Source organism: Acerihabitans sp. TG2 (assembly GCF_035013185.1).
Taxonomy (GTDB): Bacteria; Pseudomonadota; Gammaproteobacteria; order Enterobacterales; family Enterobacteriaceae; genus Acerihabitans.
Genome location: NZ_JAYGJO010000035.1, coordinates 1 through 43,068, shown reverse-complemented (window position 1 = coordinate 43,068; position 43,068 = coordinate 1). Strand labels below are relative to the sequence as shown.

General features: G+C 46.6%; 58 protein-coding genes and 1 pseudogene. 33 read left to right on the top strand and 26 right to left on the bottom strand.

Features of this window, described 5'->3' with window-relative positions; all coding sequences use genetic code 11:
- The coding region (locus tag SJI19_RS21950; RefSeq protein ID WP_323480398.1) for a P2 family phage major capsid protein at positions 1 to 452 on the bottom strand (452 nt) is incomplete at its 3' end.
- A 53-nt stretch (positions 453 to 505) separates the two neighbouring features.
- Positions 506 to 1,363: a GPO family capsid scaffolding protein gene (locus SJI19_RS21945; RefSeq protein ID WP_323480397.1), complete on the bottom strand. Its 858-nt coding sequence runs from the start codon at positions 1,361 to 1,363 to the stop codon at positions 506 to 508.
- A gap of 145 nt (positions 1,364 to 1,508) precedes the next feature.
- Here SJI19_RS21945 and SJI19_RS21940 point away from each other — a divergent pair, with 145 nt between their 5' ends.
- Entirely contained in the window at positions 1,509 to 3,272 is a 1,764-nt protein-coding gene (locus tag SJI19_RS21940) for a terminase ATPase subunit family protein (RefSeq protein ID WP_323480396.1), read from the top strand.
- The gene (locus SJI19_RS21935; protein WP_323480395.1) at positions 3,272 to 4,306 is read left to right on the top strand and encodes a phage portal protein; all 1,035 of its coding nucleotides are present in this window, start codon (positions 3,272 to 3,274) and stop codon (positions 4,304 to 4,306) included. Before SJI19_RS21940 ends, SJI19_RS21935 begins: the two co-directional genes overlap by 1 nt.
- Positions 4,307 to 4,389: 83 nt before the next feature.
- Here SJI19_RS21935 and SJI19_RS21930 read toward each other — a convergent pair whose 3' ends face one another.
- From SJI19_RS21930 to SJI19_RS21915, 4 genes are all read right to left on the bottom strand, one after another.
- Positions 4,390 to 4,926, bottom strand: coding sequence for a hypothetical protein (locus tag SJI19_RS21930; protein ID WP_323480394.1), 537 nt, complete (start codon positions 4,924 to 4,926; stop codon positions 4,390 to 4,392).
- A gap of 1 nt (position 4,927) precedes the next feature.
- Positions 4,928 to 6,124, bottom strand: coding sequence for a hypothetical protein (locus tag SJI19_RS21925; RefSeq protein WP_323480393.1), 1,197 nt, complete (start codon positions 6,122 to 6,124; stop codon positions 4,928 to 4,930).
- Between the two features lie 581 nt (positions 6,125 to 6,705).
- A complete protein-coding gene (locus tag SJI19_RS21920; protein WP_323480392.1) occupies positions 6,706 to 7,116 on the bottom strand; it encodes a hypothetical protein in 411 nt (136 codons plus the stop codon).
- Positions 7,113 to 7,706, bottom strand: coding sequence for a DUF6036 family nucleotidyltransferase (locus SJI19_RS21915; protein WP_323480391.1), 594 nt, complete (start codon positions 7,704 to 7,706; stop codon positions 7,113 to 7,115). The genes SJI19_RS21920 and SJI19_RS21915 overlap by 4 nt, the downstream gene beginning before the upstream one ends.
- A 699-nt stretch (positions 7,707 to 8,405) precedes the next feature.
- Here SJI19_RS21915 and SJI19_RS21910 point away from each other — a divergent pair.
- The gene (locus SJI19_RS21910) at positions 8,406 to 8,597 is read left to right on the top strand and encodes a hypothetical protein (RefSeq protein ID WP_323480390.1); all 192 of its coding nucleotides are present in this window, start codon (positions 8,406 to 8,408) and stop codon (positions 8,595 to 8,597) included.
- On the opposite strand, the gene SJI19_RS21905 is transcribed toward SJI19_RS21910, so the two are convergent.
- The 4 genes from SJI19_RS21905 to SJI19_RS21890 all read right to left on the bottom strand — a co-directional run bounded on the left by SJI19_RS21905 (position 8,590) and on the right by SJI19_RS21890 (position 12,374).
- Positions 8,590 to 8,784, bottom strand: coding sequence for a hypothetical protein (locus SJI19_RS21905; RefSeq protein ID WP_323480389.1), 195 nt, complete (start codon positions 8,782 to 8,784; stop codon positions 8,590 to 8,592). The genes SJI19_RS21910 and SJI19_RS21905 overlap by 8 nt on opposite strands.
- A 165-nt stretch (positions 8,785 to 8,949) precedes the next feature.
- The gene (locus tag SJI19_RS21900; RefSeq protein ID WP_323480388.1) at positions 8,950 to 10,980 is read right to left on the bottom strand and encodes a replication endonuclease; all 2,031 of its coding nucleotides are present in this window, start codon (positions 10,978 to 10,980) and stop codon (positions 8,950 to 8,952) included.
- 636 nt (positions 10,981 to 11,616) lie between these two features.
- A complete protein-coding gene (locus SJI19_RS21895; protein ID WP_323480387.1) occupies positions 11,617 to 11,907 on the bottom strand; it encodes a DUF5347 family protein in 291 nt (96 codons plus the stop codon).
- Between the two features lie 260 nt (positions 11,908 to 12,167).
- The gene (locus tag SJI19_RS21890) at positions 12,168 to 12,374 is read right to left on the bottom strand and encodes a DNA-binding protein (protein ID WP_323480386.1); all 207 of its coding nucleotides are present in this window, start codon (positions 12,372 to 12,374) and stop codon (positions 12,168 to 12,170) included.
- 113 nt (positions 12,375 to 12,487) lie between these two features.
- Here SJI19_RS21890 and SJI19_RS21885 point away from each other — a divergent pair, with 113 nt between their 5' ends.
- From SJI19_RS21885 to SJI19_RS21875, 3 genes are all read left to right on the top strand, one after another.
- Entirely contained in the window at positions 12,488 to 13,075 is a 588-nt protein-coding gene (locus tag SJI19_RS21885) for a phage repressor protein CI (protein WP_323480385.1), read from the top strand.
- A 103-nt stretch (positions 13,076 to 13,178) separates the two neighbouring features.
- Positions 13,179 to 14,213, top strand: coding sequence for a tyrosine-type recombinase/integrase (locus tag SJI19_RS21880; protein WP_323480384.1), 1,035 nt, complete (start codon positions 13,179 to 13,181; stop codon positions 14,211 to 14,213).
- Between the two features lie 8 nt (positions 14,214 to 14,221).
- Positions 14,222 to 15,532 carry a deoxyguanosinetriphosphate triphosphohydrolase gene (locus SJI19_RS21875; protein WP_323480383.1) on the top strand — a complete coding sequence of 437 codons (1,311 nt, stop codon included), beginning with the start codon at positions 14,222 to 14,224 and terminating at the stop codon, positions 15,530 to 15,532.
- A 416-nt stretch (positions 15,533 to 15,948) separates the two neighbouring features.
- Here the strand turns inward: SJI19_RS21875 and SJI19_RS21870 are convergent, their stop codons facing one another.
- The 4 genes from SJI19_RS21870 to SJI19_RS21855 form a co-directional block, all read right to left on the bottom strand.
- Positions 15,949 to 16,959 carry a tyrosine-type recombinase/integrase gene (locus tag SJI19_RS21870; protein ID WP_323480382.1) on the bottom strand — a complete coding sequence of 337 codons (1,011 nt, stop codon included), beginning with the start codon at positions 16,957 to 16,959 and terminating at the stop codon, positions 15,949 to 15,951.
- Positions 16,959 to 17,192: a DUF4224 domain-containing protein gene (locus tag SJI19_RS21865; protein WP_323480381.1), complete on the bottom strand. Its 234-nt coding sequence runs from the start codon at positions 17,190 to 17,192 to the stop codon at positions 16,959 to 16,961. Before SJI19_RS21865 ends, SJI19_RS21870 begins: the two co-directional genes overlap by 1 nt.
- 109 nt (positions 17,193 to 17,301) lie before the next feature.
- The gene (locus SJI19_RS21860) at positions 17,302 to 17,916 is read right to left on the bottom strand and encodes a 3'-5' exonuclease (protein WP_323480380.1); all 615 of its coding nucleotides are present in this window, start codon (positions 17,914 to 17,916) and stop codon (positions 17,302 to 17,304) included.
- Between the two features lie 295 nt (positions 17,917 to 18,211).
- Positions 18,212 to 18,841: a S24 family peptidase gene (locus tag SJI19_RS21855; RefSeq protein WP_323480379.1), complete on the bottom strand. Its 630-nt coding sequence runs from the start codon at positions 18,839 to 18,841 to the stop codon at positions 18,212 to 18,214.
- A gap of 93 nt (positions 18,842 to 18,934) precedes the next feature.
- On the opposite strand from SJI19_RS21855, the gene SJI19_RS21850 reads away from it, so the two are divergent.
- The 11 genes from SJI19_RS21850 to SJI19_RS21800 are packed head-to-tail and all read left to right on the top strand — an operon-like array spanning position 18,935 to position 24,590.
- Positions 18,935 to 19,162: a transcriptional regulator gene (locus tag SJI19_RS21850; RefSeq protein WP_323480378.1), complete on the top strand. Its 228-nt coding sequence runs from the start codon at positions 18,935 to 18,937 to the stop codon at positions 19,160 to 19,162.
- Between the two features lie 46 nt (positions 19,163 to 19,208).
- Positions 19,209 to 19,673 carry a YmfL family putative regulatory protein gene (locus SJI19_RS21845; RefSeq protein ID WP_323480377.1) on the top strand — a complete coding sequence of 155 codons (465 nt, stop codon included), beginning with the start codon at positions 19,209 to 19,211 and terminating at the stop codon, positions 19,671 to 19,673.
- A complete protein-coding gene (locus SJI19_RS21840; protein ID WP_323480376.1) occupies positions 19,670 to 19,945 on the top strand; it encodes a hypothetical protein in 276 nt (91 codons plus the stop codon). Before SJI19_RS21845 ends, SJI19_RS21840 begins: the two co-directional genes overlap by 4 nt.
- Positions 19,942 to 20,997, top strand: a complete 1,056-nt coding sequence (locus tag SJI19_RS21835) for a conserved phage C-terminal domain-containing protein (RefSeq protein WP_323480375.1) — start codon at positions 19,942 to 19,944, stop codon at positions 20,995 to 20,997. Before SJI19_RS21840 ends, SJI19_RS21835 begins: the two co-directional genes overlap by 4 nt.
- Entirely contained in the window at positions 20,994 to 21,239 is a 246-nt protein-coding gene (locus tag SJI19_RS21830; protein WP_323480374.1) for a PerC family transcriptional regulator, read from the top strand. Before SJI19_RS21835 ends, SJI19_RS21830 begins: the two co-directional genes overlap by 4 nt.
- The gene (locus tag SJI19_RS21825; RefSeq protein WP_323480373.1) at positions 21,236 to 21,805 is read left to right on the top strand and encodes an MT-A70 family methyltransferase; all 570 of its coding nucleotides are present in this window, start codon (positions 21,236 to 21,238) and stop codon (positions 21,803 to 21,805) included. The genes SJI19_RS21830 and SJI19_RS21825 overlap by 4 nt, the downstream gene beginning before the upstream one ends.
- Positions 21,798 to 22,145 (top strand): chromosome partitioning protein ParB, encoded by a 348-nt coding sequence (locus SJI19_RS21820; RefSeq protein WP_323480372.1) that lies wholly within the window; start codon positions 21,798 to 21,800, stop codon positions 22,143 to 22,145. Before SJI19_RS21825 ends, SJI19_RS21820 begins: the two co-directional genes overlap by 8 nt.
- Positions 22,142 to 22,531, top strand: coding sequence for a RusA family crossover junction endodeoxyribonuclease (locus SJI19_RS21815; RefSeq protein ID WP_323480371.1), 390 nt, complete (start codon positions 22,142 to 22,144; stop codon positions 22,529 to 22,531). The genes SJI19_RS21820 and SJI19_RS21815 overlap by 4 nt, the downstream gene beginning before the upstream one ends.
- The gene (locus SJI19_RS21810; RefSeq protein WP_323480370.1) at positions 22,524 to 23,213 is read left to right on the top strand and encodes a phage antirepressor KilAC domain-containing protein; all 690 of its coding nucleotides are present in this window, start codon (positions 22,524 to 22,526) and stop codon (positions 23,211 to 23,213) included. The genes SJI19_RS21815 and SJI19_RS21810 overlap by 8 nt, the downstream gene beginning before the upstream one ends.
- Positions 23,210 to 24,214: a DUF968 domain-containing protein gene (locus SJI19_RS21805; protein ID WP_323480369.1), complete on the top strand. Its 1,005-nt coding sequence runs from the start codon at positions 23,210 to 23,212 to the stop codon at positions 24,212 to 24,214. The genes SJI19_RS21810 and SJI19_RS21805 overlap by 4 nt, the downstream gene beginning before the upstream one ends.
- A gap of 16 nt (positions 24,215 to 24,230) precedes the next feature.
- Positions 24,231 to 24,590, top strand: a complete 360-nt coding sequence (locus SJI19_RS21800; protein ID WP_323480368.1) for an antiterminator Q family protein — start codon at positions 24,231 to 24,233, stop codon at positions 24,588 to 24,590.
- Positions 24,591 to 24,606: 16 nt separating this feature from the next.
- Here the strand turns inward: SJI19_RS21800 and SJI19_RS21795 are convergent, their stop codons facing one another.
- Both SJI19_RS21795 and SJI19_RS21790 read right to left on the bottom strand, forming a co-directional pair.
- A complete protein-coding gene (locus tag SJI19_RS21795; protein WP_323480367.1) occupies positions 24,607 to 25,122 on the bottom strand; it encodes a hypothetical protein in 516 nt (171 codons plus the stop codon).
- 31 nt (positions 25,123 to 25,153) lie between these two features.
- Entirely contained in the window at positions 25,154 to 26,230 is a 1,077-nt protein-coding gene (locus SJI19_RS21790) for a hypothetical protein (RefSeq protein ID WP_323480366.1), read from the bottom strand.
- A 444-nt stretch (positions 26,231 to 26,674) separates the two neighbouring features.
- Between SJI19_RS21790 and SJI19_RS21785 the strand changes: the two genes are divergently transcribed.
- Positions 26,675 to 27,751, top strand: coding sequence for a site-specific DNA-methyltransferase (locus SJI19_RS21785; RefSeq protein ID WP_323480365.1), 1,077 nt, complete (start codon positions 26,675 to 26,677; stop codon positions 27,749 to 27,751).
- A 31-nt stretch (positions 27,752 to 27,782) separates the two neighbouring features.
- Here the strand turns inward: SJI19_RS21785 and SJI19_RS21780 are convergent, their stop codons facing one another.
- Both SJI19_RS21780 and SJI19_RS21775 read right to left on the bottom strand, forming a co-directional pair.
- Entirely contained in the window at positions 27,783 to 28,193 is a 411-nt protein-coding gene (locus SJI19_RS21780; RefSeq protein WP_323480364.1) for a type II toxin-antitoxin system HicB family antitoxin, read from the bottom strand.
- Positions 28,194 to 28,263: 70 nt separating this feature from the next.
- Positions 28,264 to 28,455: a type II toxin-antitoxin system HicA family toxin gene (locus SJI19_RS21775; protein WP_323480363.1), complete on the bottom strand. Its 192-nt coding sequence runs from the start codon at positions 28,453 to 28,455 to the stop codon at positions 28,264 to 28,266.
- A 152-nt stretch (positions 28,456 to 28,607) separates the two neighbouring features.
- Here SJI19_RS21775 and SJI19_RS21770 point away from each other — a divergent pair, with 152 nt between their 5' ends.
- The 5 genes from SJI19_RS21770 to SJI19_RS21750 are packed head-to-tail and all read left to right on the top strand — an operon-like array spanning position 28,608 to position 30,172.
- Positions 28,608 to 28,949, top strand: coding sequence for a phage holin, lambda family (locus SJI19_RS21770; RefSeq protein WP_323480362.1), 342 nt, complete (start codon positions 28,608 to 28,610; stop codon positions 28,947 to 28,949).
- 9 nt (positions 28,950 to 28,958) lie between these two features.
- Positions 28,959 to 29,498, top strand: a complete 540-nt coding sequence (locus SJI19_RS21765) for a glycoside hydrolase family 108 protein (protein WP_323480361.1) — start codon at positions 28,959 to 28,961, stop codon at positions 29,496 to 29,498.
- Complete coding sequence (locus tag SJI19_RS21760; protein WP_323480360.1) at positions 29,498 to 29,731, top strand: hypothetical protein; 234 nt, start codon at positions 29,498 to 29,500, stop codon at positions 29,729 to 29,731. Before SJI19_RS21765 ends, SJI19_RS21760 begins: the two co-directional genes overlap by 1 nt.
- Positions 29,728 to 30,042 carry a hypothetical protein gene (locus tag SJI19_RS21755; RefSeq protein WP_323480359.1) on the top strand — a complete coding sequence of 105 codons (315 nt, stop codon included), beginning with the start codon at positions 29,728 to 29,730 and terminating at the stop codon, positions 30,040 to 30,042. The genes SJI19_RS21760 and SJI19_RS21755 overlap by 4 nt, the downstream gene beginning before the upstream one ends.
- Positions 29,981 to 30,172, top strand: coding sequence for a hypothetical protein (locus tag SJI19_RS21750; RefSeq protein WP_323480358.1), 192 nt, complete (start codon positions 29,981 to 29,983; stop codon positions 30,170 to 30,172). The genes SJI19_RS21755 and SJI19_RS21750 overlap by 62 nt, the downstream gene beginning before the upstream one ends.
- Positions 30,173 to 30,232: 60 nt before the next feature.
- On the opposite strand, the gene SJI19_RS21745 is transcribed toward SJI19_RS21750, so the two are convergent.
- Together SJI19_RS21745 and SJI19_RS21740 are read right to left on the bottom strand one after the other, a co-directional pair.
- The gene (locus tag SJI19_RS21745; RefSeq protein WP_323480357.1) at positions 30,233 to 30,562 is read right to left on the bottom strand and encodes a DHCW motif cupin fold protein; all 330 of its coding nucleotides are present in this window, start codon (positions 30,560 to 30,562) and stop codon (positions 30,233 to 30,235) included.
- Between the two features lie 189 nt (positions 30,563 to 30,751).
- Positions 30,752 to 31,204: a hypothetical protein gene (locus SJI19_RS21740; protein ID WP_323480356.1), complete on the bottom strand. Its 453-nt coding sequence runs from the start codon at positions 31,202 to 31,204 to the stop codon at positions 30,752 to 30,754.
- A gap of 278 nt (positions 31,205 to 31,482) precedes the next feature.
- Between SJI19_RS21740 and SJI19_RS21735 the strand changes: the two genes are divergently transcribed.
- The 6 genes and pseudogenes from SJI19_RS21735 to SJI19_RS21710 form a co-directional block, all read left to right on the top strand.
- Positions 31,483 to 32,010, top strand: a complete 528-nt coding sequence (locus tag SJI19_RS21735; protein ID WP_323480355.1) for a hypothetical protein — start codon at positions 31,483 to 31,485, stop codon at positions 32,008 to 32,010.
- A 168-nt stretch (positions 32,011 to 32,178) separates the two neighbouring features.
- Positions 32,179 to 32,529 (top strand): HNH endonuclease signature motif containing protein, encoded by a 351-nt coding sequence (locus SJI19_RS21730; RefSeq protein WP_323480354.1) that lies wholly within the window; start codon positions 32,179 to 32,181, stop codon positions 32,527 to 32,529.
- Positions 32,530 to 32,648: 119 nt separating this feature from the next.
- On the top strand, positions 32,649 to 33,143 hold the full coding sequence (locus SJI19_RS21725; RefSeq protein ID WP_323480353.1) for a phage terminase small subunit P27 family: 495 nt from the start codon (positions 32,649 to 32,651) through the stop codon (positions 33,141 to 33,143).
- Positions 33,140 to 34,870, top strand: coding sequence for a terminase large subunit (locus tag SJI19_RS21720; RefSeq protein ID WP_323480352.1), 1,731 nt, complete (start codon positions 33,140 to 33,142; stop codon positions 34,868 to 34,870). Before SJI19_RS21725 ends, SJI19_RS21720 begins: the two co-directional genes overlap by 4 nt.
- Positions 34,867 to 35,028 (top strand): hypothetical protein, encoded by a 162-nt coding sequence (locus SJI19_RS21715; RefSeq protein WP_323480351.1) that lies wholly within the window; start codon positions 34,867 to 34,869, stop codon positions 35,026 to 35,028. Before SJI19_RS21720 ends, SJI19_RS21715 begins: the two co-directional genes overlap by 4 nt.
- Positions 35,018 to 35,263, top strand: a pseudogene (locus tag SJI19_RS21710) (phage portal protein); the annotation flags it as partial. The gene SJI19_RS21715 and the pseudogene SJI19_RS21710, both read left to right, overlap by 11 nt.
- A gap of 215 nt (positions 35,264 to 35,478) precedes the next feature.
- Here the strand turns inward: SJI19_RS21710 and SJI19_RS21705 are convergent.
- The 3 genes from SJI19_RS21705 to SJI19_RS21695 all read right to left on the bottom strand — a co-directional run bounded on the left by SJI19_RS21705 (position 35,479) and on the right by SJI19_RS21695 (position 36,973).
- Positions 35,479 to 35,892: a DUF2442 domain-containing protein gene (locus SJI19_RS21705; RefSeq protein WP_323480350.1), complete on the bottom strand. Its 414-nt coding sequence runs from the start codon at positions 35,890 to 35,892 to the stop codon at positions 35,479 to 35,481.
- Positions 35,882 to 36,121: a DUF4160 domain-containing protein gene (locus SJI19_RS21700; RefSeq protein WP_323480349.1), complete on the bottom strand. Its 240-nt coding sequence runs from the start codon at positions 36,119 to 36,121 to the stop codon at positions 35,882 to 35,884. Before SJI19_RS21700 ends, SJI19_RS21705 begins: the two co-directional genes overlap by 11 nt.
- 564 nt (positions 36,122 to 36,685) lie before the next feature.
- The gene (locus SJI19_RS21695) at positions 36,686 to 36,973 is read right to left on the bottom strand and encodes a HigA family addiction module antitoxin (RefSeq protein ID WP_323480348.1); all 288 of its coding nucleotides are present in this window, start codon (positions 36,971 to 36,973) and stop codon (positions 36,686 to 36,688) included.
- 460 nt (positions 36,974 to 37,433) lie between these two features.
- Here SJI19_RS21695 and SJI19_RS21690 point away from each other — a divergent pair, with 460 nt between their 5' ends.
- The 3 genes from SJI19_RS21690 (at position 37,434) to umuC (ending at position 39,605) form a co-directional block, all read left to right on the top strand.
- Positions 37,434 to 37,694 (top strand): hypothetical protein, encoded by a 261-nt coding sequence (locus SJI19_RS21690; protein ID WP_323480347.1) that lies wholly within the window; start codon positions 37,434 to 37,436, stop codon positions 37,692 to 37,694.
- 220 nt (positions 37,695 to 37,914) lie between these two features.
- Positions 37,915 to 38,334: a translesion error-prone DNA polymerase V autoproteolytic subunit gene (gene umuD, locus SJI19_RS21685; protein ID WP_323480346.1), complete on the top strand. Its 420-nt coding sequence runs from the start codon at positions 37,915 to 37,917 to the stop codon at positions 38,332 to 38,334.
- A gap of 2 nt (positions 38,335 to 38,336) precedes the next feature.
- Positions 38,337 to 39,605 carry a translesion error-prone DNA polymerase V subunit UmuC gene (umuC, locus tag SJI19_RS21680; protein WP_323480345.1) on the top strand — a complete coding sequence of 423 codons (1,269 nt, stop codon included), beginning with the start codon at positions 38,337 to 38,339 and terminating at the stop codon, positions 39,603 to 39,605.
- A gap of 415 nt (positions 39,606 to 40,020) precedes the next feature.
- Here the strand turns inward: umuC and SJI19_RS21670 are convergent, their stop codons facing one another.
- Positions 40,021 to 40,710, bottom strand: coding sequence for a haloacid dehalogenase type II (locus SJI19_RS21670; protein WP_323480344.1), 690 nt, complete (start codon positions 40,708 to 40,710; stop codon positions 40,021 to 40,023).
- Between the two features lie 637 nt (positions 40,711 to 41,347).
- Between SJI19_RS21670 and SJI19_RS21665 the strand changes: the two genes are divergently transcribed.
- Positions 41,348 to 41,992, top strand: coding sequence for a Qnr family pentapeptide repeat protein (locus SJI19_RS21665; RefSeq protein WP_323480343.1), 645 nt, complete (start codon positions 41,348 to 41,350; stop codon positions 41,990 to 41,992).
- Between the two features lie 126 nt (positions 41,993 to 42,118).
- Here the strand turns inward: SJI19_RS21665 and SJI19_RS21660 are convergent, their stop codons facing one another.
- The gene (locus SJI19_RS21660) at positions 42,119 to 42,358 is read right to left on the bottom strand and encodes a DinI-like family protein (RefSeq protein ID WP_323480342.1); all 240 of its coding nucleotides are present in this window, start codon (positions 42,356 to 42,358) and stop codon (positions 42,119 to 42,121) included.
- A 228-nt stretch (positions 42,359 to 42,586) separates the two neighbouring features.
- Positions 42,587 to 42,901 (bottom strand): I78 family peptidase inhibitor, encoded by a 315-nt coding sequence (locus SJI19_RS21655; RefSeq protein ID WP_323480341.1) that lies wholly within the window; start codon positions 42,899 to 42,901, stop codon positions 42,587 to 42,589.
- Positions 42,902 to 43,068 lie beyond the last annotated feature (167 nt).

Below are 43,068 nucleotides of genomic sequence, written 5' to 3'. Positions count from 1 at the left end.
CTGACACCGTTAAAGCCGATCATGATGCGGTCGAGCGCCTGGCGTTTGATAATGGCGTCACGCAGCCGGGCCTGAAAGTCCTGGTAACGCGCCCACAGGTCGAGGGTGTTATAACGAATATGGAAATCGTAGTTCACCTGCTGGCAGAAATACCCCTCGGAATCCAGCGTGGCAAAGTCCGCCGTTTCGCGTTCATCACCGGCGGTGGTGTCGGTGGTGCTGGCAATCGAGCCGGACACGCCGATACCGATTTTTTCGCCCTTCATTTCCGCCACCGGCACGATATTGATGCGGGTGAGGAATTCCGATGACTCCTGGGTGCGGGTCATCAGGGTTTGCGTCACTGTGGGTTCAACGCTGAATTTTTTATTCAGGTCGTTAGCCTCGACGCCGTTCAGCTCGGCGACGCGGGTCAAAAACACATTAAATTTAAAACGGGTGTTGGTTTTCATCGGGTGTCCTAAACAGGGAATACGGGTTAACGATGATGGTCACCTGGCCGGGTTTAGCAGTCGGTTAACACCTCGTCCGGCGCTTCGCGGCCACCGGTGGCCAACGGGCGGCGGGTCTGATATTGGCTGTCAGTTGCGGTCAGTTTGTTGGTCAGGGTGGTGACCTGGTTATGGTCGGTGACCACGGCCTGCTCAAGCACGACCAGGCGTTCGGTCAGGGTGGTTTCCAAGGTAGAAAGCTTGGTGTCCTGCTCGGCGGCGGTGAGCTGCACATGTTCGGCCACCGCTTCAACCGCCTTATGGACGTCTGCCAGGCGGGCGTCGTCGTTGGTCTGTTTGCCGGTCAACAGGGTTTTCACGCGGGTAAATAACGACAGGCCCGGCTCGGTGACCTCTTCAAATTCGAGTGAGACCTCGACCGCAGCGGTAAACAGGTTGTCCGGTGCGGTTTTACGTGCCGCCAGTGGGTTGTGTTGGGCGCTGGCGCTAAAGGCCAGCATTTCAGTGCCCAGGCTGGCCGGGTCGTCGGTCACGGCCAGGCCGACCAGGTAGGCTTTGCCACTGTTGGCAAAGTTCGGCTGCACTTCCATCGAGGTGTAGATTTTCTGGCGCGATTGATTCAGCAATACTAGGTCGTCGGTGGGGGAGATTTGGGCAAACAGCGCCCATTTGCCGTTGAGCACCGAATCATCGGCGATCTGCTCGGCCTTGAGCGCTAACACGTCGCCGTAACGGCGGAAGGCACCGTCGGGCAAGACGCCTTTAAGGTGTTCCAGGTTAAGGCGGCAACCGTAGACACGAGTGTCAAAGGTCTCGGCCATCTGTTGGATATCGTCGGCGTTAATCATTCGCCCGTCGCAGGTGTCACCCTCGACGCCGATACGGAAAAATTTCGATACTTTTTTGGCCATCGGAAACGGCTTCCTTGGTGGGTTAATCAGGTCAGGGTTAGTTTCCGGGGATAGGCGGGAGGCCACAACGCATCAGGGTTGTGGTCAGGCTGGCACAACAGGCAGCACAGGCGTGGGGGCGGGCGAGTCGCGTAGCCTTAGCACCATGAATACGACACCCACCACTATCATCAGCGATCCGAGGCGCCAGGCGGCACTGCTTTACTGGCAGGGGTTTTCCGTGCGCCAGATTGCCGAAACCTTAAGCCTAAAAGCGCCCACCGTGCAGAGCTGGAAACAGCGAGACCAGTGGGAGGCGGTGGCGCCTATTTCACGTATCGAAACCAGCCTGGAAGCGCGCTTAATCCAGCTGATAATGAAAACCCAGAAGGGCGGCAGCGATTATAAAGAGATTGACCTGTTAGGCCGCCAGATAGAGCGCCTGGCGCGAGTGAATCGCTATAGCCAGACCGGCAACGAGGCCGATCTCAACCCTAATGTGCGCAATCGCAATAAGGGCGAACGCAAGCCACCGGAAAAGAACGTGTTTAGCGATAGCGCGGTGGAACAGCTGGGATCCATCTTTCATGAAACGTCGTTCGGGTATCAAAAAGGTTGGTATCAGGCCGGGCTACAGCATCGCATTCGTAATATCCTTAAGTCTCGCCAGATTGGTGCCACCTTCTATTTTGCCCGCGAGGCGTTGCTCGATGCTTTGACCACCGGGCGTAATCAGATTTTTCTCTCGGCCAGCAAAGCGCAGGCCCATGTGTTTAAAAATTACATCATCGACTTTGCCCGCCTAGTAGAGGTAGACCTGAAAGGCGATCCGATGGTGCTCGGCAATGGGGCGCGGCTGTTTTTTCTTGGCACCAACGTGCGCACCGCACAGAGCTACACCGGCAACCTGTATCTGGATGAATACTTCTGGATCCCCAAGTTTCAAGAGCTGCGCAAAGTGGCGTCCGGCATGTCGCTACATAAAAAATGGCGCACCACTTACTTTTCCACCCCATCCAGCCTGGCGCACAGCGCGTACCCGTTCTGGTCGGGCGAGCTGTTTAATAAAGGGCGCGGCAACAAAGCCGATCACGTTCATCTGGATTTAAGCCACAGCCACTTATCCCAGGGCGCGTTATGCGGCGATGGCCAGTGGCGGCAGATTGTCACGGTTGAGGATGCGCTCACCGGTGGCTGTAATTTGTTCGACCTGGATCAGCTCGCGCTCGAGTACAGCCCGGCGGAATATCAAAACCTGCTCATGTGTGAGTTTGTGGATGATAAAGCGTCGGTGTTCCCGTTCGCCGAGCTACAGCGCTGCATGGTGGACAGCCTGGAAGAGTGGGAGGATTACAATCCGTATGCCGTGCGGCCATTTGCTTATCGTCCGGTGTGGATTGGTTATGACCCGTCGCACACCGGTGATAGTGCGGGCTGTGCGGTGATCGCACCACCGATGGTGCCGGGCGGACAATTCCGGGTTCTGGAGCGCCACCAGTGGAAAGGCATGGACTTTGCCGCCCAGGCGCAATCCATCAAAGAGCTGACCGAACGGTATGTGGTGGAGTATATCGGCATCGATGCCACCTCTATCGGGCAAGGCGTATTCCAACTGGTGCAACAGTTCTTCCCGGCGGCGCGGGAAATTCGTTATACGCCGGAAATCAAAACCGCCATGGTGCTTAAAGCCAAGGACACCATTACCAGCGGTCGCCTGGAGTACGACGCCGGGCATACCGATATCACCCAATCCTTTATGGCCATTCGCAAAACCATGACCGCCAGCGGCAACCGCTCCACCTTTGAGGCCAGTCGCAGCGAAGAGGCCAGCCACGCCGACGTAGCTTGGGCGATTATGCACGCCTTGCTTAATGAACCGCTCACCGCCGCCAACGGCGGCCATAGCCCTAATATTCTGGAGTTTTATTAATGAGCCAACGCAAAGGCCGCCGGGCCATCAAGCAATCCTCAGCGCAGACCACAGCGGCCCCGGCCGAGACACAGCAGGCCCAGGCGTTTAGTTTTGGCGAGCCGATCCCGGTGCTCGACCGGCGGGAAATTCTGGATTATATCGAATGCACCGGCAACGGCCAGTGGTACGAGCCGCCGATAAGTTTTGACGGCCTGGCCAGGAGCCTGCGCGCCGCAGTACACCACAGCTCACCGATCTACGTGAAGCGCAATATCCTGGCCTCGACCTATATTCCACACCCGCTATTAAGCCAGCAAGAGTTTAGCCGTTTTGTGCTGGATTACCTGGTGTTCGGCAATGCGTTTCTGGAGCTGCGTAAAAACCAGCTTGGCGAGCCGCTACGACTGGAATGCATCCCGGCCAAATACACCCGCCGGGGCGTGGAGCAGGACACCTACTGGTTTGTGCAATACTGGAAAGAGCCGCACCGGTTCGAGACTGGCAGCGTATTCCATCTGATAGAGCCGGATATTAACCAGGAGCTGTACGGCCTGCCCGAGTACCTTAGTGCGTTAAATTCCGCCTGGCTCAACGAGGCGGCCACGTTATTTCGGCGCAAGTATTACCAGAATGGCGCCCACGCCGGATACATCCTGTATATGACCGATGCGGCGCAAAGCAGCAGCGATATCGACCAGATGCGTAAGGCGATGCGGGATACCAAAGGATTGGGAAATTTTCGTAACTTGTTTATGTATGCGCCGAACGGCAAGAAGGACGGCATACAGATTTTGCCGCTCAGTGAAGTGGCGACCAAGGACGATTTTTTTAATATCAAGAAATCCAGTAGGGACGATTTACTAAGTGCGCACCGGGTGCCGCCGCAGATGATGGGGATCATACCGGATAATGCGGGGGGATTTGGGAATATGGAAAAGGCGGCAGAAGTTTTTGTGAGGAATGAATTAACACCTTTTCAACAACGAATAAAAGAGCTAAATATATGGATGCGCGATGAAATTATACAATTTTGCACATATGAGCTTAATTAATATATATTTAAAATAATGAGCTTGATGTTATTGCTCTATTAAATATTTAATTTTATGTTGTCCTCACATAAAAAAGAAAAAACTTAATCATCTTGATTAAGTTTTGCCTTGTTGAGGCGGCCATGAAGATTATTTACAAAATGAAGGTTGCTTATTATAATGCTCAGAATACATTTTGCCTGGGTCCAACACATGAAAAATAAAAATGAAACACAAATAAATTTAAATAGCGCTTTATAAGCCATATAAAAATCAAATGTTGGCAATATTGCCTTAAATAAGTATATTAGTAACGTACTAAGCATCACCAAGGCTGATGTTATTAATATATATACTAATTTTTCAATTCTCGGCGCATCCTTTTCATTTTTTATATAACTTACATCTTCATTTGCGATACTTGAAATTGCGTTAGGGTAAAGATACCCAATCCATATTCCAACAATAGTGAATATTGCAGTAGATAGACTTTGCAATGTGGCTAAAACCTCCTTTAATAAATTAAAGTTAATTCTTAAATAACAAAAATAAGCAATAAAAACACATATAAATATCCCTATGAAATTGAGTGTTTGCTGTTTAATAACTATCTTCAACAAATTTCTAGTTGAATTTTTCATATTACCCCTCTATTGCCTTCTTTTTTTTATCGTCTCCTAATGCTTTTTTTTCAGCTTCTTCTTCTTCTTTTCGTTTTAATTCTTTCTCAGCTTCTAATTTTAACTGGAGAACTAAATCGCCTCTTATTAGATTTATTTGTGCGAGTAAGAATTCTGGGGAATAATGCTCATCTCCTTCAGAATTAGTAATTGGTAGTTTTGTCCTTGCAACATATTTTGTTAACCATATTGGATTTTCAGTATCTAATAATTTAAAACCAACATCAGCCCAATCGGTACTCTCATCTCTCAAATTGAATAATTGATTCAATTCTTCTAAAGAGGGGGCGCCATCTACGATGACTTGCACACGTTTAGGTTGTTCTACTTCAGGCGGTTTACCTAATACTTTATCTCTGATGCTCGGACCAAAAAGTGAGGATAATGTGTCACTCGCAAGCTGCAGAATTGGCTGTCTATCATCATTAATCCGTTTGGTTGTGGTATCTCGGATAATAGTTTGGACTATCCTCGATCTCATTCTAGCCAAATCTTCTTTAGCGGTTTTTAATTTAGTTTCCTCAACATTAAATTTAAAAATACAATTGCATTTACCATCAATATCCTTATAAGGAAATGTTGTTTGATAAACTTTGACTACTCTTCCTGGTGTGTTTATGGCATCAAAATGTCGCTCTGAAGTTTTACGCTCACCAAATAAACTATTGTTATTAACATGTTGTACAAAATAATTACAAAACAAAAATGTATCCGCATAAGAATGTGGGAATCTTATGGAAGCAATTTTATTAAGTTCAGGAATAATCCAATAATAACATGGTTCACCCCAGATAATCTCTTCTCCAGCAATTTGAGAGCCAGCCTTTACAGTACCTGTTACATTCGCTCCGATTTTTGAACCAACCTTAATACCATGAATTCCATTTCCATCCCCAACACCTCTATAGATTACTATGACATAGTCCTTTGTACTAGGATCAAAAGCGACGCCCCGACAATATACTTTTGTTCTTAAGGGCTGTTCTTTAATATTCCATGGAACCGTCTGCTCAAAATTTTTATCGTGCAACCAAGCAATGAGATCATCCATTACATCAACAATTGTACCGAATTTGAAGTCGAGATTTTTTGCATCCCTCTTTAATCTATAAAAACCGAAAGCATTAATATCAAAAAAAGTAATTGAGCCTGTGTCCATGTTAACGCCATTACTGTAATATTTTTATGTGTAATTGTAAATGTATTCCTTCGTGATATTGTTAGCAATAAAATCTTATCAAATCCGTATTAAATATAAAAAAAACAATCTAACTAATTGAAAAATAATATTATTTTAATAAATAACATAATAATCAATGAGCAGGCAAGCAAAATGGTCATGTTTTGCAAGGCAGCGCGCAATGCTATCCCCGCCACGCCTGCCCGCTTTAGGTAGCGATTTTCATGCATCGGTATGGCATCGTCCCGAGCGCGTGGCTTCTGGCTCACAAGCGGTAAAGGTATCTTACGATTGTCATTCACTTTGATGCACTACCATGCACTGTACCGGAATCACCAATGCGAGATAAGTGCAGTTCTCGGGATACTTCTCAGTGTTGCCGGCAACAAAGGACCAATCCAGGATCAACGAAAGGTTATGCGGTATTGACGCAAAAAATGGGTTTGGTGAGATCGCTACGCACTAAAAAGCGCCTGGGATAGTGACCTAACCCAGGATGGGAATTTATTACATTGATTTTAAATATATTTTATTAGGGCAGGGGATGTTTACACTTCTCATCAAGCAAAGGATGCACAACCGAAAGCATGCCGCGATTGAAAGGGTAAAATCACGGACATAAATTTGCCAAGATCATTACGTAAACCCCACCCTATGGCTAGGTCGTCTATCGGAGGTGGTGCTGGGGTATCCATCACGTCGTCTTGTTTCGGCAAGCTGTTACGCATGGATTCTGCCAATGCTAATATTTCATATTTTAAATCATATGGAACGCAATTAAATCGGCATAAGGTATCAAGAATAAAACCTCCGGTTTTTATTTCATCGGATGATTTCAAAATAGACGTGTCAGGCAACTCGTTATGATGCCACAAAGAAACTGCTATGGTCTTAACATCATCTGCTGCTGCATTATCTAGGCCAGTCGCGCATACACGTTTGAACGCGTTGTCTAAGGTTATATTATTCATATACCCTCCATTATGTCTTTGTACATAGCAATAGCATACTCAATTTTTGAAGGCAACCCACTTTGGCCGACGGCATAATCTGCCGCGTCCATTGCCTTGGTTCTAAATTCATCAATTGATAAGCCAGCGTTGAATAAAGCATAGATATCTGTTTGATCTGTATCACCAAATCTGCCAAGTTTACTGATGGCTAAATCGCATTTACTGATCAGATAAACCCACAGAGGAGAATCGTTATCAACTTCTATCCCAAGCGCATTATGTTCGTAATCTTCGTGCATAGGTGCGAGTGTGGGGTTAAAATTTGCGTCATAAACTAAGATGCTTGGTCCCCGTTTGTTATCAAAAAATTTTACAGGGGAAATTGATTCAATTAGCCCAATAGCTGCTTGAGTTTTAGTGCGACAAAAATCTAGTTGGCTGTCTAAATCATTGCTAATGCGAGTATTAGTGTGCAAGTGCATTGCACAGCCACCGAATATATAAGCTTTGCAAGAACCCGGCGCAGTAAATCCTCTTAAATCTAATTGTGTTTTTATATTGGAAAACATTGTAAATATTGCGTTTGAAAACGGAGTGTTAGTAAACATATTATTGAACGTTGTTTCTATTTAAAGAGTTTAAACTTAGCACCTCCTGGAATACTCATAAATATATTTTTATGTTTCGTTTAAATAATATTCTATTTCCCGATGAGTTTATTGATGGATTAATTAGCAATATTAGCAATATTAGCTAATTAATTTTTTATTGTATGATTTGTAGGATATGACTTCCAGGGTTTTTCTCGCTAAAGTGGGATGCGTAGCGATAATAATATTTACACTGTTATTAATGATTATGCTAACTGAATAGATAAACTTAAGATTCATATGGTATGAGAAATAAATAAAACATGATAATATCAATATTAATTCTTTAGATAAAAATAGAGTGTTTGTTACTGTGTTTTTTTATTGCATTTATAAATCTTCCTGGGCTATATTAGCCACGCACCGAATAATCGGTGTAGGGAGTCTCACCCCTGTAGTCATCGCTGCAGCCTAATACGCTAATGTATTAGGTTGCGGTCTCAGCTCACCTATTGAATTTATCAATGGTGGCTCAGGCGGGGCAGCACCAAGGTGCTGGCCGGTTAGCGATGACCGGTAGTGAGACACCCGTCTGGGCTACCGCCATTGCAGTGGCGGCTATATGGATTTAGAGGCTGCCATTATGTTCCTTTCTTTAATTAAAATTATTAATAAAGATAATCATAATCCCCATAAAGTTTTGTCTGGGGATAAAATATGAACGATATCTTCAAACTCAGGAAAGCTTGCCGAGAAGATGTAGAATGCCAGTGTATGGCCTTAGCTTATGCTGCTCATCATATTGAACATAATGATGTTAGAGAGTTACTCCTTTTTACATTAATGGAAAAACAGCACCAACTAGCAACAAAAGACTTCTTTAACGATACCTGCGAAGTGTCTATCTAGTCGTGGTAATACGATCAGATTTGAAAATATCATGGTTTCCATTATTTTGATTATGTATCTCAGCTAGTTCAGAAATCAATGTCAACGCCATCTGAAGCTCTGGTTGCTTGCACTTTGCAACCAGAGTTATTTCTGCAATAAATTGTACGCGGTTTAATATTAGCTCTAAATGATCAACTGCATGCATTAATGACCTCCTTGTTAAATGAACTGTAATTATAAACAGGCAATTTTAAAAATAAAGCCAATTATCGATATTGTGAGAATCTTTTTACTTGTCCCACTAATAAGTGAAATAATTCTGTGAATAGTAAAAATAACCATTATAATTAAGTTGTTTTTAATGATTTGATTACCACCAATAATTTGTCCGCATCTCGATGCATTGACCGTCTGCCACTTTTAATAACACGCCATCGCTTAAAACAATGTTACTGCCTCGCATTAGTATATCAATTTCGTAATTCGAACCCTCTAAACCTCGCCCTACGAGTAGTTTACTTAACTTGGCTCGGTATCCTGCCGTACAGTTATTGACAGAACTCCAAGGGGCCGCGGTGCGGCCAGAAACGGCAGCCTCCCTTTGGTCGGCCGAAGTGGCTTTGGAAACAATTTTCCATTTATTTAATCGTGTAGCGATGATGGAGCTGTCACCGATTAGCGGAGACATCACCCCACTGATGCGTTTTACCTCTTCGCCATAAAGGTTAGGGCAATCATCCGTCCTATAATTGAGCCGCACCACGAGGTCCTTGCGTAATATCAATGGGCCACCTTGTAAGGCTGTATATGCTGCCCAATCACCCAAATCAGCCGCAGCCAAGACCGCATCCATTTTAGGATCGGAAAGCTCTATATTGCGCAGCCTGCGCAGTTCACGCCAAACGGTTACCGGCGCACCACCAATTTGCTGAAATTGGCGGATACGCCATCTGCTTGCCCAAGCCGTAACTGCTTTGGCCATGGTCCTCAGATCTTCACCACTTTCCTCGTCTTTTTCGTTTTCCAAGGCATAACCGTCAATATTTTTGGAAATGTACTTGGCGATATAGCCGGTGGCGGTCCCTTTAGTACGATCAATTTCTTTTACCTTTAGACGATGCTCAATGGCACCCGGTTCGTTGCCATCAATTTTGAGCGCGTATTCTCGTAGGATGTGACGAATTCTGTCGCGATGCTCTGGCAACATAAATAGAAGCATATGCCAGTGGGGCATACCATCGTGATGTGGTTCAGCAACCCTAAAACCAAAAATAGGCAAACCTTGGCGTTTGAGTTTTGCCCGAGCACAAGCCCAGACCGCGCAAAGATATTGCTGGCACTCTCGTGGATCAGTGCCAATCCAGTTTTTAACGAATCCGCCGGCACTGTGGGCTGAATGAAATTTTGATGGGGCTGTCAGTGTAAAAAAATCGCCTACACAGCCTAGTTCATCCGCGATATCTTCAAATCCGCGCATTCTGACCATCAACTCGCAACGGCGTATCGCAGGATTAGCATTAGACCGAGCTACCATATCTATTAGGGGAACCCTTTCACCGGTTTCCTGGTTCTCCAATTCCAGTGCCTTGAGCATTTCGCGATTGCGTGTCTTTTGTTCTTTCCACTCAGCAAGACAGGATTGGCTAACATACGCACTGGCCGATTTTTGGACTTGCCCGACGGCGATGGCCATATGTTCGCGCTGCATATCCCGGCGACGCTGTAACTTGTTTTTCCACCATACCGGGCTTGTCATACGGGTAATTGCTGAGATAGCTTTATTCTCGCAAATGGCATTTTCTTTAACGCTATTCCAATAAGGCACTGGTACATTTATCTCTTGAAGCAGTCCGGCAAGATATCGATAAGAAATTTGCACTAACGAGTTGTGCTGCTGGGTGCCGGTTTCAGAAAATTGATCGGTGAACTTAACAAAACATTGGTGAAGATAATCAGCTACTCGATAGCTTAGTTTCTTAACCTCACTTCGTCCTAGGTTCGGCAAGCGTGACGGCGCAAAGTCTTTACGAAAATACTCGGAGAATTCACCTTTCCCTGAAAGGTTGTAGCGGTCCAATACGATTTTTAATCGAGGTAGGATGTTTTCTCCTAATGAAGTTCGTAAAAAATCATTGGCAAAGCGGCGCCCTTTATGAGTGAATATTTTGGTGTAACGGTCAGCAAAATAACGTCCTAAGAAATTCGGCATAACTGAAAGGTACTGCGATCGCCATTGATGGTCTTCTTTATTTAAATCCCAAAGGCGTTGTTCATAAATGCTGATATTATTCGGCATGTGAAGGGTGTTTGGGGAGGATAACGACTCCCCACATAAGGGTTTAGAAAAGTATACAACTTCACCGGTTAGTGAATCTCTAATTTCTCTTGATATGTAATTCATTGAGAAAATCATGTGAACTTTTTCATCGAAATTGATTATTTTTAATTCATCAAGTTGCTGGCATTGAACACATAAATACACACCAAATAATGACTCTCGCCGTTGTTGCTGAATAGGCTCAGCGCAAGTAACGCAGTAATATGCTTATGGGGGCAACTTTATTCGAGTGTTGATGGTTTGCCGTCCGAGTAGCAAACAGTTGCACCCTAGAGATTGAAAAACGATATCAGACATACGCATCAATCCTTAATGAAAACTAACATGGCCTCTATTTCTTTCCTTAGTAGCTTGAGCGCAGCGCTACCACTCATGTCCTCTAAAATGATTCGTGGTGATAGCGATCTTAATCTATTTATTATGTGGAAGATTACTTTATATTTTTCGTAAATGATTAGCGAGTCAACCGTTTCTACTATTCCATTAAAATCCATGGATTCCATCAATAATTTGACGTTTTTTTGAGAGAAATTATCCATAATATTCCTTAATTAAATGCTAATTGTAGTTTTGTAAAATTAATAAGCATACTCATCAATAACAAGAAGTGTTTTTTTTAACTTTATTGGTTAAAAAACAATTTGAAAATGGTTTGTAAAAATGGCTAATGAAACTAACCATGAACAAATGTTATATTATTTATTCGATGCAACTGTCTGTAAGCATCATCCTAGATGGTAATAGTGTACCCATGGCTTGAATTTCACTCATGGCTCTTATCACAGCCTTTCTTTCATTAACTAATAACTCTTCGTATTCCATTACAACATGACGTTGTTGTAATCCTGCATGGAAGCAGATTAATCTTTTCAGCCTGGGTGTTAACGCATTATAGGCCTGTTGTGTTATGTTTTTGGTTTGAGGAAATAATTGTTTCAGTTCTCTGATGCGGCGAAGAGAATTTTGTTTGTTGGAAATGTTATCCAGCATAGTGTCATCCTTGATATTTATATCTAACGGTGATACTTGATTGATTATTCATTAGGACGCTGCAATTCAGTTCGCATGGTCCTCTGGGATAACCCCCGTTCTGTTTCGGCTCAACTGATGAGGCGATGTAGGCATATGAGTTTTCAATCTTGTGGTTTTGAAGCGTGTTGACGTGCACATTTACAGCATAGAGGGGCTAAATAGCCAGCTTCAAACATGATATAATCCTCAATAGGCGTTACTGACAGTCAAATTTGAACTTAGATCCGTGATTGAACATCAGCTTCTTTGACGAGTGCGATCATGTTGATCAACACTTTTTCCATTTTGCGGACTTTGTTTCTTATCGGCAAACGGCCATCCTTCACCATGAGACGGCAGGTTTCATAAGGTATGCCAGCCACTTTTGAAAACTCCGGTAGCGATAAATAGGGTGTAGTTAGGGTAATGGTAAGCGGAAAAACCATGTTACATCCTTCTGAGTTAAGGTAAATGCTGGTTTAAACAAGTTTATTCTACAAATGAGAATTTACCTTTCACAAATGAGTAAGTCAACCCGCTTTGGTAGGAAAATTTGGATATGATTTTTGATGGTGGGATAACAGTCGTTGATAGATTATTGAAAGCATACGGTTTTTCTACTCAAAAAGAACTGGTGGAAAAAATCGGGGTGGGACATGGAACGGTAAGTACATGGATACGCAGAAATCATTTTCCAGGCGAAGCGGTGGTTCAATGTGCCCTAGAAACCGGAGTCTCTCTAGAATGGTTGGCTACGGGGTGTGGCGAATTTGAGTCGGGGTGCGATGATTCAGTGAATGATTTCAATTCTACCGTTAACAATCTTATAAGTGTGCCCTTTAAAGATTTGGATAATGGCCGACTTACTGCTAAAGGCAATGTTTTAGTTGCGAGTGAATTGATTTCAAGGCCAATCCTTGAGCCGGAACTGATCATGTGCCAAAGCGACAAACGGCAATACATCATAGAGAAATCTTTTGTTTCCTCAACCGATGGAGAGTGGCTTATTGAAAAAGCAGGGGTGATTTCAATAGCAACGCTAAAACGTATCCCTGGTGATTGTTGGCGGATTGAAACCGTCGACTGGCCCACAAAAGAAGTACAATTATTAGGTAAAGTTGTTTTCATCATTATTAGCAAGGTATAGAGTAAAATCATGCACCATTCAACTCATTGATTCTTTGACGATTATAAGTTGACTACTGATTTTATGTACAGTAAATGGTTCCTTTTTATAATCGGGACTAAGCATGGCTGTACGTAAATCAGATAATGGAAAATGGATCAGCGATTTTTACTCCAACGGTAGGGACAGCAAACGCATAAGAAAAACGTTTGTGACTCGCGGCGAAGCAATGCGCTTTGAGAGAGAGCAGTTTGCCGCCGTTGGCAATGATATTCTCGATACGGCCCCGGCGGAAGCTGCGGCAAGGCGGTTAAGCGAGTTGGTGCAAGACTGGTACGATCTACACGGACGTTCGCTCAGTGATGGCGATGCGAGGCTAAAAAAATTGCAGGCATTATGTGAAAATCTGGGCGATCCCGATGCTCATATCATCAATCAGGAAATGTTTGCCAACTACCGGCAAAAACGCCTGGCCGGTGAGTTTTCCGCTAAGCCAAAACACGGCATGGTCAAGTTGCCGAAAGAGGCCACGGTTAATCGGGAACATGCCTACTTACGGGCAGTATTTAATGAGCTAAAACGCCTCGGGCATTGGAAACAATCTAACCCTCTGGATGGGGTGCGTTTGTTCCGGGAAAGCGAAAACGAGTTAACCTTCTTGTACGAGGAAGATATCAAACTTCTGCTGCGTGAGTGCGACAGTTCCGGCAATAAAGACCTCGGGTTGATCGTGCGCATCTGCCTGGCCACCGGCGCTCGCTGGAGTGAAGCCGAGCAATTAAAACAAGCTCAGGTCATGCCCTATAAGATCACTTACATCAATACCAAAAGCAAAAAAAACCGAACGGTGCCGATCTCAAAAGAGTTGTATAGCTTAATCCCCAAGAGAAAAGGGCGGTTATTTACCAATGCCTATGATGCTTTCGGGCAAGCTATCGACCGAACGAAATTAGTCTTGCCCACCGGTCAGTTAACCCACGTATTGCGCCATACTTTCGCCAGCCATTTTATGATGAACGGTGGCAATATTTTAGTTTTGCAGCAGATACTCGGGCATTCAACGATACAAATGACGATGCGCTATAGCCATTTTGCACCGGATCATTTGGATGCTGCGGTAAATTTAAATCCTTTTGATAAAATTTTCTTAAAAAACTAGGAGTAATTATGGAATGGGAAAAACTATTATCTGATAAACGTGAAGGTGTAGATACTCCTGAACTACCAAATAATATAAGGAGTGAATTTTACCGCGATTATGACAGGATCGTATTCTGTGCACCATTCAGAAGAATGGCAAGGAAAACACAAGTGCACCCCTTATCATTTAATGACCATATTCATAATCGTCTTACTCATTCTATAGAGGTTGGGAGTGTCGGACGAAGCTTGGGTTTTGCTATAGGTGACGCAATAAAAGATTTTTTGCCTCCCGGTGTAACTCCATCAACAATATCTTCTATTGTTCAAGCAGCATGCATGGCGCATGACATAGGAAATCCGCCTTTCGGGCATGCAGGTGAATATGCAATGAGGCAATGGTTTACGGAGAATATACAACTATTAAATACATCTTTGACTCAGCGACAAATGTCCGATTTTTTTTATTTCGAAGGAAATGCGCAAGGTTTAAGGGTTGTATCACGCACGGAAAATCATGTTAATAATGGAGGACTAAGGTTAACCAATGCAACACTAGGTGCTTTAGTTAAATACCCTTGGGGTTCAATTCATCCAAATACAAAAATAAAAGAGAAATTTAATGTATTTGATTCAGAACAAATTGCTTATGATAATTTATGTGATGATTTGGGTTTGATAAAAAAAGATGAAAAAGGCATGTATTCTAGACATCCTCTATCTTATTTAATGGAGGTCGCGGATGATATATGCTACAAAATAATAGATATTGAGGATGCGTTAGAATTAGGAGTATTGAGATTTAATGATATTGATGACATATTTAAACATATGTCTGGTGATAATAAAATAGTTGACTATGGCAACAGTTCCACCATCAGACAGAGAATTATACCTTACCGTTCAGCTTCAATTGATAATTTAATTCAATGTTCAGTAAAAGTCTTTATGGATAACTACGAGGATATTTTAAACGGAGTTTTCGAAGGTGATTTAATGGAAAAAATAGACGGTGATGCTAAAATTGGGTTGATGAAAGCTAAAGAGATTACACAGGAAAATATTTTTTCAACAAGGCGAAAAATAGAATTAGAAGTTGGTTCTTATGCAACTATTGAAGTATTGCTTGATTCATTTATTGAAGCGATTAATCATAAAATTGAATTAAAGAAAAAAATACCTTTTAAATCAAAAAGAATACTAGATCTTATTGGTCACCCAATAAGTGACGACATAAGTCATTATGATGGTTACTTAATGGTTACAGACTTTATCTCGGGTATGACAGATAATTATGCAACATTTATTGCTAAACAAATATCTGGTAATGCAAAATAAACTTGAAAAATGAGTTGCGTGGATGACTATTGTTAGTGATTCATTTGTCCAGTCCGCAACCGATTTCATTATTTACAGTGATTATCAATATTAAATTTACAACTTAAAAGTGAGGCATTGAGAAAAATTTAAGTACATCTTTCGATTGACTACCATAACCGCATAAGCCCAAATTAACCCACCATTATGATTTGTAACTGCCTGATTTACCGTAACTCTTTGATTCCATTATCCTGCTGAGGGTTTTTAAAATCCCTCGGCTTTATGGCTGTACGGGTTCAAGTCCCGTCCCGGGTACCACACCAGAATTCGTAATAAAAACAAAGTAGTATGATCAAGTTGATGCCGTCGTGAGACGGTTTTTTTATGCCTGCGATTTGGCTTTCATAATATCCTTTCATAATATTATTGCTGGGTCAGTCACTGCCAACCACTGGCACAATAGGGATTTTACGGTCATAGCGGGCGGTTTGTGATGCATTTTTATGGCCCGAAATGCTCTGTTTATCGTAGATGTTTCCCTTCAAATCGGATATGCCTTTAGCCTTCAAATCATGAAACGTAAAGTCAAAATCCAAATCGGGAAACCGAGCTTTTGCCTCATGTTTTGTCTTGAGCCAACGACTGTTAAATCCATCGCGGGTATATCGAGAACCCCCTGTTTGATGCAATACGAATATGCTACTCATTCCTGCGTTAAGCGGCAATTTCCCTGCGTTGTTAATCGCCGCGTGTAAACGGTCACTCCATCCCTTGATCTGGGCAACACCCGTTTTGCTTTGCTGGATCAGTATCCCTTCCTCAATCAGTTGGCTTTTCTTCATTTCTAGAATGTCCGCCTGTCTGGCACAGCAGAGATAAGCGAGTTCCATAGCGATCTGCACAATAGGCGGCGCGATGCTATAAAGCGCGTCATATTCTTGGTGCGTGATATAACGAGTCCTGGCACTTTCCTTGAACTGTTTTACGCCTTTGCTGGGATTCATTTTTACCAGCCCACGCTCATAGCCCCAGCGAAATACACGCGAAATAAACGCTTTTTCCCTATTGGCCTGGGTACGACTCTTCAGTCCTCGGCGATCCATGTATTTTCTTATGTGTTCGGGCTTGATTGCATCAGGTGACATCTGACCAAAAACCGCCAGCACCTTCTGCGAATACTTGCGGTAATCCCTTTGTGTCTCTACTGCCAGTTCAAAAAAATCGGTGGAGTTGAAAAATTTTCCCACTAAACCTTCAAAAATCGATTCGTCCTTGCGATTATTAATAAGATTTTCGTACGCAGTCCACACCTGGGCAGCGGTGGCGTCAAATCCACAAAGCCTTATCGCCCCGCCAGCGATAGGCTTGAATTCATAGGCGGAGCGGCCTCGGTAAGTGCGAGGCGGCATCCAGTTGTCCTGCGAATTTTTCCTCTTCCTTCCCATCAGTCCAATGCTCCAAAGTTTGGTTGAACACTTATGCCATCAGGCTGTTTATAGCGATGAGAAAGAGGATCGTTAAAATGCTGCCAGGTAGTACGCGGTCTGCCATCGCGGCGCGTGATGAAAAAAATCCCAGCCTCGCGCAATGTCTCACATTGTTTTGTCGGTATTCTATAGCCCGTAAGTGTCTCGATATCGGCATCACTAATGATGTCGTGATCGCTAACTTCGCTCATGTTTTACTCCCACGCGTTGCTATTTCAACATCCACTTTTGTTTTGCCACCCGGTGTTCGGACTTCACTATCGTACAAACACAGTGGGTTTTGTTTTGCGTTCCGATTGTTTAAGCCGCAAGCATTTCACTATTGATCTGATGAGCGAGGGTCATTTGCTCCGCGTCATTCATTGCGTCGTGAAGGGCACAGTGTTTAGTCATGGCGAAGCAAGGCTGGTGGTCTTTCACATATCCCCTAATGCCGCGTGTCATGGCGTCGATATAGGTGCGCACGTCACGCTTGCCGTTATAGCGCCAGGGGCATTCCACGCCGCACATCCGATAGGCGTGCTCCAGTATTGAGCCATCAAAATCGGTACCACGAAAAAATATACGCGCCTCGCGGTGCTGGGATATCCAGCCGCTAAGATGTAATAGCTGGGTGGCCAGGTTCTGCCGTTCTCCAACTAACGCCTCGTGGGCTTCTTCGCCCTGGGCGCGCCACCACTGCTGAGTTTCACTACTGACCGATCGACCCATCATTAATTGTTCAAAGGTGTCTACCAGACCATAAAAAGCCTGGGCGGAATAAAGGGCCAACTCAGGATCCCGTGCAACCTGCAAAATGGCGGTTTGCGTTTCGCTGGTGTTGGTCACATCAAAGGCAAAGCCACCAATAGACAGGATCACCGCCGAAGGTTTTACATCCATATCTTCGGTATCGATAACGATGGTATTAATCATGACGACATTTCCCCATACCTAAACTGAAAGTGAGCGGATCCGGTGCCTGTGCTGGCGGAAAAAGGGCGGCATACGTCAACCAGAACCTTATCTTCAGCCTTTCGAGTTGAAGAATCGACGCAGCCGCCAAAGGGACGACACATAGCAAATTTGAACAGATACCGAGATGTATTTGGTGAACTGAGTTTATTAAATACTAAACCTACAGGCAAGTAAAAAGTGAACAAATGATTAGTGTTCACTTTATTTTATTGTTAATTATATCTATTTTCTGTTTTTCGAGGGGGGAAAAGACTCAGATAAAACGTACTTTAGCTTCCACAACCACGCCAACAATTTTGCAATTCCCATTGATGGTTTGCATTTTATATTCAGGATTCAATGGCTTAAGGTATTTTTGGCCTGCATCGAGTATCAGCTTTTTAAACGTTGCCTCGTTTTCGTTCACTAGTTTTGCAACGACGAGACTGCCGTTAATCGGCTCCCGGTCCGGATCAACCAAGATGAGCATTCCTTCTGGCACACTTTGGCCGTTTGGCGATGTCATTGAATCACCTTTAACCGTCAACCAAAACGAATGGCTACTCACTTTTTCGGTGGTTTCCGGCCAGTCTTCAATTTCATTTAGGCGATAGGGTTCCAACGCTTCGAGCCATGCGCCAGCGCTCACCCAACTGATCAAGGGGTAAGAGCCTATGGCCTGGTGGTTTGATGCGAATTCGACATTGCGTTCTTGGCTATCGGTAGCGACGTCAAGGCTGCCTGGTGGCATCCCGTAATCCCTTTCCAAACGGCGCGCAGCGCGCTCCCCGAATGACCCTTTACCGTTGATAAGTTGAGAGAGATAACTCTTCTCTTTCTCCGGCAATGTCTTATTGGCAAACCATTCTTTGAGGCGTTTTTGCCTGATGTCTTTTATGTCCATACCTCTATTGTGATTAGTAAAAACTAAACAAGCAAATACTTGACGTTAAGTTTAGTGTTTAATAAACTCATGCTTTAAATAATGAGGTGCCTCATGAATCTTAAACATTACTTAGAACAACTGGAGCGAGGTGGGGTGAAGTCCCTTGCTGACAATATTGGGGTTTCCAGCTCGTTCTTGTCTCAGATGGCGTCGGGCCGTTGCAAAATTTCGCCAGCTCGCGCCGTGCTCATTGAGTCCGCCACAAATGGCCTCGTTAGCCGCAAAGAACTGCGCCCGGCGGATTGGATGAGTATCTGGCCCGAGCTGGTAATGGCTTAAGCGTAGCAAAACGCAGCATAAAACAAACTACCAAAGGAAAATCAATATGGTAGACATCAAAGCAACAGTAAAAGCGATGTGCAAAGTCTATCCCGGTGGCCGCGCGGCTATGGCGGGTGCCTTGGGCATGACGCAAACCCAGTTTAACAACAACCTGTATGAGAAAAACGGCTGTCGCTTCTTTGAGCATAACGAACTGGAAGCCATGGAAGATATCTCCGGCACCTCGCTGGTGGCTGAATATTTTGCCCGGCGTCGCGGTGGCATGTATGTCGATGTGCCGAAGTTTGAAGAGTTGGACCAGGTGGAGCTATTCAAGAAAAGCATTCGCACCGCTGCCGAACGCGGGCAGGTGGACCAGATTATCGAAAGGGCGTTAACCGATGGCGTGATCGATGCGGATGAAGCGGCGGATATTGAGTTTCACCATGCCAAACATTTGGCGGCGCGTGAGGAAGAGGTAAGGGCAATCCTGGCGCTGTTTGGCCGTAAAAAAGGATCGCGTATATGACCAGATTAGAAAAGTTGACGCCCCAGGTGTGCAGCCAAGGGCGTCGGCGTGACGAAAACAGTGTGTGGAGTCATCAACGCATGAACAGTGTAACGAAAAACGCTGGCCTACCGCAATTGCGTTGCAAAGCGATCGCCGGTCGAACCGATCCGGCGACATTTGCCTATGAGGTTATGGTAATGGGGCAGTGGTGTCGCAGCAACTACCAGTTTGCCTGCTGGGTGGTAGAGAACGGCCGGTGGCTGATCCGCGATTGCAGGGCGACCGTATGAGTATCAAATTAATGTCCCAGGTATGGGATGTGCAAAGCCTGACACAGCCACGCAAGATGCTGCTGCTGGCGGTGGCGGATTTTGCCAATGATGAAGGGTACAGCTGGCCATCGGTAGAAACATTGATGCGCAAATGCAGCTTTAAATCGGATAGCGGTGTGCGCCGGGCCCTGGCGGAACTGGCCGAGGCTGGCTGGTTAAGCAAAACCACACGCAGCGTTAAGGCTGCCAACGGTCGCCGGCAGCAGGGCAGTAATGCCTACCAATTAAACCTGGTCAGGCTGTTGGCCGAATCATTGATTGAGCCTGTACGCCGTACACCCTCAAAGCCGTTTATTCAGCCTGTACCGTATGAAGGCTCACAAGATGAAGGCTCATGCCATGAAGGTTCACCGGGTGAGGGTTCATACAACAACGAAAATCCGCATTTTGAGCCTGTACCCGGTACAGCCGATCCGTTAGTAAATTCAACACCAGATCCATCAAGTAAAAACACTCTTGGCCAACCGCCGGCGGCGGCCGCCCAGGATGGGGAATTTCAAAGCAAAATAATCACCGACCAAGCGATCCGGGTGCTGGAACACCTGAACAAACTTACCGGTGCCCGTTACACCAAAGCCAAAAGCACTCTGCAGAATATCCGCGCTCGGATCACCGAAGGTAATACCGTCGAAGAGCTAAACATGGTGGTGGAATACCTGGTGGACCGCTGGTTGGGCACCGAGTGGGCAAAATATCTCAATCCGGAAACGATGTTCCGCCCGTCTAAATTCAGCGGCAACCTGCTGGCCGCTCAGGCCTGGGACAACGAGGGCCGCAAGTCAAAACCCCAGAGCACAGCCACCACCGATAACGCGGAACGGGAAGCGGCTTACAAGCGTTATTTCAAACTGACGCTGGATAACAAATCCAAAAGCGCAGCAGAAACTGCCGCCCGCAAGGAAGCCGACGGTGCCAGCGTTAAAGCCATGCGTGCCGACTTCGCTAAAACCACTTGGAACAAAATCTGGACCGAATGCAACCAGCGTTTAAATGGGGGTAAAACCGCATGAGCCGTTTCAAACAAGAAGTCGCTGTCGCCGAAAAACTGGAAGGCATGCGCTTATGGCGCCGTGCCGCCCGTCAATGGTTAGTGGTGCTCGATATAACCCCGGTCTCGGAAGAACGTCTGCGTGATGTGTTTACCATGCGCCGCGCCAAGTGCATCACGCAGGGAAATTGCTTTTGTAATGATTATTCCGGCATCAGTGAAGCCCGGCTGGTGGATGATTCAGACCTGGGGGTGGCGGCATGAAATACCGTGTGATTTATGCTGATCCGCCCTGGAGCTATCGTGACGCCGCCAAAGCAGGTAAACGCGGCGCAGGTTTTAAATACCCGACCATGACGCTGACCGATCTCTGCCGGTTGCCGGTCTGGGATATGGCTGATCCCGATAGTTGTCTGCTGGCCATGTGGTGGGTGCCGACCATGCCGGTAGAAGCCCTAAAAGTGGTTGAATCCTGGGGGTTCCGGTTGATGACCATGAAGGGCTTCACCTGGCACAAGACCAATCGTAAAAAAGGCAATAGCGCCATCGGTATGGGCCATATGACCCGAGCCAATAGCGAGGACTGCCTGTTTGCGGTACGTGGCAAATTGCCGGCACGGATTAATGCCGCCATCTGCCAGCACCAGATATTCCCGCGCATGGAGCACAGCGCCAAACCGGCCGGCATTCGTGATTTGCTGGTGGATCTGCTGGGCGACGTGCCGCGCATTGAGTTGTTTGCTCGCGAACAGGCCGACGGCTGGCATAGCTGGGGCAATGAATGCCGTCAGTCAGTGCAGCTCCATGGCGGGAGGATGAGCGATGATTAAAGGCCCGTTAATCAGCAGCCAGCGTTACCTCGATCGGGACAATGTGGTCGATAAGGCCCTGCGGTTCAAAACATTTACCGTCATGGTTTACCCGGTCGTTTTGCGTGGCCGGCAATACACCATGCTAATGGACGGCCATCACAACTATGCCGCCGCCAAGCTGGCGGGCGTTGAACCAAACTACAAACCTGTGCCGAAAAAGCTGGCCAAGATCCTCAAAGGCATGACGGACCGGCAGATCGAGCAACTGCTAATTAACAACGTTACGGACAGTGAGATCTATTACGTCGAGACCGGCGAAATTGTTGAAGAGCTGGCGATGCTGGAGTTTTCATCATGATCCTTCTCCTGCCGTTCCCGCCCAGCGTTAATAGCTATTGGCGTTCGCCTAATACCGGTCCACTGGCTGGTCGACACCTTATTAGTTCCGATGGCCGCCGGTACCGGACCGCTGTATTCGCCTCGGTGGTTGAGCAGTTGCGCCGGATGCCCGTCGCGCTGGTGGATGAGTTAACGGTCTCGCTGGTGTTATGCCCGCCGGACCAGCGCCGCCGGGATCTGGATAACTGCTTTAAGGCGCTATTCGACGCGCTTACTCATGCCGGCATCTGGCAAGACGATAGTCAGGTTAAACGGCTAAGCGCCTGCTGGGGACCGATCACGAAACCTGGCCAGGTAAAAATAACCATCGGTGAATTTATCCGCGAGGAGGACAGCTTTGAATAATCCGTTAACCACCCTGGGCGCGGTCACCATGTCGAGCCGGGAAATCGCGCAACTGACCGATAAACGCCATCGCCACGTTTGCCGGGATATTGAAGTGATGTTGGCCGAGCTTAATGAACGCCTGCAGGGGTATGCCCAAATTTGGACACACCCCCAGAACGGCCAGCAATACCGGGAATACCGACTGGATCGCGAGCACGTTGAATGCCTACTTGCGGGGTACAGCGCTGTGCTGCGCATGAAAGTGATTCGACGCTTGCGGGAATTGGAGACCAAAGGCCAGATCCCGCAGTCGTATCCGGAAGCGTTACGCATGGCGGCCAATCTGGCAGAACAAAACCTGCAGTTGGAAAATCGGTTATCTATCGCGACACCTAAAGCGGAGTTTGTCGATCGTTATGTCACCGCCAGCGGTTCCATGGGATTCCGCCAGGTGGCGAAGTTGCTTAGCGCTAAAGAGCCTGACTTTCGCCTATTTCTGATTGAGCAGGGGATCATGTACCGGCTCGGCGGTGCGCTGGCGCCGTACCATCAGCACACCACTGCGGGGCGGTTCGAGGTTAAGACCGGCACCAGCGAAATTAGCAACCATGCCTTTAGCCAAACCCGGTTTACCGCAAAGGGCGTTAAGTGGGTCGCTGGGTTATGGGCTGAATATAAATCGCAGCGGGGTGCGGCGTGAGGGTTTTGCTAACTCCTTGCATACAGCGTGATCTTGGCCTGGTGCTATTCCGCCCCGGCGGTGAGCTGCTATCGATGTTTACCGCCGGCAGGGTACTTATCAGCAACGAGCCGGATTATATGAAGGTTTTGCCGCTGGGCCGGTTGGCTGATACCGCGCAGCAACTGGCGGTTGATCCGATGCTAAAGGCTTTTTTCACCGACTCCAGGGTTATCGATGCTGCTGGTGGCTTAACTACTCTGGAAGCTTGGCTTATGCGCGCGGATACCTGCCAATGGGCCACCACTGATTACCATAACCCGAATATGACCATGCTCCGCTATGGCAAGGGCGTGGTGCGGCTGTGTTGGCATCATGACCATACCTTACGGGATATGGCGCTGGATAAAATGGAGCACATCGCCACCCGCAACCTGGCGGACTGGATCCTTGATACCGCCAGGATGGCATTTATGTTTTCAGAGGACCACCAGATCACTTTGCCGGAATTGTGCTGGTGGGCGGCCCAGAACGAAGTTATTGCGGCTATGCCCGAAGGCCCAGCGCGTCGGGTGCTTAAGTGGCCAACGCCAGAACCAATCACATCGGTTATGCGGGAATCGGATATACGGCCGTCGGTGTCGGCCACCAGCGTTATTGAGGAAACCGCCAAGCAGGTATTGGCGTTAAAACTTGATCCAGAGTCACCGGAATCATTGATGCTGCGGCCAAAGCGCCGGCGCTGGGTGAATGAGCCCTATACCCGATGGGTAAAGTCCCAGCCCTGCGAGGGATGCGGCAACCGGGCAGATGATCCGCACCATATCATCGGTTACGGCCAGGGCGGGATGGGAACCAAAGCCCACGACCTCTTTGTGATAGCGCTGTGCAGGCGCTGCCACGATGAGTTGCATAGGGACATGCATGCATTTGAAGAAAAACACGGCAGCCAATTATTGATGCTGGTGCGGACGATAGACAAGGCGCTGGCGATTGGCGTTATTGCTACGGGCAAAAAATAAGAGTGTGGAGAAAACGATGCGAGATATTCAATTGGCATTAGAGCTGTGGGGTAGGTGGTCAAGGCAGCGTTTAGAAACTGACTATTCACCAATTGCGGCAGGTTTTAAAGGACTCATTATTGAAAAATGTGGCTATGATATTTGTAGCGATAATGATGCTATGATTATTGACTCGTGTGTCGCCCGATTAAAGCAAAAAAAAATCCATGAATACGAAATATTAGTGGATCATTATATTAAGGGGTGTTCAAAACGAAAGATTTCAAGGAAGAATAAATGTGACGAAAAAATAATTAGAATCAAATTACAGATGGCAGAAGGATTCATAGATGGCTGTTTATCTATGTTAAATTTTAAGCTTGAAATGCAAGGGTAATTTATAACTTGGCGGATTAATGGTCCGCCTTTTTGGTTAATGATTCCAATAGTTCCTTTCGCCTTTTCTCATCCTCAACCCTGTGAATTAATTTGCTTCTGAATTGTTGTATTTCATCCATCACTGAACTTATATAAAAGAAAGAGTAAAGTGATGATAGTATTAATCCGCCACAAACTGGAATAAAATATTTATATATACTTAAATTCTCGGGCAAGCTAAATAACCCTAAGGCAACAATCAATGCTGACAAGAAATAATATATAATTAAAGCCAGTAATCGTTTCTTTTTTATTTCTATAATAGGCCTTAATCTTCTTAATTCTGAACTTGTAAGAGAACTATGTTCATCCGATTCAGATAGTTTGTATAGTGCACTGGCACAGAAGCCAAAAGGAAATAATAATAATGTAATGAAAATCCAAGGAATAGGTGCAGTCTTTAGATTTATGAACGACGCAATATAATTAAAAATAAAAAAACCGAAGACAAAGACTGATATGAATTTAAAAAAATATAATTTGAAATTCATGATCAGCCTCCCATTCCATCAATTTTTTTGCTTATATTTCGCCTGCATATACTTTTGATACTAGCCACTTATGCATCTGTAAATATAGGTCATTTTCATCAATAAGTCCATTGTTGTATTGAACATTTACTTTCCCAGATAATTTCATATCTTGACCTTTTATCGTACCACCACCTTGGAGATCAATACTAATATCTTCATCATCTAGATGTCTTAGTGATGTCGCTAATGTGTCAAGAATTCGTTGCCCATCTTTTGTTGTCTTTCTGAAATATGTTATTTCTAAATTAACTTGAAGATTTGCATCATCAAGTGAATCTTCGAGTTTTAAATCATTAAACCATTTTTCACCAAAAGCGGCTTTAATAATGTCTCCACCTTTATCAGAAGGCATGAATTTTATTTTTCTAACTTTCTCAAGTGCAGGAATGTTTACAGTACTTTGAAGATTGACAGAATTTTTTGAAGAAACAGAAATAAATCCATCTGGTGTTTCTGTTTTGATGGGGATGCTTCCTAAATTAATTTTTTTAACTGGACTCTCCTGCATTTTTTTTATGGTTTCTGCTGTGGGGGTATCTTGAAGAATAAGAATGTTATCTTTTTTGAAGATAGTTCCAAAATTATGAATTAACCAATTTAGATGTATTTCGATATCTTTGGTTCTCAATGCGCTTGACTGAACAACAATGAAATGATTTTTTAATATTCCAAAGTAAAGAATAGAATCCACAAATTCACGCTTAATTTTTTCTTTATCTTCATTAGTTATATTATCATCACCATCTAGCTTAATCTGCTGAGATGTTATGGCATTAATATCATAAAAACTTACATCATCACTAATAGTCATCAACGCTTGACTTTTACCTTGTTCGAATAAAATCAGTTGACCAAATAAAATTGTCTCGAATGTTTTGCTTCGATTAATCAAGCGATAGCCTGAATCTGCGTCTGTAGGGCTTATCTGTTCTCGCCTGGCACCGACCTTATGAGCGGCGCCATCAATAGAAATTATTGATTCGACGATTTCCTGTAAGGATGCATTACATTCGGGTAACACAGCCCTTTTGTAGTGGATGATTTTCTGGCGACTCTCTTTCGACATTATATTCCCTTAACGAAGGTTTTAAACAGCATGCAGCGAACGAAAAAGAACTTTAAATTCCATTTAAAACAATTGGTTATATTGTAAAGTTCAATTTCTGAATTTTTGCATTCAGTTAAGTTTCCGTTAAGATATCGGAAAAGTATCGAAAAATCATTAACGCGGTCCGCAAAATTTCATATAACGTGTTAAGAATAGTCGCTTTGAGGCATTGTTACCTCAGATCAAAAGTTTTGAACAAAAATTCATTTGCATCAAAATCTCTCAAGAATTTCAAGCCCATAGTTATATCAAGGCTTCTTTCAAAGTGAAATGGGCGACGACCTCGATGCGCTAACACCGAAATCGTCATTCACCCATGATAGCGGATCACAGGCGAACCATGGCCCATTGCTGATGTGCACACAGCGGGAATGAGCCTATCAAAAATGGAACCTCTGGTCTATGAAAAATACTGTTAATTTAAACAGTCCTAAGCTCGTTAACGCCGATTCCCTCGACTACATCAAAACCCTCCCCGACAACTGCATTGACCTTATTGCCACCGATCCGCCGTACTACCGGGTCAAGGCGTGCCAATGGGATAACCAGTGGGATAACGTCGAGAATTATTTAGCCTGGCTAGATGACATGCTGGCCGAGTTCTGGCGAGTCCTTAAACCTGCGGGCAGCCTGTATCTGTTCTGCGGTTCGCGGCTGGCGTCCGATACCGAGCTGTTAGTTCGCCAGCGCTTTGAGGTGCTCAACCATATTATCTGGGCCAAACCCAGTGGCAAATGGAACGGCTGCCGCAAAGAAGATTTGCGGTCGTTCTTCCCGGCTACCGAGCGGGTTATCTTTGCCGGCCATTATGGTGCCGAAGGTTTTGCCAAAGGGCAGGTGGGTTATGCGGTGAAATGCCAGGCGTTAAAAGCGCAGGTGTTCAAACCGCTGATAGATTATTTCCGTGATGCCCGCACTGCCTTGAATATTTCCGCCGCTGACATTAACACTGCCACCGGCACGCAGATGTGTTCGCACTGGTTTTCCGAAAGCCAATGGCAATTGCCAAAGCCAGAGCAATACGCCGCGCTGCAGCAGTTGTTCGACGAAAAGGCGCGGTTACTCAATACAGCTAAACGGTTAGACACGCCGCATAGCCGTTTGTTTGAACAGTATGAGACGTTGAAGAAAACCTATGGCGGTCTGGCTACGGAATATGAATCGCTGCGTCAGCAATACCAGCGGTTGCGCCGATCGTTCGCCGTGACGAAGGACGTGCCTTATACCGATGTTTGGACATTCCCACCAGTGCAGGCATACCCCGGTAAGCATCCCTGTGAAAAGCCTGCCGATATGATGCGTCATATCATCCAGGCAAGCAGCCGGCCCGGCGACACGGTGGCGGATTTCTTTATGGGATCCGGCGCAACGATAAAAGCGGCATTGGCGCTTGGGCGTGGCGCCATTGGCGTAGAGTTGGAAGAAGAACGCTTTCTGCAGACTAAAGCTGAAATCGGGAAAACTTTTCCGCAGGCGTAAAGAGATAGACCCCGGGTAGGGGCCAGTTCAATTATCCTCTGGCAATTTCTTTACGAGCCAATTCCGCAAGAAATGCCGAACGGTTTTTGTAATGCCCGTTTGTTTCGATGTAACGATCGATGGCCGTAATGAGATTGCCGGGCATCGTAAGATTGAATTTGATGGCCCTGGTCTCATACTTTGTCGGATCCAACTCTACAAAGCCTAGAAATCCATCATCCTCGGTTAGTCGTTCGTCGTGGATGTAAGTAGAGGGATCGGCAGGCGCGGGAACATGTTCGCCGCGCTCTGTTAGCGCTTCTGCGTGTACACCGAATGCTTTTTCAGCGTCACGAACGGCACTTTCCAACGTATCACCGGCAAAAAAACAGCCGGGAATGTCGGGAAAGTAACCGTCATATTCGCCGCTTTGGGTGCCGAAAATGAAAACTGGATAGATCATAAGTACCTCGCTTAGCTAACTATTTGAAGATGGAGAGCGCCATTAAGGGCAACTTGCACCGCCCCTAGAGTTAGATAACCTTAAGTCCTGAAATTTTCTTAACTTGTCTTAGTACTCCTTTAGAGGTTTCTTTTCTGGGGTGCGGGATTGTGATGATTTCTCTTACCCCTTCCTTTTCAAGTGTGATGTGGCTGGTGGCTTTTTGTTTCCTTGCTATCCATCCATCATCTATCAAGAGTTTGATTAACTTAGCGCTTTCCATCTTGACTCCATCTCGTCTTGATGTGGGTATAATACCTACAAATTGAATGTGCGTCAATGTTTTAGTGGGTATTATGACTACCTTTATTAAGGCTACCTCAGGGTGGCCTTTTTTATTCCTAAAAATACCCCGGTTATCGGGGAGGCCGGAGCATGTCAAAAATGCCTGAAAAATCTCCCGATATCTGGGTACAAGTGGGTGCATGGCTGTTAACCGTCAAAGAGCAGGGCATTGGCGGTACGCTGGCTTTTATTATGGCTTATCTACGGGGCCGCTATAACGGCGGTAAATTCTGGCGCGTGGTCATCGATGCGCTGATGTGCGCCATGATCGCCTGGTTCATTCGCGACATTCTGAGTTTTGTCGGCATGAACACCAACCTGTCCTACATCAGCAGCGTATTTATCGGTTATTTGGGTACCGACTATATCGGTAGCCTTTTAAAACGGGTGATCGGCAATAAGTCCGGTCCCGGAACAGCAAATCCCAGATAAGGCAGGACCATGACCAAAGACGAAATTTTTAACGGGATCATCGGCAAAGAGGGTGGATACGTGAACAACCCGGATGATGCTGGTGGCCCGACCCGTTGGGGGATCACACAACGGGTTGCCCGCGCGCACGGTTACACCGGTGATATGCGCAGCTTAACCCGGTTGCAGGCCATTGCCATCCTCGATGCTGACTACTGGACCGGGCCGCGATTCGACCAGATAAGCCAGGTCTCAATGTCGATCGCGGTTGAGCTGGTGGATACCGGCGTGAATATGGGGCCGGCGGTCGCCGCTAAATTTCTCCAGCGGTGCTTAAACATATTTAACAACCAGGGCAACGCTTACCCGGACGTGATAGCAGATGGTCAAATTGGCCCACGCACTATTTCCGCGCTGACGGCTTATTGCTACAGCCGTGGTGAACCGGGCGTTGAAGTCATGCTAAAGGCACTGAACGGCCTGCAGTGTTCTCGTTATGTTGAGTTGGCGGAACAGCGGGCGGCTAATGAATCCTTTGTTTACGGCTGGATAGCCGCAAGGGTGGCGTAATGTCGATTCTTGATATTTTACGTAGTTCCGGCGACGGCGCCGTTTCCATGAGTAAGACGCATGCAACCCTGGGCTTTCTCGTCGCCACCGGCGTGGTCGGGTGGTATGCCTACAACCTGCAATTGTCTGAATGGATGTTCGCCGCCTATATGGCCATTTCCATTGGCGCCAACTCCGTCAACAAGAGGATAGCCACCGGCAACATGCCACCACCCGAGGGACCACGGCCATGACAATAGTTATCGCCTGGATATTATCCCATCTCTCATTAATCGGTGGAGGGGTGGCCGCGCTGGTGGGCATTATCACTACCGTATTTGGTTTGGGCCATTCGAAAGGGAAGGCTACAGCCGAGACCGCCGCCAAGATTGAGACGGTCGAGGCAGAAAAGCAGGCCATTAAGGATATGGCCACCAGGCAAACTACCGTAACCACCGAGGCTGCCAATGTTCAGGAAAACGTTAACCATATGTCTGACGCTGATGTTGATAGCGAGTTGCTCTCGAAATACGCCTACCCCGCAGACAAAGACGGTAGTCGTTGATACGGCGTGCAGTTGGGTGAGGATCATCCGCCTGACCCAGGAGGATATTAAAGCACTCGATCCTCGCACTAAGAGAGACATCCTCGCGCATGATATAGCGGTTGATGCGAACTGCCCTGGGCAGACGTAGTCACTGCAAAATGCTCTGATAGTGCGATCTGTAGACGCCAGATAATTATTTCATGAGAATTTAATCGACGATAAATAGTTTAGCGCCATTGGGAGCAGAAGAGCGATGTGGTTCGGCATTGTCTGCAACCTGATAGCTAACCCCAGGTGTGAGTGTGAAAATCCGCCCATCGTCGAGTTCCGTATGGAGTTCACCTTCAAGGCAGTAAAGGATATGCCCCTTAGAACACCAATGGTCAGCTAAATAACCCGGTGAATACTCGACAATTCTTACGCGAATGTTGTTGAACTTACGGGTTCGCCAAGTGGCGTATCCGTGTTCTCCCTGATGCGTTTCCGGTTCTACATCTGACCAGTCGGTGATACCGAATGGCGTATTTTCAATCTGCATTCTGTGGTGCCCGAGATAAATGATGGTAACTCGTTTTATAACATGTGTTGAACTCAACCGCATTACTCGCCGCCGCACGGCCTTACATGTACCACATTAGCAATGATGCACGCACTCATTTATCGATGAACGCAAGAAATAAATACCAATGAATCATCATCATAAATAGAGCTGCCTCCGGGGGGTTTTTTAATGACTTTCATTTACATGATTTAATGCCTGTAAGATCATGTCCCATTGGTCTTTGTACAAGTCATCCATTCCTTTAGGTATCTTAAATAAGGGTACAGAATGGTGCCATGTGGATGTATCGGCGACAATCTGGCTCGGTACGATGAACACCTCGGGAGCTGAAACGTTTTCTATAGTTTCTGACATATTGCAGAATACATAGAAAAAATCAGGGGAAACATTGGGCATATGCTTTCCCACCATCCACTGGCGAGGTTCACTACGTGCCCATGATCCTTTGACCTGGATGCTGATACTCTTTGAACCATCTATCGTCGCTATGATATCTACCGCACTGGTGCCGCTTGTGGTCAATGCTGCGCTAATGCCAAGCCTTGAAAGCATATAAGCAATGTAGTATTCACCCGCATTACCGGCACTTTTTGAAGACCGTTTAATTATTTCACTCATATTCTATCCTTATTAAAAAGCCATAATTAACAACGAGATAAAAAAACAAGTTGAGAGGCTTTTGTTGGTTCATATACTATACCGAGGGCTGTACACAATACAGCGTAAGGCGGCCAGGAGCATCGAATATAGGAAATTTATACATATCCGTATAGATATTTCAGTAACTGCCGATTGCTGTATTGTCGAAAAAGCACCCATATTAGCCGAGCAGTAGCACCTATCATCTGTTGAGCGCGTGAATTTAAACAGACAGCGAGGCTCCCTCGTTATCGGCCATGCAGTTGCTGCAAAGTGGGGTAGAAAATGTGCTCATCAACATAAAAACTGTTCCTATGAGTGTTATTGTGTTTACACCGATAATTCTCAATGTTCATGGGTATCAAATGAGAATAGTTCTGCTATTTCTTTTGGTTATTTTATTAAGTGCATGCGCAGCAAACCTAAAATTAATTGACCGCACAAATGGCATTGAGTATGCCGGCAAGACAGGGAATACCCTGGGCGGCGAAGGTAGCGTTAATGCGGTTGTCGAAGATTCTGCCTACAACGGCTCGTTTATATACATGGAAAGTGGCGGCGGATATTCACTCGCGACAGGCGTGGCAACTTCTGGTGTCTCAACTGTTTACGGGCAGGCTATGACGGCTACAGTATCGGCGCGAGGTCAGGGCATGATTAACATGAGAGCACCCAATGGGAAGTTTATTCGCTGCGTTTTTAACTTCAATTCATTATCCAATAAGGGTATTGGTGAATGCGCTCGCAATGATGGCAGACAATACGACCTGTGGATCAAACGATAGAAGTGACCCAACAGAATCAATATCAACCGCCTTCGGGCGGTTTTTTTATGGGCATCGCAGTAGCCATTCCATGAGTGGCTTCTTCAATGCGCAGGCAAAGCCACCCGCAACCCCCATCTGCCCACCCTGGGCTTGGTTGCGGGTGGCTTTTTATATTCAGGAGTCGTTATGCCCCCACGTATCCCCCGCGCCTGCCGCAAGAAAGGTTGCCGCAATACCACCATTGATCCTTCTGGTTACTGCGACGCGCACCGTGGGGAAGGGTGGAGCAGCTATAAGCCGGGCATGACAAGACAGCAACGGGGTTATGGCAGCCAGTGGGACAACATCCGGCCGCGTATCCTCAAGCGTGACAAGTACCTATGCCAGAACTGCCAGCGCCAGGGGCGCGCGGTGGAGGCCAAGTGCGTTGACCATATCATCCCCAAGGCCCACGGCGGCACCGATGATGACCGCAACCTCGAAAGTCTGTGTTGGCCCTGCCACAAGGCCAAGACGGCCAGGGAACGGCTTGGGTGAGAACTATTATCATTGATGGGTGAGGGGGGGATCAAATCTCTACCGCCCTTTGTGTCCCGTACTGCCCGCCCCCTTTGATTTTTATACCCGCGAAAAATGAAATTAAAACTGGAGCGACTATGGCTGGAGCGACAGGGCGATCCGGGCGTCGCGCCAAGCCAACCGCCCGCAAGGAATTGGCCGGCAATCCTGGCAAGCGCAGCCTGAATAAAGACGAACCGGTGTTCACCCCGATTAAAGGCGTCGAGCCGCCAGAATGGTTAACCGAGGCCGGGCTGGTGCTGGCGGCGGTGATGTGGCGACTGACCGCCAAAGAGTTGTGCGGCCAGGGCATTCTTTGTGTGACGGACTTAGCCGTGCTCGAGCGCTGGTGCGTGGCCTATGAGATCTGGCGCCGGGCGGTCAAGAACATCGCGGCGCAAGGCAATACCGTGACCGGGGCCACCGGCGGCCCGATCAAAAATCCTGAACTCACCGCCAAAAAAGAGCAGGAATCCGAGATGAACTCCACCGGCTCGCTGTTGGGGTTGGATCCCAGCAGCCGCCAGCGGCTTATCGGCCTGGCCGGTAAAGCCAAAATTGAAAACCCTTTTATCAGGATGATCACCACGTGAGCCGAAAAGCCTATCCCAACGTTAACGCGGCCAATCAATATACCCGCGACGTAGTGCGCGGCAAGATCCCGGCCTGCCAGTATGTTATCGATGCCTGCCAGCGCCATATTGACGATCTGAGCGCTGAAAAAGGTAAAAAATTCCGCTTCCGGTTTGATAAAGACCTGGCCGAGAAGGCGGCGAAATTTATTCAACTGTTACCCCATACCAAGGGTGAATGGGCCTACAAACGCATGCCGATCACCCTCGAACCCTGGCAGCTGTTTATTGTGTGTTCCGCGTTCGGCTGGGTGCATAAGGGCAGCAAGCTGCGCCGCTTTCGCGAGGTGTACACCGAGATCCCGCGCAAAAACGGCAAATCGGTGATCTCGTCCGGAGTGGGCCTATTTTGTTTCACCTGTGATAACGAGTTTGGCGCGGAGGTCTATTCCGGCGCCACCACCGAGAAACAGGCCTGGGAAGTATTTCGCCCGGCGCGGCTGATGTGCAAACGCACGCCGGCGCTGTTGGAGGCGTTCGGTATTGAGGTCAACGCCTCGAACCTGAGCCGGCCGGAAGATGGCGCCCGCTTTGAGCCGGTGATCGGTAATCCGGGTGATGGGTCGTCGCCCCATTGCGCCATCGTCGATGAATACCATGAGCATGAGAGCGACGCGCTGTACACCACTATGTTGACTGGCATGGGCGCGCGCCGCCAGCCGCTGATGTGGGCGATCACCACCGCCGGCTACAACATTGAAGGCCCCTGTTATGACAAGCGCCGCGAAGTGATCGACATGCTTAATAGCACGGTGCCCAACGACGAGTTGTTCGGGGTGATTTACACGGTAGATGAGGGCGACGACTGGACCTCCCCAGATGTGCTGCGCAAAGCTAACCCCAATATGGGCGTGTCGGTCTATAGCGAGTTTTTGCTGAGTCAGCAACAACGCGCCATGAACAATGCCCGCCAGGCCAATATCTTTAAAACCAAACATCTGAATATTTGGGTGTCGGCCAGGGAAACCTTTTACAACATGGTGAGCTGGCGTAACTGCGAAGATAAATCCCTCACCCTAGAGCAGTTTGAGGGCCAACCCTGCGTATTGGCGCTGGATCTGGCCCGCAAACTGGATATGAACAGCATGGCGCGCCTGTTCACCCGGGAAATTCAGGGCAAACGGCATTATTACTGCGTCGCGCCCCGTTTCTGGGTGCCTTATGACACCGTGTACAGCGCGGATAATAACGACCGGCGCAGCGCCGAGCGCTTTCAAAAGTGGGTCACAATGCAACTGCTGATCGCCACCGACGGGGCGGAGGTGGATTATCGCTACATTTTGGAAGAGGCCAAGGCGGCCAATGTGCTCAACCCGGTGGATGAGACGGCCATCGACCCGTTTGGTGCCACCGGCTTATCGCATATGCTGGCCGACGAGGCGCTCAACCCGATCATTATCGTGCAGAACTACACCAATATGAGCGACCCGATGAAAGAGCTGGAGGCGGCCATCGAGTCCGGGCGTTTTCACCACGATGGCAACCCGATCATGACCTGGTGTATCAGCAACGTGATCGGTAAAAACATCCCCGGCAATGATGATGTGGTTAAACCCATCAAACAGGCGGCCGAGAATAAAATCGACGGCGCGGTGGCGCTGATGATGGCCATCGGCCGGGCCATGATGAATGAGCCGGGTGATTTTCTTTCCTCGCTAGACCCTGACGAAGACCTGCTTTTTATATGAAATCACTGATTATCGATATGCTCGGGGTGGCCGGTTTCGGCGCACTGATGGGCGGTCTATATCTGCAATTTGGTCTGGCCATCATGCTGCAAGCGGCCGGCGCCGGGCTGTTGTTATTCGCTTTGCTGGCTGCCAGGAGTAAAAAACGTGCTTTTTGATGCCCTATTTAGAAGCGAAAGCCTGGAGAACCCGGCTACCCCGCTGACTGGCGACACCCTGGACGACGCGGGGCTGTTTTCCGCCGATGTGTATGTCAGCCCAGAGACGGCCATGAAACTGGCGGCGGTTTACGCCTGTATTTATGTGCTGTCGTCATCCGTGGCGCAAATGCCGTTGCATGTGATGCGCAAGACCGCTAACGGCGTCGAACCGGCGCGTGATCATCCGGCGTTTATTCGTAATAAAAACAAAGTAGTATGATCAAGTTGATGCCGTCGTGAGACGGTTTTTTTATGCCTGCGATTTGCCCCCATTTCCCCAAAGTGACTACATTCTGACTAAATCAATTAAATAGGGTGTTTTTTTGCTTAACATATTAGCTATATATGCTGATTTTGTTTAAATGGAATGTCCGCATGCTATGCGGGAATACCCGTATTCAGTGATATTCAAGCCACTTTTGCTTTTCTAGGCCTACCACCTAATTTTCCATTCACCTTTGAAGCAGCGCTTTTTTTCTCAGATGTCGCTGAACCGCCTTTGCGACCAAGTTCGCGTGCCATCCATTTGCGGGTTCCGGTATAGCCATCCATTATCGCCGGGATAAAGACATCGGCGTCGATGGTAGGAAAGTAAAGCCCATTGCCCAGCGGCGTAATCTCTATGTTTTCCAGTTCTGCAGCACTAGCGGTGCTTAATCCCTGCACGATGGCCGGAGGTATGGCCAACTCGATACCTGATGCCAACGTCACGATGACACGTTGCGCTTTGGCATCGTAGCGGGCTGCAATGGCCCGTAAAGGGCTGTTCATTGTTTCCTGGCCGCGCTGTACGGCTGCATCGATTTGTGCTTTAGTTGCCATGGATTTGCTCCCATGCTGCCTGTAATTGTGGAAGTTGCTTAAGAAGCTCCTTTTCGATCTCCGCGAGTTCCTTTGGTTTTATGCCGGCCATCTCTCTCAACTCAATGCCGTCGTGTAGTAACACAAAAACAACTTGGCCATTGGTTCCTATGACATGTACATGCGGTGGTAAATGATCCATGGTGTAAATCATCACCCGCCATCCTTTAAATCTAAAAATTGTTGGCATGGGCAACCTAAACCTAAACGCTTAGGTTATTTTAGATGGGATTTTGTCGGATTGCAATGCGCAGGGTAAGCCGTTGACTATGGGACTTAGGTGATGACTACCACTACCGCCATGATCCAAATAAACCCAAATTAATGATTTATAACTTGCTGATTTTATGTAACTCTTTGATTTCAAATCGTGCTGAGGGTTTTTAAAATTCCTCGGCTTTATGGCTTTATGGCTTTATGGCTTTATGGCTTTATGGCTTTATGGGTTCAAGTTCCGTCCCGGGCACCACCAATAATTCGTAATAAAAACATAGTAGTATGAGCAAGTTGATGCCGTCGTGAGACGGTTTTTTATGCCCGTTTTTCGCCATTCCTAAGATACCGTCCTAAGATGTTTTCCGCACTGCGCATAACCATTCATTTATTCTGACCGCTCACCACCGGAACAATCGCGATTTTACGGTCGTATCGGGCGGTTTGTGAGGTATTGCTATGGCCCGTTATTGCTGTTCTGCATCTGCATCATTACCTGCGTGGCCATAAGCGTGGGGAGGCTATGGTTGAGTCGCGGTCATCAGGCAGCTGCAACCAACCGGCGCAGCTGTGAGGTATCAACTCCTTTCTGCACAACCCAAAGGCTGTAATTATCTTGCAAATTGAGCCAAAACTTTGCCGAACTGCCAAGCACCGCCGAAAGTTTCAGGGCCATTTCCGGAGAAACTGCAGAATGACCGCTGACCAGGCGTTGGGCGGTGGAGGGGGCGACATGCAGTGCTCGGGCGAACTCACGAATGCCGACATTCAGATCGTCCAGGGTCTCTGCAATGATTTCACCGGGGTGCGGCGGATTAAACATAGTCATCAGTGATAATCCTCGTAATTAATGACATAGGCGGAGTTTACCGGACTGCTTAGTGTCGATACCCGCAATCGACTCTTCCTCGAAAAACAGGCGCAATCCTTTGTGTTGAAGCTTTTAATCATGAAGTAAGTAGCTTGCAGGTGTTGCGTACTGAGCAACAGTATAATGCTGTTCCCTCATACGCAACACTTTTTGTCTGTAATCTGGTGGGGTGTCATGGCCATTTCTCGTCGAATAATGGTGACGACAGCAGTCGGTAAACCCCCAAACCAACTCACTGTCATGATATACAACTGGCTGAGTCGCAAATTAACCTGATAGTGAGCATCATTGATCGGGTCTGCCAGGTGTTTGCGTTCATAACGTTTTACGTCAAAAATAAGTTTTGTGCTTGGTCACTTCTCCACTCTAGGTTGCAGTGGTATCGTGGCAGCTATCACTCAAACAAGATGAAAAGAAAATGCCAGAAAACACATTTCCACCTGGACTTGGCCAACTTATTCATGACCTCGAAGAAAATTCTGTTGCAACCCAGCGATTGCTTATCGGTATACTTAGAACGTTAACACCTCAACAACGGGATATTCTTGTTGAAACGATTTTTGAACTTAATCAAATGGCCGATGAAACTATTCCGGTAGATGACGACATGCTTTTGGCAAGGGGGAGATCGATTTCTGATAAGACTCTGGCTCTGCTTAAAGTCGTAAAAGAAGATTGATCCGGCTTTGTTCTATTTGATGAAAACCTTCCAGTGGATCGCTGCCCGTTACCGATAACGGCAGCACCCAGTCTGCTTATCCTGCGCGATAGAGCACAAAATAAATTTTCTCTACCTTCAACGGGCTATGTTGATCTGCCACGTCATTGCTTTCCAAACTCATTAATTTACGCCTATACTGTACAAAACAACAGTGTCACTACGATTTGAGCATTTGGTTATGATTTTTTCCCGCACAGTTGAGCTTACAGACGTTATTTCACTCCCGCTATTTACGGAAAGTGTGCATGCTGGTTTCCCCAGCCCGGCACAAGATTATATTGAAAACAGAATAGATTTGAATCAGTTATGTGTAAGCCATCCCGCAGCAACCTATTTTGTCCGGGTGGCGGGTGACTCCATGATCGAGGGTTTTATTAACGAAGGGGACATGTTGGTCGTTGACTGTGCCCTGACGGCCAAACACGGTCAGATTGTCATTGCCGCCATCGAGGGTGAATTTGCCGTGAAGCAACTGCAATTGACGCCTACGCCAAGCCTTCTCCCCATGAATGCCGCGTATCCACCCATCTCCATTTGTGTCGATGACAATATCGAGATCTTTGGCGTGGTGACATTTATTATTCATTCGGCGCCTTGATCTTGTTTGCCTTAGCGGATGTGAATTCTTTCTATGCTTCCTGTGAAACGGTTTTTCGCCCCGATTTAAAAGGCAGACCCATTATTGTTCTTAGCAATAACGACGGGTGCGTAATAGCGCGTTCCGCTGAAGCCAAAAAACTCGGTTTCAAAACCGGTAGCCCTTTTTTCGAGATCAAAGACAGGGTAAAGAAGCTCCAGGTTGCCGTGTTTTCCAGCAATTATGCCCTGTATGCGGATATGTCCAATCGGGTGATGACCACTCTGGAGGAAATGGCACCATCCATAGAAATCTATTCGATCGACGAAGCCTTTATGGATGTATCCGGCGTGAGCCATTACATGAGCTTGGAGCAATTTGGGCGTAATGTCAGGGAGCAAGTAAAGCAACGTACCAAACTAACGGTCGGGGTGGGGATAGCACCGACCAAAACACTGGCCAAGCTGGCAAATCATGCTGCTAAATTATGGACACAAACTGGTGGGGTAGTGGATTTGTCATCGACCATCAGGCAGCGAAAACTCATGGCCCTAGTGCCCGTGGAGGACGTGTGGGGCGTGGGTCGTCGCATATCCAATAAACTAAACGGTATGGGGCTATTCACGGCTTTGCAGCTTGCTGATAGCCATCTGCCTTTTATCCGCAAGCATTTCAGCATGGTACTTGAACGAACAGTTCGCGAACTGTGTGGCGAGTCATGCATGCAGATGGAAGAATTTGCGCCAACCAAGCAGCAAATTATCAGTTCTCGATCCTTCGGTGAGCGGGCGACCACGTATCAATGCGTCAGGGAAGCTGTCTGCGCCTATGCTGAACGTGCGGCACAAAAATTACGCGTGGAGCATCAATACTGCAAAAAAATATCTGTTTTTATCAAGACCAGCCCATTTTCCTTAGATGAGCCTTATTACGGTAATCAGGCGACCGGTGGCCTCGCTATTCCAAGTAACGACACGCGGGACATTATACGAGTAGCGATGGATTGCCTGGACAGAATATTTATGCCTGGGATGCGCTATCAAAAAGCGGGCGTAATGCTAGGGGATTTTTACAGTAGTGGCGTTGCGCAACTGGCACTGTTTGATGAATTCAAGCCCAAAGCGAATAGCGAGGCACTCATGCGAGTGTTGGACGGGATAAATCACTCAGGCAAGGGTGCCGTGTGGTTTGCTGGGCAAGGGATTCAACAGTTATGGAAGATGAAACGGGAAATGCTGTCACCGGCGTATACCACCCGCTATAAAGAGTTGCCAATTGTTAAGGCAAACTGATGGGTTATTGACCAGGCGCTTATCCCTGGAGTTCGACGTCATCAATGACGGCAGGCTGGTTTTTCCAGCTCGGCCAACCTCTCATACAAAGGAAATAACGAGGCGAGAGGGGATAGGTGAACGGAGTAAAGCATCGGCTGAGCTGATAATTGAAGCCGATGATTATGTAAAATCTAGCCCGCCTAGCGAAACCAGCAAGAGCCGCTACGAGCAAGGCGGTGGATGTGGACTGATATCCATCCGCCGTACGTGACATTATCCGAGTAGCGATGGCTTGCCCGGACAGTATATTTTTGCCGGTGGTGCGTTATCAAAAAGTGGGCGTAATGCTAGACGATGTTTACAGTATCGGCGGCGTACAACGGACGTATCCGTGCTTTCCCTCACCGATGCCGAGAGAACAAAATGCCATCAATCACACAGTGACATAGCGTGCTATTAATTTATCCGCTATATCAGAAACATTATTGCCTATAACATGTGGCTGGCCACCAGCACCGAGCTGTGCATTACCACTATGCAAAATCATGGCTGCATCCCAGCCCGCTGATCTTGCCCCGATAATGTCCCACGTGTGACAGGCAACCAAACATAACGCATTGGCGGATACTTGTAGCTCGGTTGCCACATATTGATATACGCTCGGCGCGGGCTTGTAACATTTTACGCTATCGTCAACGCTAAAATGACGCTCGAAAAAACCAGTGAGTTCTGCATGCGTTAATTGGGTTGTTAACGTTGCCTGAGGGTTGTTTGTCAGCGTGAACAGTCTAAACCCCGCGTTTTGTAGTTGCGTCAATGCGCCAGCAACTTCTGGCAAGGCTGGCATATTTTCAATGAGGTATTTAAGTTCAGCAAAATCCTCTTTATTTATGTTTACGCGTAAGGTCGCGGCTACCATTTTCAGCACTTCGGCCCCTAGAATGCCGAACGGGATATATCCTCCTGTTAGTGAGAGCGATTGAGAATAAAGAACCAATTGCGCAAACCATGTCCTCATCACGTTTTTATCACCAAAACGACGGGAAAAGAAGGGCGTCAACGATTCCAGATCGAGTAGTGTTTCATTGACATCAAAAACAAGTAAAGGCAATCTGGCCATCATACTGAATCCTCGGGTTAATACCATATTGAATGCATTTAAGTATATGCCACAATTAGACATAGTGGTTGGTGACCTGTTGTATGTAAAATGCACTCAATAGATGTGGGCGATCTATTCCAAACCGCGCCAGGCTATAAATAATCCCCATCCCCGGCGTTAGCACTCAGGCATTGAGCCTTGTGGACAGGTTGATTCGGTAGGCTGGAAAGATCCAGATTTACCAAGAAATTCTATGCTGTTCGCCGTTAATGCAGTCAGCGCAATCGGCAGCCATAAAGATGCGCGGGTGGTAAATTGCGTTGTCCGTGATATTGCTGCTGGCTATCAGAATTGGTTCGAGTGTTGCGGTGCAGTGCGCGCCAACATCGTCTCAACTAAGACCGTTGCAACCCACATCGTAGGGTGAGTTTTCCCTTTTCTGGGATACCGCTCAGGGTGGTGCTCTGATTTACAACCTGCACGTATCAGGGTATAACTAATCCACAGTAATGGACTTGTTGAGTGTGGGGGTGAGTTCATGGGTATAATTGAAAAACCGAATTCTGGCGACGTACCGTTCTCCTTTGGTTCGATAAAAAATCTCAATGTTAATTAACAACGATTAACTATAATATCTAATTTTAAGAGTGGGTGCGGTATGTCATATCTTTACCAGGACGAGAAATTCAGTAGCGATAAATTTACTGAAAGTGTTGTTGATAATTGTAAATTTATACGTTGTGATTTTTCTAATGTAGATTTAACCGATACCCGATTTATTAATTGTCAATTCTATGATCAGGAAAACCAAATAGGATGTGATTTTAATCGAGCAAAATTAAAAGATGCTAGCTTTAAAAATTGTGATTTAAGTATGAGCAGTTTTAGATCTGCTAATGCGTTAGGCCTTGAGATTAATGAGTGTCGAGCGCAAGGTATCGATTTTCGTGGCGCTAGTTTCATGAATATGATTACTACACGGAGTTGGTTCTGTAGTGCTTATATAACGAAAAGTAATTTAAGTTACGCTAATTTTTCCAAAGTCATTTTAGAAAAATGCGAGTTATGGGAAAATCGTTGGGATGGCGCCAATGTTTTAGGCGCTAATTTCAGTGGTTCTGATCTGTCTAGCGGTGAATTTAACTCTTTTGATTGGCATTCTGCTAATTTCACTCATTGCAACTTAACTAATTCATCTTTAGGTGATCTTGATATTCGCAATGTGGATTTAGACGGTGTCAAACTCGATTCTAGCCAAGCTTCGATATTATTGGAAAGACTAGGTATAAACGTTATTGAATAAGTCGAGCTTGAATGGGCTCAATGATGTATTCGGCTGATTTAATGAGATAATGGTGCTTGTGCTTGTGCTTTGCCCATCCTCTGGGCCCTGACAAAAATCGCCAGGGCTAACGGTAATAGAGATGATTTATTCAGCAACCAGCCATTGGTCGGCCTCTTCAAACATGTCCTCGAGTAGGCGATTAAGGACAGCCTTTTCCTGTTTGTTGGCGTCGGTATTAATACCGTTGGCTTGCATGGCCTTTACCTTAACCTCCGCTGTGGGAAAAACCCGATGAACCCGCTTGGTGAGTTCCGCTTTGATGAGCTCCCCTGCATTTTCAAGTCCTGCTACATTCCGTTTATCATAAATCAATTCAACACGCATAGATCTTGCCTTCTTCCTTTAACAGCCACGTCGTATCGTAATAACTGTTAATTTATACAGCTTTTGATGGTCTCTATGCAATAGTTATGACCCCTTTTTCTTGCAAACTTGATACAATGTAGTTAGCGCTTGACGACGCGAGCAGGTAAGTCTTAAGTGCAGAATCTTGAATTGTTACTGAGATGATATTAAGATCGTAACCTATTAAATACAGTGGCGATTTTACTTTTAAGCACAATGAATATGAGTAATGATATGTTTATCATTTGAATTGAAATTTATCCTCTCCTGTCTAAAGTCCATCGTTACCGGCTGATTTGGTCTGATCAAGCGCATTGGGGTGGTAAAATGCATATCATCAAGCATGCTGTCAGGTTTTCCAAGCAGGTTGCGATAGTTCGCCGCCCCACAGGTATCTTCTAATGCATTGGGGAGTGCATGGTCGAAGGATGACGATGGCCCGTCAGGTTTATACGTGTTGCTACTGCATGCTGTAGCGGTGAGGATTGAAAGCAAGACAAAAGCCAGTGACATGGTCTGCATGGGCTCGTCCAAAAAAGATTACAGAATGATGGGTAAACAATACCTCTTCTTGCTCAAAAAAGAATCTGCAGTGCGTCTCGTTTTTGAAACATGGACTGTTCACATAAACCTGTGCCGCAGCATTAGGGATTACATTGATTAGTCACAGCATTATGTCCATGGTAAGA

What these genes read in the sequence shown, in the direction of transcription:
- SJI19_RS21815 (WP_323480371.1), top strand. Translation starts at nt 22,142, where the DNA reads ATGATCCTTCTCCTGCCGTTCCCGCCCAGCGTTAATAGCTATTGGCGT.
- SJI19_RS21940 (WP_323480396.1), top strand. Translation starts at nt 1,509, where the DNA reads ATGAATACGACACCCACCACTATCATCAGCGATCCGAGGCGCCAGGCG.
- SJI19_RS21745 (WP_323480357.1), bottom strand. Translation starts at nt 30,562, where the DNA reads ATGCAGATTGAAAATACGCCATTCGGTATCACCGACTGGTCAGATGTA.
- SJI19_RS21795 (WP_323480367.1), bottom strand. Translation starts at nt 25,122, where the DNA reads ATGAATTTCAAATTATATTTTTTTAAATTCATATCAGTCTTTGTCTTC.
- SJI19_RS21850 (WP_323480378.1), top strand. Translation starts at nt 18,935, where the DNA reads ATGAATCTTAAACATTACTTAGAACAACTGGAGCGAGGTGGGGTGAAG.
- SJI19_RS21765 (WP_323480361.1), top strand. Translation starts at nt 28,959, where the DNA reads ATGACCAAAGACGAAATTTTTAACGGGATCATCGGCAAAGAGGGTGGA.
- SJI19_RS21920 (WP_323480392.1), bottom strand. Translation starts at nt 7,116, where the DNA reads ATGAATAATATAACCTTAGACAACGCGTTCAAACGTGTATGCGCGACT.
- SJI19_RS21820 (WP_323480372.1), top strand. Translation starts at nt 21,798, where the DNA reads ATGATTAAAGGCCCGTTAATCAGCAGCCAGCGTTACCTCGATCGGGAC.
- SJI19_RS21770 (WP_323480362.1), top strand. Translation starts at nt 28,608, where the DNA reads ATGTCAAAAATGCCTGAAAAATCTCCCGATATCTGGGTACAAGTGGGT.
- SJI19_RS21895 (WP_323480387.1), bottom strand. Translation starts at nt 11,907, where the DNA reads ATGCTGGATAACATTTCCAACAAACAAAATTCTCTTCGCCGCATCAGA.
- SJI19_RS21860 (WP_323480380.1), bottom strand. Translation starts at nt 17,916, where the DNA reads ATGATTAATACCATCGTTATCGATACCGAAGATATGGATGTAAAACCT.
- SJI19_RS21730 (WP_323480354.1), top strand. Translation starts at nt 32,179, where the DNA reads ATGCCCCCACGTATCCCCCGCGCCTGCCGCAAGAAAGGTTGCCGCAAT.
- SJI19_RS21775 (WP_323480363.1), bottom strand. Translation starts at nt 28,455, where the DNA reads ATGGAAAGCGCTAAGTTAATCAAACTCTTGATAGATGATGGATGGATA.
- SJI19_RS21750 (WP_323480358.1), top strand. Translation starts at nt 29,981, where the DNA reads ATGTTGATAGCGAGTTGCTCTCGAAATACGCCTACCCCGCAGACAAAG.
- SJI19_RS21825 (WP_323480373.1), top strand. Translation starts at nt 21,236, where the DNA reads ATGAAATACCGTGTGATTTATGCTGATCCGCCCTGGAGCTATCGTGAC.
- SJI19_RS21700 (WP_323480349.1), bottom strand. Translation starts at nt 36,121, where the DNA reads ATGCCAACAATTTTTAGATTTAAAGGATGGCGGGTGATGATTTACACC.
- SJI19_RS21910 (WP_323480390.1), top strand. Translation starts at nt 8,406, where the DNA reads ATGAACGATATCTTCAAACTCAGGAAAGCTTGCCGAGAAGATGTAGAA.
- SJI19_RS21900 (WP_323480388.1), bottom strand. Translation starts at nt 10,980, where the DNA reads ATGAATTACATATCAAGAGAAATTAGAGATTCACTAACCGGTGAAGTT.
- SJI19_RS21840 (WP_323480376.1), top strand. Translation starts at nt 19,670, where the DNA reads ATGACCAGATTAGAAAAGTTGACGCCCCAGGTGTGCAGCCAAGGGCGT.
- SJI19_RS21885 (WP_323480385.1), top strand. Translation starts at nt 12,488, where the DNA reads ATGATTTTTGATGGTGGGATAACAGTCGTTGATAGATTATTGAAAGCA.
- SJI19_RS21865 (WP_323480381.1), bottom strand. Translation starts at nt 17,192, where the DNA reads ATGAGCGAAGTTAGCGATCACGACATCATTAGTGATGCCGATATCGAG.
- SJI19_RS21835 (WP_323480375.1), top strand. Translation starts at nt 19,942, where the DNA reads ATGAGTATCAAATTAATGTCCCAGGTATGGGATGTGCAAAGCCTGACA.
- SJI19_RS21670 (WP_323480344.1), bottom strand. Translation starts at nt 40,710, where the DNA reads ATGATGGCCAGATTGCCTTTACTTGTTTTTGATGTCAATGAAACACTA.
- SJI19_RS21935 (WP_323480395.1), top strand. Translation starts at nt 3,272, where the DNA reads ATGAGCCAACGCAAAGGCCGCCGGGCCATCAAGCAATCCTCAGCGCAG.
- SJI19_RS21655 (WP_323480341.1), bottom strand. Translation starts at nt 42,901, where the DNA reads ATGCAGACCATGTCACTGGCTTTTGTCTTGCTTTCAATCCTCACCGCT.
- SJI19_RS21915 (WP_323480391.1), bottom strand. Translation starts at nt 7,706, where the DNA reads ATGTTTACTAACACTCCGTTTTCAAACGCAATATTTACAATGTTTTCC.
- SJI19_RS21880 (WP_323480384.1), top strand. Translation starts at nt 13,179, where the DNA reads ATGGCTGTACGTAAATCAGATAATGGAAAATGGATCAGCGATTTTTAC.
- SJI19_RS21830 (WP_323480374.1), top strand. Translation starts at nt 20,994, where the DNA reads ATGAGCCGTTTCAAACAAGAAGTCGCTGTCGCCGAAAAACTGGAAGGC.
- SJI19_RS21845 (WP_323480377.1), top strand. Translation starts at nt 19,209, where the DNA reads ATGGTAGACATCAAAGCAACAGTAAAAGCGATGTGCAAAGTCTATCCC.
- SJI19_RS21890 (WP_323480386.1), bottom strand. Translation starts at nt 12,374, where the DNA reads ATGGTTTTTCCGCTTACCATTACCCTAACTACACCCTATTTATCGCTA.
- SJI19_RS21755 (WP_323480359.1), top strand. Translation starts at nt 29,728, where the DNA reads ATGACAATAGTTATCGCCTGGATATTATCCCATCTCTCATTAATCGGT.
- SJI19_RS21785 (WP_323480365.1), top strand. Translation starts at nt 26,675, where the DNA reads ATGAAAAATACTGTTAATTTAAACAGTCCTAAGCTCGTTAACGCCGAT.
- SJI19_RS21735 (WP_323480355.1), top strand. Translation starts at nt 31,483, where the DNA reads ATGCAGTTGCTGCAAAGTGGGGTAGAAAATGTGCTCATCAACATAAAA.
- SJI19_RS21930 (WP_323480394.1), bottom strand. Translation starts at nt 4,926, where the DNA reads ATGAAAAATTCAACTAGAAATTTGTTGAAGATAGTTATTAAACAGCAA.
- SJI19_RS21715 (WP_323480351.1), top strand. Translation starts at nt 34,867, where the DNA reads ATGAAATCACTGATTATCGATATGCTCGGGGTGGCCGGTTTCGGCGCA.
- SJI19_RS21925 (WP_323480393.1), bottom strand. Translation starts at nt 6,124, where the DNA reads ATGGACACAGGCTCAATTACTTTTTTTGATATTAATGCTTTCGGTTTT.
- SJI19_RS21870 (WP_323480382.1), bottom strand. Translation starts at nt 16,959, where the DNA reads ATGGGAAGGAAGAGGAAAAATTCGCAGGACAACTGGATGCCGCCTCGC.
- SJI19_RS21740 (WP_323480356.1), bottom strand. Translation starts at nt 31,204, where the DNA reads ATGAGTGAAATAATTAAACGGTCTTCAAAAAGTGCCGGTAATGCGGGT.
- SJI19_RS21945 (WP_323480397.1), bottom strand. Translation starts at nt 1,363, where the DNA reads ATGGCCAAAAAAGTATCGAAATTTTTCCGTATCGGCGTCGAGGGTGAC.
- SJI19_RS21800 (WP_323480368.1), top strand. Translation starts at nt 24,231, where the DNA reads ATGCGAGATATTCAATTGGCATTAGAGCTGTGGGGTAGGTGGTCAAGG.
- SJI19_RS21875 (WP_323480383.1), top strand. Translation starts at nt 14,222, where the DNA reads ATGGAATGGGAAAAACTATTATCTGATAAACGTGAAGGTGTAGATACT.
- SJI19_RS21760 (WP_323480360.1), top strand. Translation starts at nt 29,498, where the DNA reads ATGTCGATTCTTGATATTTTACGTAGTTCCGGCGACGGCGCCGTTTCC.
- umuD (WP_323480346.1), top strand. Translation starts at nt 37,915, where the DNA reads ATGATTTTTTCCCGCACAGTTGAGCTTACAGACGTTATTTCACTCCCG.
- SJI19_RS21790 (WP_323480366.1), bottom strand. Translation starts at nt 26,230, where the DNA reads ATGTCGAAAGAGAGTCGCCAGAAAATCATCCACTACAAAAGGGCTGTG.
- SJI19_RS21665 (WP_323480343.1), top strand. Translation starts at nt 41,348, where the DNA reads ATGTCATATCTTTACCAGGACGAGAAATTCAGTAGCGATAAATTTACT.
- SJI19_RS21695 (WP_323480348.1), bottom strand. Translation starts at nt 36,973, where the DNA reads ATGACTATGTTTAATCCGCCGCACCCCGGTGAAATCATTGCAGAGACC.
- SJI19_RS21690 (WP_323480347.1), top strand. Translation starts at nt 37,434, where the DNA reads ATGCCAGAAAACACATTTCCACCTGGACTTGGCCAACTTATTCATGAC.
- SJI19_RS21905 (WP_323480389.1), bottom strand. Translation starts at nt 8,784, where the DNA reads ATGCATGCAGTTGATCATTTAGAGCTAATATTAAACCGCGTACAATTT.
- SJI19_RS21660 (WP_323480342.1), bottom strand. Translation starts at nt 42,358, where the DNA reads ATGCGTGTTGAATTGATTTATGATAAACGGAATGTAGCAGGACTTGAA.
- SJI19_RS21780 (WP_323480364.1), bottom strand. Translation starts at nt 28,193, where the DNA reads ATGATCTATCCAGTTTTCATTTTCGGCACCCAAAGCGGCGAATATGAC.
- SJI19_RS21725 (WP_323480353.1), top strand. Translation starts at nt 32,649, where the DNA reads ATGGCTGGAGCGACAGGGCGATCCGGGCGTCGCGCCAAGCCAACCGCC.
- SJI19_RS21855 (WP_323480379.1), bottom strand. Translation starts at nt 18,841, where the DNA reads ATGGACATAAAAGACATCAGGCAAAAACGCCTCAAAGAATGGTTTGCC.
- SJI19_RS21705 (WP_323480350.1), bottom strand. Translation starts at nt 35,892, where the DNA reads ATGGCAACTAAAGCACAAATCGATGCAGCCGTACAGCGCGGCCAGGAA.